This window comes from Parvimonas parva (genome assembly GCF_045866535.1).
GTDB lineage: Bacteria > Bacillota > Clostridia > Tissierellales > Peptoniphilaceae > Parvimonas > Parvimonas parva.
Genome location: NZ_AP038371.1, coordinates 1095757 through 1153427, shown reverse-complemented (window position 1 = coordinate 1153427; position 57671 = coordinate 1095757). Strand labels below are relative to the sequence as shown.

General features: G+C 28.4%; 57 protein-coding genes, 1 tRNA gene, 1 other RNA gene and 2 pseudogenes (2 of these 61 only partly in view). 44 read left to right on the top strand and 17 right to left on the bottom strand.

Annotation, left to right across the window (positions count from 1 at the left end; all coding sequences use genetic code 11):
• On the top strand, nucleotides 1-3720 hold the 3' portion of the coding sequence (locus ACKTSI_RS05720; protein WP_407862684.1) for a Rib/alpha-like domain-containing protein. The gene continues 309 nt to the left of window position 1, outside the view; only the last 3720 of its 4029 coding nucleotides appear in the window; the start codon falls outside the window, past its left edge; its stop codon occupies nucleotides 3718-3720.
• Between the two features lie 185 nt (nucleotides 3721-3905).
• Nucleotides 3906-4179, top strand: a pseudogene (locus ACKTSI_RS05715) (recombinase family protein); the annotation flags it as partial.
• A 44-nt stretch (nucleotides 4180-4223) separates the two neighbouring features.
• On the opposite strand, the gene cls reads toward ACKTSI_RS05715, so the two are convergent.
• The 3 genes from cls to ACKTSI_RS05700 all read right to left on the bottom strand — a co-directional run bounded on the left by cls (nucleotide 4224) and on the right by ACKTSI_RS05700 (nucleotide 6560).
• Nucleotides 4224-5768 carry a cardiolipin synthase gene (gene cls / locus ACKTSI_RS05710; protein ID WP_288868559.1) on the bottom strand — a complete coding sequence of 515 codons (1545 nt, stop codon included), beginning with the start codon at nucleotides 5766-5768 and terminating at the stop codon, nucleotides 4224-4226.
• 61 nt (nucleotides 5769-5829) lie between these two features.
• Nucleotides 5830-5904, bottom strand: a tRNA-Arg gene (locus ACKTSI_RS05705).
• A 14-nt stretch (nucleotides 5905-5918) separates the two neighbouring features.
• Nucleotides 5919-6560, bottom strand: a complete 642-nt coding sequence (locus tag ACKTSI_RS05700; RefSeq protein ID WP_068473177.1) for an epoxyqueuosine reductase QueH — start codon at nucleotides 6558-6560, stop codon at nucleotides 5919-5921.
• Between the two features lie 110 nt (nucleotides 6561-6670).
• Between ACKTSI_RS05700 and ACKTSI_RS05695 the strand changes: the two genes are divergently transcribed.
• The 10 genes from ACKTSI_RS05695 (at nucleotide 6671) to ACKTSI_RS05650 (ending at nucleotide 13040) form a co-directional block, all read left to right on the top strand.
• The gene (locus ACKTSI_RS05695) at nucleotides 6671-6913 is read left to right on the top strand and encodes a type II toxin-antitoxin system Phd/YefM family antitoxin (protein WP_407862683.1); all 243 of its coding nucleotides are present in this window, start codon (nucleotides 6671-6673) and stop codon (nucleotides 6911-6913) included.
• Between the two features lie 2 nt (nucleotides 6914-6915).
• Entirely contained in the window at nucleotides 6916-7185 is a 270-nt protein-coding gene (locus tag ACKTSI_RS05690) for a Txe/YoeB family addiction module toxin (protein ID WP_407862682.1), read from the top strand.
• A gap of 16 nt (nucleotides 7186-7201) precedes the next feature.
• Nucleotides 7202-7945 (top strand): tRNA pseudouridine(38-40) synthase TruA, encoded by a 744-nt coding sequence (gene truA / locus ACKTSI_RS05685; protein ID WP_407862681.1) that lies wholly within the window; start codon nucleotides 7202-7204, stop codon nucleotides 7943-7945.
• Nucleotides 7932-8441, top strand: a complete 510-nt coding sequence (locus ACKTSI_RS05680; RefSeq protein WP_407862680.1) for a nucleoside-triphosphatase — start codon at nucleotides 7932-7934, stop codon at nucleotides 8439-8441. The genes truA and ACKTSI_RS05680 overlap by 14 nt, the downstream gene beginning before the upstream one ends.
• Nucleotides 8434-8901, top strand: a complete 468-nt coding sequence (gene tadA / locus ACKTSI_RS05675) for a tRNA adenosine(34) deaminase TadA (RefSeq protein WP_407862679.1) — start codon at nucleotides 8434-8436, stop codon at nucleotides 8899-8901. The genes ACKTSI_RS05680 and tadA overlap by 8 nt, the downstream gene beginning before the upstream one ends.
• A complete protein-coding gene (locus tag ACKTSI_RS05670) occupies nucleotides 8898-9317 on the top strand; it encodes a hypothetical protein (protein WP_068473161.1) in 420 nt (139 codons plus the stop codon). Before tadA ends, ACKTSI_RS05670 begins: the two co-directional genes overlap by 4 nt.
• Entirely contained in the window at nucleotides 9310-10026 is a 717-nt protein-coding gene (locus ACKTSI_RS05665; RefSeq protein WP_407862678.1) for a DNA/RNA non-specific endonuclease, read from the top strand. Before ACKTSI_RS05670 ends, ACKTSI_RS05665 begins: the two co-directional genes overlap by 8 nt.
• A gap of 16 nt (nucleotides 10027-10042) precedes the next feature.
• Nucleotides 10043-10471 (top strand): DUF5301 domain-containing protein, encoded by a 429-nt coding sequence (locus ACKTSI_RS05660; protein WP_407862677.1) that lies wholly within the window; start codon nucleotides 10043-10045, stop codon nucleotides 10469-10471.
• Nucleotides 10472-10621: 150 nt separating this feature from the next.
• Nucleotides 10622-11347, top strand: a complete 726-nt coding sequence (locus ACKTSI_RS05655) for an ABC transporter ATP-binding protein (protein WP_068473153.1) — start codon at nucleotides 10622-10624, stop codon at nucleotides 11345-11347.
• Nucleotides 11340-13040, top strand: a complete 1701-nt coding sequence (locus ACKTSI_RS05650) for a hypothetical protein (RefSeq protein ID WP_407862676.1) — start codon at nucleotides 11340-11342, stop codon at nucleotides 13038-13040. Before ACKTSI_RS05655 ends, ACKTSI_RS05650 begins: the two co-directional genes overlap by 8 nt.
• A gap of 52 nt (nucleotides 13041-13092) precedes the next feature.
• On the opposite strand, the gene ACKTSI_RS05645 is transcribed toward ACKTSI_RS05650, so the two are convergent.
• Both ACKTSI_RS05645 and ACKTSI_RS05640 read right to left on the bottom strand, forming a co-directional pair.
• Entirely contained in the window at nucleotides 13093-14742 is a 1650-nt protein-coding gene (locus ACKTSI_RS05645; protein WP_288868575.1) for a putative manganese-dependent inorganic diphosphatase, read from the bottom strand.
• A gap of 118 nt (nucleotides 14743-14860) precedes the next feature.
• Nucleotides 14861-16267: a nicotinate phosphoribosyltransferase gene (locus ACKTSI_RS05640; RefSeq protein WP_231698829.1), complete on the bottom strand. Its 1407-nt coding sequence runs from the start codon at nucleotides 16265-16267 to the stop codon at nucleotides 14861-14863.
• Nucleotides 16268-16736: 469 nt separating this feature from the next.
• Here ACKTSI_RS05640 and ACKTSI_RS05635 point away from each other — a divergent pair, with 469 nt between their 5' ends.
• From ACKTSI_RS05635 to ACKTSI_RS05615, 5 genes are all read left to right on the top strand, one after another.
• Nucleotides 16737-17840: a metal ABC transporter substrate-binding protein gene (locus ACKTSI_RS05635; RefSeq protein WP_407862675.1), complete on the top strand. Its 1104-nt coding sequence runs from the start codon at nucleotides 16737-16739 to the stop codon at nucleotides 17838-17840.
• A complete protein-coding gene (locus ACKTSI_RS05630; protein WP_082713893.1) occupies nucleotides 17840-18511 on the top strand; it encodes a metal ABC transporter ATP-binding protein in 672 nt (223 codons plus the stop codon). The genes ACKTSI_RS05635 and ACKTSI_RS05630 overlap by 1 nt, the downstream gene beginning before the upstream one ends.
• Nucleotides 18504-19322 (top strand): metal ABC transporter permease, encoded by an 819-nt coding sequence (locus ACKTSI_RS05625; RefSeq protein WP_068473143.1) that lies wholly within the window; start codon nucleotides 18504-18506, stop codon nucleotides 19320-19322. The genes ACKTSI_RS05630 and ACKTSI_RS05625 overlap by 8 nt, the downstream gene beginning before the upstream one ends.
• Nucleotides 19315-19974, top strand: a complete 660-nt coding sequence (locus tag ACKTSI_RS05620) for a DUF1980 domain-containing protein (RefSeq protein WP_201274947.1) — start codon at nucleotides 19315-19317, stop codon at nucleotides 19972-19974. The genes ACKTSI_RS05625 and ACKTSI_RS05620 overlap by 8 nt, the downstream gene beginning before the upstream one ends.
• Before the next feature lie 118 nt (nucleotides 19975-20092).
• On the top strand, nucleotides 20093-21307 hold the full coding sequence (locus ACKTSI_RS05615) for an IS256 family transposase (protein ID WP_407862556.1): 1215 nt from the start codon (nucleotides 20093-20095) through the stop codon (nucleotides 21305-21307).
• A 611-nt stretch (nucleotides 21308-21918) separates the two neighbouring features.
• On the opposite strand, the gene ACKTSI_RS05610 is transcribed toward ACKTSI_RS05615, so the two are convergent.
• The gene (locus ACKTSI_RS05610) at nucleotides 21919-22434 is read right to left on the bottom strand and encodes a hypothetical protein (RefSeq protein WP_407862674.1); all 516 of its coding nucleotides are present in this window, start codon (nucleotides 22432-22434) and stop codon (nucleotides 21919-21921) included.
• A 152-nt stretch (nucleotides 22435-22586) separates the two neighbouring features.
• The gene (locus ACKTSI_RS05605; protein ID WP_288868869.1) at nucleotides 22587-22769 is read right to left on the bottom strand and encodes a hypothetical protein; all 183 of its coding nucleotides are present in this window, start codon (nucleotides 22767-22769) and stop codon (nucleotides 22587-22589) included.
• A gap of 298 nt (nucleotides 22770-23067) precedes the next feature.
• Here ACKTSI_RS05605 and ACKTSI_RS05600 point away from each other — a divergent pair, with 298 nt between their 5' ends.
• The 3 genes from ACKTSI_RS05600 to ACKTSI_RS05590 all read left to right on the top strand — a co-directional run bounded on the left by ACKTSI_RS05600 (nucleotide 23068) and on the right by ACKTSI_RS05590 (nucleotide 25382).
• Nucleotides 23068-23568 carry a dihydrofolate reductase gene (locus tag ACKTSI_RS05600; RefSeq protein ID WP_407862673.1) on the top strand — a complete coding sequence of 167 codons (501 nt, stop codon included), beginning with the start codon at nucleotides 23068-23070 and terminating at the stop codon, nucleotides 23566-23568.
• Between the two features lie 4 nt (nucleotides 23569-23572).
• Entirely contained in the window at nucleotides 23573-24367 is a 795-nt protein-coding gene (gene srtB, locus ACKTSI_RS05595) for a class B sortase (RefSeq protein WP_407862672.1), read from the top strand.
• A 118-nt stretch (nucleotides 24368-24485) separates the two neighbouring features.
• Complete coding sequence (locus ACKTSI_RS05590) at nucleotides 24486-25382, top strand: glycosyltransferase family 2 protein (RefSeq protein WP_407862671.1); 897 nt, start codon at nucleotides 24486-24488, stop codon at nucleotides 25380-25382.
• A gap of 55 nt (nucleotides 25383-25437) precedes the next feature.
• On the opposite strand, the pseudogene ACKTSI_RS05585 reads toward ACKTSI_RS05590, so the two are convergent.
• Nucleotides 25438-26419: pseudogene (locus ACKTSI_RS05585) on the bottom strand (DDE-type integrase/transposase/recombinase).
• A gap of 221 nt (nucleotides 26420-26640) precedes the next feature.
• On the opposite strand from ACKTSI_RS05585, the gene ACKTSI_RS05580 reads away from it, so the two are divergent.
• From ACKTSI_RS05580 to ACKTSI_RS05565, 4 genes are all read left to right on the top strand, one after another.
• A complete protein-coding gene (locus tag ACKTSI_RS05580; protein WP_407862670.1) occupies nucleotides 26641-27450 on the top strand; it encodes a phosphorylcholine transferase LicD in 810 nt (269 codons plus the stop codon).
• Between the two features lie 9 nt (nucleotides 27451-27459).
• Nucleotides 27460-28272, top strand: coding sequence for a phosphorylcholine transferase LicD (locus ACKTSI_RS05575; protein ID WP_068473127.1), 813 nt, complete (start codon nucleotides 27460-27462; stop codon nucleotides 28270-28272).
• Between the two features lie 19 nt (nucleotides 28273-28291).
• A complete protein-coding gene (locus tag ACKTSI_RS05570) occupies nucleotides 28292-29800 on the top strand; it encodes an oligosaccharide flippase family protein (protein ID WP_068473124.1) in 1509 nt (502 codons plus the stop codon).
• 125 nt (nucleotides 29801-29925) lie between these two features.
• Nucleotides 29926-31704 carry an NTP transferase domain-containing protein gene (locus ACKTSI_RS05565; RefSeq protein ID WP_407862669.1) on the top strand — a complete coding sequence of 593 codons (1779 nt, stop codon included), beginning with the start codon at nucleotides 29926-29928 and terminating at the stop codon, nucleotides 31702-31704.
• Nucleotides 31705-31867: 163 nt separating this feature from the next.
• Here the strand turns inward: ACKTSI_RS05565 and ACKTSI_RS05560 are convergent, their stop codons facing one another.
• Nucleotides 31868-32848 (bottom strand): DDE-type integrase/transposase/recombinase, encoded by a 981-nt coding sequence (locus ACKTSI_RS05560; RefSeq protein WP_407862668.1) that lies wholly within the window; start codon nucleotides 32846-32848, stop codon nucleotides 31868-31870.
• A gap of 182 nt (nucleotides 32849-33030) precedes the next feature.
• Between ACKTSI_RS05560 and ACKTSI_RS05555 the strand changes: the two genes are divergently transcribed.
• The 4 genes from ACKTSI_RS05555 to ACKTSI_RS05540 are packed head-to-tail and all read left to right on the top strand — an operon-like array spanning nucleotide 33031 to nucleotide 37299.
• A complete protein-coding gene (locus ACKTSI_RS05555) occupies nucleotides 33031-33876 on the top strand; it encodes an energy-coupling factor transporter ATPase (protein ID WP_201274956.1) in 846 nt (281 codons plus the stop codon).
• Nucleotides 33876-34730 (top strand): energy-coupling factor transporter ATPase, encoded by an 855-nt coding sequence (locus tag ACKTSI_RS05550; RefSeq protein WP_407862667.1) that lies wholly within the window; start codon nucleotides 33876-33878, stop codon nucleotides 34728-34730. The genes ACKTSI_RS05555 and ACKTSI_RS05550 overlap by 1 nt, the downstream gene beginning before the upstream one ends.
• Nucleotides 34730-35548 carry an energy-coupling factor transporter transmembrane component T family protein gene (locus ACKTSI_RS05545; RefSeq protein ID WP_407862666.1) on the top strand — a complete coding sequence of 273 codons (819 nt, stop codon included), beginning with the start codon at nucleotides 34730-34732 and terminating at the stop codon, nucleotides 35546-35548. The genes ACKTSI_RS05550 and ACKTSI_RS05545 overlap by 1 nt, the downstream gene beginning before the upstream one ends.
• 17 nt (nucleotides 35549-35565) lie before the next feature.
• Nucleotides 35566-37299, top strand: a complete 1734-nt coding sequence (locus tag ACKTSI_RS05540) for an NFACT family protein (RefSeq protein ID WP_407862665.1) — start codon at nucleotides 35566-35568, stop codon at nucleotides 37297-37299.
• Between the two features lie 308 nt (nucleotides 37300-37607).
• On the opposite strand, the gene ACKTSI_RS05535 is transcribed toward ACKTSI_RS05540, so the two are convergent.
• Nucleotides 37608-38822, bottom strand: coding sequence for an IS256 family transposase (locus ACKTSI_RS05535; protein ID WP_407862556.1), 1215 nt, complete (start codon nucleotides 38820-38822; stop codon nucleotides 37608-37610).
• A gap of 84 nt (nucleotides 38823-38906) precedes the next feature.
• Nucleotides 38907-39461 (bottom strand): hypothetical protein, encoded by a 555-nt coding sequence (locus tag ACKTSI_RS05530; RefSeq protein WP_407862664.1) that lies wholly within the window; start codon nucleotides 39459-39461, stop codon nucleotides 38907-38909.
• A 337-nt stretch (nucleotides 39462-39798) separates the two neighbouring features.
• Here ACKTSI_RS05530 and ACKTSI_RS05525 point away from each other — a divergent pair, with 337 nt between their 5' ends.
• The 5 genes from ACKTSI_RS05525 to ACKTSI_RS05505 all read left to right on the top strand — a co-directional run bounded on the left by ACKTSI_RS05525 (nucleotide 39799) and on the right by ACKTSI_RS05505 (nucleotide 41259).
• Entirely contained in the window at nucleotides 39799-40065 is a 267-nt protein-coding gene (locus ACKTSI_RS05525) for a hypothetical protein (protein WP_288980955.1), read from the top strand.
• A 167-nt stretch (nucleotides 40066-40232) separates the two neighbouring features.
• Nucleotides 40233-40370, top strand: a complete 138-nt coding sequence (locus tag ACKTSI_RS05520; RefSeq protein ID WP_288867888.1) for a hypothetical protein — start codon at nucleotides 40233-40235, stop codon at nucleotides 40368-40370.
• Between the two features lie 4 nt (nucleotides 40371-40374).
• Nucleotides 40375-40569, top strand: a complete 195-nt coding sequence (locus ACKTSI_RS05515) for a hypothetical protein (RefSeq protein WP_407862663.1) — start codon at nucleotides 40375-40377, stop codon at nucleotides 40567-40569.
• Nucleotides 40553-40969 carry an HD domain-containing protein gene (locus ACKTSI_RS05510; RefSeq protein ID WP_288867889.1) on the top strand — a complete coding sequence of 139 codons (417 nt, stop codon included), beginning with the start codon at nucleotides 40553-40555 and terminating at the stop codon, nucleotides 40967-40969. Before ACKTSI_RS05515 ends, ACKTSI_RS05510 begins: the two co-directional genes overlap by 17 nt.
• A 2-nt stretch (nucleotides 40970-40971) precedes the next feature.
• Nucleotides 40972-41259, top strand: a complete 288-nt coding sequence (locus tag ACKTSI_RS05505) for a hypothetical protein (RefSeq protein ID WP_407862662.1) — start codon at nucleotides 40972-40974, stop codon at nucleotides 41257-41259.
• Here ACKTSI_RS05505 and ACKTSI_RS05500 read toward each other — a convergent pair.
• The 3 genes from ACKTSI_RS05500 to ACKTSI_RS05490 all read right to left on the bottom strand — a co-directional run bounded on the left by ACKTSI_RS05500 (nucleotide 41256) and on the right by ACKTSI_RS05490 (nucleotide 42410).
• Nucleotides 41256-41516 carry a hypothetical protein gene (locus ACKTSI_RS05500; protein ID WP_407862661.1) on the bottom strand — a complete coding sequence of 87 codons (261 nt, stop codon included), beginning with the start codon at nucleotides 41514-41516 and terminating at the stop codon, nucleotides 41256-41258. The two genes, ACKTSI_RS05505 and ACKTSI_RS05500, sit on opposite strands and share 4 nt — an antisense overlap.
• A gap of 79 nt (nucleotides 41517-41595) precedes the next feature.
• Nucleotides 41596-41944, bottom strand: a transfer-messenger RNA (tmRNA) gene (gene ssrA / locus ACKTSI_RS05495).
• A gap of 76 nt (nucleotides 41945-42020) precedes the next feature.
• Nucleotides 42021-42410, bottom strand: coding sequence for a hypothetical protein (locus ACKTSI_RS05490; protein ID WP_407862660.1), 390 nt, complete (start codon nucleotides 42408-42410; stop codon nucleotides 42021-42023).
• Between the two features lie 200 nt (nucleotides 42411-42610).
• On the opposite strand from ACKTSI_RS05490, the gene ACKTSI_RS05485 reads away from it, so the two are divergent.
• The 9 genes from ACKTSI_RS05485 (at nucleotide 42611) to ACKTSI_RS05445 (ending at nucleotide 51884) form a co-directional block, all read left to right on the top strand.
• The gene (locus ACKTSI_RS05485) at nucleotides 42611-43495 is read left to right on the top strand and encodes a YicC/YloC family endoribonuclease (RefSeq protein WP_407862659.1); all 885 of its coding nucleotides are present in this window, start codon (nucleotides 42611-42613) and stop codon (nucleotides 43493-43495) included.
• A 13-nt stretch (nucleotides 43496-43508) separates the two neighbouring features.
• A complete protein-coding gene (gmk, locus tag ACKTSI_RS05480; protein WP_407862658.1) occupies nucleotides 43509-44081 on the top strand; it encodes a guanylate kinase in 573 nt (190 codons plus the stop codon).
• Nucleotides 44082-44093: 12 nt separating this feature from the next.
• Nucleotides 44094-44291: a DNA-directed RNA polymerase subunit omega gene (gene rpoZ / locus ACKTSI_RS05475; protein ID WP_068473103.1), complete on the top strand. Its 198-nt coding sequence runs from the start codon at nucleotides 44094-44096 to the stop codon at nucleotides 44289-44291.
• Nucleotide 44292: 1 nt separating this feature from the next.
• A complete protein-coding gene (gene coaBC, locus ACKTSI_RS05470; RefSeq protein WP_407862657.1) occupies nucleotides 44293-45474 on the top strand; it encodes a bifunctional phosphopantothenoylcysteine decarboxylase/phosphopantothenate--cysteine ligase CoaBC in 1182 nt (393 codons plus the stop codon).
• Nucleotides 45468-47861 (top strand): primosomal protein N', encoded by a 2394-nt coding sequence (priA, locus tag ACKTSI_RS05465; RefSeq protein WP_407862656.1) that lies wholly within the window; start codon nucleotides 45468-45470, stop codon nucleotides 47859-47861. Before coaBC ends, priA begins: the two co-directional genes overlap by 7 nt.
• Before the next feature lie 9 nt (nucleotides 47862-47870).
• A complete protein-coding gene (gene def, locus ACKTSI_RS05460; RefSeq protein ID WP_068473094.1) occupies nucleotides 47871-48365 on the top strand; it encodes a peptide deformylase in 495 nt (164 codons plus the stop codon).
• Nucleotides 48365-49288, top strand: a complete 924-nt coding sequence (gene fmt, locus ACKTSI_RS05455; protein ID WP_407862655.1) for a methionyl-tRNA formyltransferase — start codon at nucleotides 48365-48367, stop codon at nucleotides 49286-49288. Before def ends, fmt begins: the two co-directional genes overlap by 1 nt.
• Complete coding sequence (gene rsmB / locus ACKTSI_RS05450) at nucleotides 49288-50592, top strand: 16S rRNA (cytosine(967)-C(5))-methyltransferase RsmB (RefSeq protein WP_407862654.1); 1305 nt, start codon at nucleotides 49288-49290, stop codon at nucleotides 50590-50592. Before fmt ends, rsmB begins: the two co-directional genes overlap by 1 nt.
• 155 nt (nucleotides 50593-50747) lie before the next feature.
• Nucleotides 50748-51884, top strand: a complete 1137-nt coding sequence (locus ACKTSI_RS05445; RefSeq protein ID WP_311525991.1) for an MFS transporter — start codon at nucleotides 50748-50750, stop codon at nucleotides 51882-51884.
• Nucleotides 51885-51924: 40 nt separating this feature from the next.
• Here ACKTSI_RS05445 and ACKTSI_RS05440 read toward each other — a convergent pair whose 3' ends face one another.
• The 3 genes from ACKTSI_RS05440 to ACKTSI_RS05430 form a co-directional block, all read right to left on the bottom strand.
• Nucleotides 51925-53013 carry a sulfurtransferase gene (locus ACKTSI_RS05440; RefSeq protein WP_407862653.1) on the bottom strand — a complete coding sequence of 363 codons (1089 nt, stop codon included), beginning with the start codon at nucleotides 53011-53013 and terminating at the stop codon, nucleotides 51925-51927.
• Nucleotides 53014-53293: 280 nt separating this feature from the next.
• Entirely contained in the window at nucleotides 53294-54196 is a 903-nt protein-coding gene (locus ACKTSI_RS05435) for a TIGR01212 family radical SAM protein (protein ID WP_407862652.1), read from the bottom strand.
• Between the two features lies 1 nt (nucleotide 54197).
• Entirely contained in the window at nucleotides 54198-55256 is a 1059-nt protein-coding gene (locus tag ACKTSI_RS05430; protein WP_407862651.1) for a rod shape-determining protein, read from the bottom strand.
• A gap of 194 nt (nucleotides 55257-55450) precedes the next feature.
• Here ACKTSI_RS05430 and ACKTSI_RS05425 point away from each other — a divergent pair, with 194 nt between their 5' ends.
• Together ACKTSI_RS05425 and ACKTSI_RS05420 are read left to right on the top strand one after the other, a co-directional pair.
• Nucleotides 55451-56743, top strand: a complete 1293-nt coding sequence (locus ACKTSI_RS05425; protein ID WP_201274973.1) for an NAD(P)H-dependent oxidoreductase — start codon at nucleotides 55451-55453, stop codon at nucleotides 56741-56743.
• Between the two features lie 8 nt (nucleotides 56744-56751).
• Nucleotides 56752-57671, top strand: partial view of a hypothetical protein gene (locus ACKTSI_RS05420; RefSeq protein ID WP_407862650.1) — the 5' portion only. Its footprint extends 97 nt past the window's final position; only the first 920 of its 1017 coding nucleotides appear in the window; the start codon lies at nucleotides 56752-56754; its stop codon lies off the right edge, out of view.

Here is a 57671-nt window from a genome sequence, read left to right as displayed (position 1 = left end):
ACAGATGACAAGAAGGATCCTGAGTATTTTGCAGGTAGATATGTTCTTGAATTCTCTGATCCTGAGTTTTACAAACAGATTGAATCCATTGAAGTAAAAAATGGTAATTTCAAAGTGAACATGGAAAAATACTACGATGGAGATCCTGAAAAAGGTGGCTCACTTTGGACACACAAAATCCTAGGCGGAGGTATGCAAGAGAACATTGTCGGCGCCAACACCATCTCTACCGTTACCATTAAACTTGCTAATGGTAGAACATTAGAATCTTTGGGGTTAAAAGATAAGAAACTTAAGTTTAATTCTATGTGGCTTACTGGCAAGGGAGGAAAGACAACTCCAAATCTAATCGCAGAAGAATCTATCAGTAGTGGATACATCTACGATAAGACAAAAGAAAAAGATAACCATAAGTCCAATCTTACAAAGGATGGCTTTACTTCTAAGGCCATGTTTGTAGAAGGGGAAAGCAAGAAGTTTGATGAAATCAGAACAGTTCATGAATATAAGCCTATCATCAAGTACGAATCTTCTACTCCAGGAAAAGGGTATGCAGCTGTAATTGAAGAAACTTTCCCAGCTGAACTTGTAGATTTCATTGACTGGGATAATGTGTATATTTATTCTTCAGATATCAATGGCAATCCTACAGAAAATGTAGTGAAAACTAGAATTGATAAACCTAACGGTGGAGTTATTAATACTTTTAATTCTCCTGCGATGAGTCATAAAAATGTAAGTTCTTATGGTGAAGTTACTAAAGTTAGAAGTTACATTCAAACTAATGTGTTAACTGCTGGTGCAGGAGGAGTTGGTTTCTATACAATCTCATATAAGCTAAAGGATTCTTTGAAGAATCCGGAAGCGGCAAAGAAGATTATTGAAGCTGCAAAGCAGACAGATAACAATAGCTTCCTACCGTTTTCTTCTCGCCTTTATGCAGATTGGCCAGATAAGCAGATTCCATTATTCGGTAAAGATAACGGAGATCCTTGGAAGATTCTGGAAAACTCTGAACACAACAGCGTACTGGACGTAAGAGATACAGACGGTGATGGTCTTCTTGATTTTGTTGAATATCAATACGGTGCAAATCCGAACCTAGTAGATACAGATGGAGATGGTGTGCCTGATGGACAGGAAGTACAGGTGGATAATACTAAACCAAACGATGCTTCTGATTATATCGTAAAGGAACCGACTGTTGAAAAGACAACTTACAGCCCTGCTGTAGAAAACAAGATTAAGGGAACACTTCCAAAACCTCTAATCAAGAACCCTGCAAAGCCGGAGGAAGATTTAAAGGTTACAGATGAAAAGGCGGGAGATGCCATTGTAAAGCTTCATCCATATGACGCTAATACAAAGACCTATGATAAGACTAAGGTACTTGCTGAAGTAAAAATTCCATTTGATAAATTGGAAAAAGGCGAATTTGAAATGACATTACCTGCTAATACAGTAGAAGATGGTTCAAAAGGTCAGATTGTAGCCTACGCACCAAATGGGGAACATGCTATTGCTGGACCGGTTCTTAACTTTAACTTGACAGATGCAGAGAAGTTTAAGCCGGAAGCAGAAAAAGAAATAGTTCCTTTTGGCGGAACGTATAACTTGACTGATAATATCAAGAAATTTACAGATGCAAAAGGCAGCACAGTTACTCCCGAGCTTGACGATAAAACTCCATTTGAAGATATTACAGCTGAAGGTGCTATTAATGTCAACCAACCGGGTGAATACACAGGTAAGGTAAGGGTAAAATACAAGGATGGCTCTACAGAAGATGTGGAAGTTCCAGTAACAGTACTTGCAAAAGTCATTGATCAGACAAAAAATCCTGATGCGACAACACCAGACGGCTACCATAGAGTAACCTTCGTAGCAGGAGATGGAGTAAACGAATTAACAAATCCACCGGTATACGATGTAAAAGACGGTGTAGCATTACCAGCTGATAAATATCCACAAGTAACAGCAAAAGACCGATACAAAGATCCAGTATGGTCAACACCAGCAGGAACAGCAATCACAGCAGAAAATGCAACAATTACAGCAACAGCTACAAAAACAGATGCAGCAGAAAAAAGTGCAACGCCGGTAATTGATGATACAAAAGCTGGTGCTACAAAGATTACAGGTACAGGTGGCGTCAAAGGCGCAACATTAACTGTAACAAATGGCGAAGATATCATAGGCGAAGCAACAATAAATGATGACGGAACATGGGAAGTAACAGTACCAGATGATGTTAGAATTGGTGAAGGCGACACAATAAAAGCTATCCAACAAGAAGAAGGAAAACAACCATCAGACGAAGCAACAAAAACGGTAGCAAAAGCACAACAAGAAAGTGCAAAACCAGAAATCACAGCACCAAAAGCAGGAGATACAAGCGTATCAGGTAAAGGTATACCAGGAGCAAAAGTTGTATTAAAAGACAAAGGTGGTAACAAGATTGGTGAAGCAACAGTTGGTCAAGATGGAACTTGGAAAGTTGATAACATTCCAGCAGACAAATTAGTTGAAGGAGAAAAAGTAACAGTTGAACAAACAGAACCAGGAAAGAAACCATCAAGTACAGACGCAACAATAGGTGCAAAAGCACAAGAAGACAAGAAAACATCAGTTGATGAAACAGGTAAGAAACCAGTTAAACCAACAGATGACAAACAATACACTGGCGTAAAGGTAAACAATCCTGATAAAGATACAAAAGTATCAGCCAAAGATGAAGACGGTAAAGATGTACCAGCAGAAATCGACGGAAATGGTAATATCATAGTAACACCAGGTAAGAACGTAGATGGACCAATCACAGTAACAGTAGAAGATCCAGACATACCAGGTGGAAAAGTCAAAGTTGAAGTACCAGTTGAAGGCCACAAGAAAGGCCGAGACGACAATGGTTCTGACACAACACCAGAAGACAAAAAAACATCAGTTGATGAAACAGGTAAGAAACCAGTTAAACCAACAAATGACAAACAAGACACTGGCGTAAAGGTAAACAATCCTGATAAAGATACAAAAGTATCAGCCAAAGACGAAGATGGTAAAGATGTACCAGCAGAAATCGACAAAAATGGCAATATCGTAGTAACACCAGGTAAGAACGTAGATGGACCAATCACAGTAACAGTAGAAGATCCAGAGCTACCAGGTGGAAAAGTTGTAGTTGAAGTTGAAGTTGAAGGTCATAAGAAAGGCCAAGATGACAACAACTCTGAAACAACTCCAGGTGGAACAACAGATCCTACAAATCCAACTAATCCAACAAAACCTGGCGATGACAATAAACCTGGCGATGATAATAAACCATCAGACAAGACTATCGCTGATAAGGTAGATCCAACAGTTCCAGGAAAGACTAAAGTAAAAGATCCTTCTAACTTAACTGATGAAGAAAAATCTAAGGTTAAAGAAGCTATTGAAAAAGCTAATAAGGATAAATTTCCGCAAGGAACAAAGGTTGAAATTGGAAAAGATGGTACAGCTACTATCACTTATCCAGATGGATCAAAAGACACTATAAAAGGTAGTGATTTAGTTGAAAAGATTGCTGATACATCAACTAGACCTTCTAGACAAGACAAACCATCTAAGAACTTACCAAAGACAGGTATTGAATCAGAAGCTATGATAATGGCTGCTACAGCTCTATCTACTTTAGGTGGATTGTATGTTTCAAAGAAGAAAAAGGAAGATGAACAAGAATAAATTACTTTGAAATATTTAAGTAAAAATTTGAGTCAGAATCCGAAAAATAGTAGGTACAAAACCCATTGATAATGGAATTGTAACCAAAATGATAGTGCTGGAGGTGAGTGAAAAACTCACCTCCAAATCTATATAAAGAATTACAAAGAATAGTTATGGTATTTTTTGTAGAGGGATGGAAATATGCAAAAGAAGAAACGATAGAGGTTGAAAAACTTACTGGCGATAATATATAAAGTTTTGATTTATTTTGACAAACTTTATAAAGTTATGAACGATGTTGAACACAGACAGTTAATAGAAGCACTCATTTCAGAAATTCAAATTTATGAAGAAAAGCAGGCAAATGGGCAATGGCTAAAATTCATTACTTTTAAGCTACCTATCATAGATGAGGATCTAAATATAAGTTTGGATAATGATGAACAAGTCGAAAGTATTTGTTTATTTGAAAAATAGTAAATATGTATAACAACAAAGGAACTTGCTTAGGCAAGTTCCTTTTACATTAATGGTGCGAATAGTTTTAATAGTGATTGTAATATTCTTGTGATTAATTTTCTTTTCTTTATCCATTCTGGTGTAATGGCTATGGATTTTTTTAATGTTCTTTCAAAATCTCTTTTTACATCTTTTATTATTGGAGTTCCGAATGTCCAAACGGCACATTCAAAGTGTAGGTATAGACTTCTGTAATCTAAGTTTATGCTACCTATTACTACAAATTCATCATCGCAAACAAAATTTTTTGCGTGAATAAATCCTTTTTCAAATTCATAAATTTTTACTCCGTTGTCGATAAGTCTTTTGTAAAAAGAACGTGTTAGTAAATGGATATATTTTTTGTCTGGAATATGTGGAGTTATTATTCTAACGTCAACTCCGGTTTTTGCTGCGCTTATTAGTGCGTTTTCCATTTCCCAAGTTATGATTAGATAAGGCGTTGTAATGTAAATATATCTGTTTGCACGTCTAATCATATTTAAGTACATATTCTCACTTGTAGATTCTTCAATTGGGGTTTCCGAAAATGGAATTACAACTCCAAGTTCTTCTTTTATATTTGAATTTTTTTCAATATCTTTTTTATCATACAGGCTATTTAAATCTGTATTTTCTCCTGTCGAGTAATCCCAGAGAGATATAAACATATTTATAAAAGAGGCAACGGCATGTCCTTCAAGCTTTAATACAGAATCTTTCCAGTAACCGTATTTTTCGATTACATTTATATATTCATCAGCTATATTTATTCCACCGGTATAAGCTATTTTTCCATCTATTATGGTCATTTTTCTATGTGTTCGGTTATTGTGTTTTGGCAAAATAATTCCATGTATTTGATTAAATTCTACAATTTTTATTCCATAGCTTTTCATTTCTTCTATTTTTTTGTTGGATAGAGTAAAAATACTTCCAACATCATCTAAAATTATTTTTACATCTAATCCTTTTTCAGCTTTTTCTTTTAAAATTTTTAAAACAGAATCTAAGAAAAAACCTTCAGAAATTATAAAGTATTCCATAAAAATAAATTTTTTCGCACTCTTTAAGTCATTCAAATATTCTTCAAAACTTTTTTCCCCCGATGAAAAATATTTTGTCTTAGTATTAAAGAATACCGGACTACCGGTAGCCGTATTTACATATTTTGCTTGTCTATATACATTCATATCAGAGTCATTTAAGTTTTCTATATCGTAATCTTTTGTTAAATCCATTGAGTCTTTGAACTTTATAGAAAAGTTAAAAAGTCTTTTTTTAACTGATTTCAAAAGACGTTTTTCCCCAAAAGTTAGATATATTATACCACCTAAGAAAGGCAGAGCGATAGAAATTAATATCCAAGTTATCTTAAAAGCAGGATTTATATTGTCATTTATGATTATAAATGTAAAAATCATACCAACAATTAAATTTAAACCATACAAATAAATAAAATATTTATTAAAATATAGTAAAAATATAATTAAAAGAGTTAATTGTATTAAAAACATACAAGTTATAAAGAAAATCCTACTAAAAATAAAATTAAAAAATTTTTTCATTTTTTCTCCTAAATTATAATAAAGGTAAACAAAAAGTACATTTTACAATGTACTTGATTTTTGGCGTTCCCGGGGGGAATCGAACCCTCAACGGTCCCTTAGGAGGGGACTGTTATATCCATTTAACTACGAGAACATACTAAAGAAAGCTTATGAGCTTTCTTTTAATTTTTTAAATTCTTCTCTTTCCATTTTTGAAAAGATGCAACCACAATAATCTTGTCGATACATTCCAAACATTAATGAAAGTTCTACACTTCTTTTATATCCATTTCTTTTTTTAAAATCAGATGGAAGGTGCTTTACTCCGATTTCTTCAGCAACTTTTTGTCCGATTTCGTTTAAAATTTGTGAATTTTTATGTGGACTTATAGTAAGTGTTGTCGTGAAGTAGTCAAAATTTTCTGCTTTTGCTAAAATTCCAGCCTCTCTAAGTCTTAATTCATAACAATTATGGCAACGGATTGAGCCTTCTCTCATCTTTTCCATTCCCTTAACTGTTCTGTAAAATCTATCTACATCATATTTTCCAACGACCATATTTATTGGATATTTTCCTTTTATTTTTTCGATAAGTTTTCTTTGCTCTTCAACTCTGAAAAAATATTCTTCCTTTGGATAAATATTCGGATTGTAATAAAAAATTGTAATTCTAAAATAGTTAGACAAATATTCAAGACAATAGCTACTACAAGGGCCACAACAAGAATGTAGTAGAAGTGTTGGAACGTATTCTTTTTTTTCGTTTTCTTTTATTATATTGTCCAACAATAGTTGATAATTTTCTTTCATATCTGCCTCCTTATCAATTTATTTTATCATAACTGTTAAGAAAAATCAAATATTTTTAATGTTGACAATAATATATATGTTCAGTATAATGTACATAAGGAGATGGTTTTATGATTAATACAACTATAACAAATTTTAGAAAAAATTTATTTTCTTATGTTGAAAGTGCTGTTGAGTATAATGATATTTTAAATATAAGTACAAAAAATGGAAATGCGATTTTAATAAATGAAGAAGAGTATATAGGTTTGATTGAAACTTTATATTTAATTTCTAATCCTGAAAGTAAAGAAAAATTAGATTATGCGATAGATTTGAAAGCGGAAGATTGTGAAGAATTTTCTTGGGAATAGTTATGGAATATAGGATACTTATAAGTAAAAAGGTAAAGAAAGATGTTGAGTTAATAAAGTCTTTGCCGAACTTAAAGAAAAATGTGGATAATCTTTTAAAATTGATTTCAAAAAATCCATTTCAAACCCCGCCGACTTATGAAAAACTTGTTGGAAACTACAAAGGAATGTATTCCAGAAGAATAAATAGACAACATAGACTGGTTTACAAAGTTAAAGAAGAATGTAAAGCTGTAATTATTGTAAGTATGTGGAGTTATTACGAATTTTAAATGAATGGAGAGAACTATGAGAAATATTATGCTCACTTTAAGTTATGATGGTAGTTTGTTTTTTGGTTTTCAAAAGCAAGATGATGTTGTAACTGTTCAAGGAGAGATTGAAAAGGCTTTGAAAAAAATTACCGGAGAAGATATAAATATTATTTCTGCCGGAAGAACGGACAGGGGTGTTCATTCTTTAAGGCATATTATAAATTTTCATACCGAAAGTAGTGTTGGAGTTTTAAATTTTAAAACTGCTTTGAATCATTTTTTACCTGTTGGTGTTAGAGTTTTGGATTCTAAAGAGGTTTCAAAAGATTTTCATGCAAGATTTGATGCAAAGATGAAAACTTATAAATACATTTTAAATTTAGACGAAGTTATGGACCCGATTTATTATAATTACAAGGCGAATTTTCCTTATCCATTAGATATTGAAAAAATGCAAAGAGCAAAGGAAAATTTTATCGGAAGAAAGAGTTTTAAATCTTTTATGGGGCCTAGAACGGACAATACCAATCCTGTTAGGGAGATTAAGTCTTTTGAAATCTACAAAGAAAATAATGATATAATTTTTTTGATTAAGGGTCAAAGTTTTATCAGAAATCAAGTTAGAATAATGGTTGGAACTCTTGTAGATATCGGAAGAGGTATGATTTGTGAAAATGAACTTAAAAATATTTTAAAAAGTGAGGACAGAACAAAGGCGGGAGTTACTTTAAGTCCTAATGGTCTTTACTTAATGGAGATTTTGTATGACGAATTTTAAAGATTTAGATTTTTTAGTTGAAAGTTTAAGAAAAGTAGATAATGGAAAAAATCATATTTTTATTACAGGAAATATAAAAGTTGGGAAAACTACACTTTTAAAAGCCTTTATAGAAAAATATTACAAGGATTCAAAAATTGATGGAATTATGACCGAACTTGTTATAACTGATTTATTTAGAATTGAGCTTTTTAGATATGGAACTGATGAAAGATTTGTAATCGGAGAAAGAAAAAACGAAATGGAATTTTTTGATGATGTTTTTTTGAAAAAAAGTTTTGAGTTTATGGAAGATTTTAAAGATAATGATATTTTAATTTTTGATGAAATTGGAAATAAGGAATTACACTTAAGAGAATATTCAAAAAAATTGCTTTCTCTTTTTGAAAAAAATCGTATTTTTGCAGTATTAAAAAAAGCGGGTAATCCAATTTTTGAAAATTTAAAAAAGCTTAATAATTTTGTGATTTTTGATTTGGATAAGTTTTATGAATAGAGATAAATATTTTATGAGCCTTGCTTTAAAAGAGGCAAAGAAGGCTTATGATAAGGGAGAAGTACCGGTCGGTTGTGTCATTGTAAAAGATGATAAAGTAATTGCAAGAGGGCGTAATAGGGTTTTAAGTAAAAAAAGTGGAGTTTATCACGCAGAGATTGTTGCGATTAACAAAGCTGGACAAAAACTTGGAGATTTCAGGCTTGAAGATACGGAACTTTTTGTAACTCTTGAGCCTTGTTGTATGTGTGCCGGTGCGATTGTAAATAGCCGGATAAAGAGAGTTGTCATCGGGGCAATGGATATTAAGCGTGGCTTTTGTGGCTCAATCGAAAATGTTTTGGATAGACAGGAACTTAATCACAGGTCGATAGTTGAAACAGGAGTTTTGGAAAAGGAATGTTTGGATATTTTACAAGATTTTTTCAAAAATTTGAGGAGTGAAAAGAAAAGTAAATGAAATTAGTTGTTTGTTTGGATAAGAATAATGGAATTAGTTTTTTTGGTAAAAGACAAAGTCAAGATGAATTGCAAAGAAAAAATCTTTTTGAATTGATTGGAAATTCAAAATTTTTCTTAACAGAAAATAGTTTTGACTTATATCAAGACTTTGAATTTAACTTTGAAATTATTTCTGAAAAAACTGAAATTTTAGAAGATTCTGTTTTTTTGTATGAAGGAGAAGAATTAGAAAGATTTTTACCTTTTGTTGATGAGATAATTTGTTATTTTTGGAATAGAGATTATCCTTTTGATGAAACTTTTGAAGAATTTTTAAAGCCAAATTGGAAAGAAAAGGAAAGTTTTGAGTTTGAAGGGAAAAGCCACGAAAAGATAACTAGAAAGATATTTAAAAGGGAGAACAATAATGAGTAGAAAAGACAAAAATTTATTATTTAGAATGGCCATTTTTGTTGTTATAATATTAGGAACATTTGTCTATCGTAATTACATAAAAAAAGAAATTAAGGAAAGCAAAGTAACTAATATAGTTGGGCTTGATATAAATAATTTACCTGAATATAAAGGAAAGCCGTATGTAGTTATAAATAACAACGAGCCGAATTTTGAAAAAAGTGAACTTGTTACAAAGTCTTTTGAAAAATATTCAGAGCTTGACAGCTTAAAAAGATGTGGAGTTGCTGATTCTATCATTGGCAAAGATTTGATGCCAACTTCAAAGAGAGAAAATATTTCTTCGGTTAAACCTAGTGGTTGGAAATCTATAAAATACAACGGAATTGACGGGAAAAGTTTGTATAACCGTTGCCATTTGATTGGTTTTCAACTTGCAGGAGAAAATGCAAACAAAAGAAATCTTATAACCGGAACAAGATACTTGAATACGAAAGGAATGTTGCCTTTTGAAAATATGGTTGCAGACTATGTGAAAGAAAAAAATCATCATGTAAGATACAGAGTAACTCCAATTTTCGTGGGAAATGAACTCGTTGCAAGAGGTGTACAAATGGAGGCAATTTCTATTGAAGATAATGGAAAAGCAGTTAAATTTAATGTATATTGTTTTAATGTTCAACCAAATATAGAAATAGATTACAAAACAGGAAATTCAAGAAAGAAATAAGTTTTAGGAGATTTTTATGAAAAATTTTAAAAAATATTTAGTTATTCTGTTTTGTTTGACTTTACTTTCAGCTTGTGGAAGAGATAAGATTGTACTTCCAAAACCGCCTGATTTAGATTATATTAAAGTTGTAAGAGTTACGAACAAAATAGATGAAAAAGAAATTTTGAAAATCGAAAATCAAGAAGAAATAAAAAATTTTGTAGATGAAATTTCAGGAGCAACAAAAACTAAAGAACAATCCATTCAAGATGAGCCTGTAAATGTGGATATGTATTTTAAAGTTGAATTTTATCACAAAGTTTCTAAAGATAATCCGTCAAAATTATATATTTATAAAACTAAAAAATATACAGAAAAAGAATATATTTACTTCGAACAACCTTACAGAGGAATATTTAAAAAGAATTCAAACGACTTAAAATTTATTAAAGGATTACAGTAAAACGAAAAAAATTTAAACAACTATTTGATTAATAGTTGCTTTTTTATTTGTAATTATGTAAAATATATTTGAACGATTTTTTTCTTGCTTTAGTTTTAAACAATTAACGCAAATAAAAAATTGTTCATGTTGAAAAAGGAGGGATTTTAAATGATTGAATTCAAAAATGTATCAAAAGTTTTTTCTAAAGGTGTTAAGGCTGTTGATAATGTTAGTTTCAAGATTGACGAGGGAGAAATTTTTGGATTTCTAGGTCCAAATGGGGCAGGAAAGAGTACAAGTTTAAAAATGTTAGTTGGAATTTTAGAACAAACTGAAGGTAAAATTACAGTTAACGGAGTTGATACTCTTGAAAATTCTATAAAAGTTAAGGAAATGATTAGTTATGTTCCTGACAATCCTGATATTTATACAAAAATGACAGGGATAAAATATTTGAATTTTATTGCTGATATTTATGGTATAGATGAAAAGGTTAGAAAAGAAAAAATTGAAGAGTACAATAAAAAGCTAGAACTTGGAGATGCTATTTACAGTACGATAGAAAGTTATTCACATGGTATGCGTCAAAAATTGGTTTTAATTGGCGCGTTAATCACTTCTCCTAAGGTTTTAATTCTTGACGAGCCTATGGTTGGTCTTGATGTAAAAACTTCTTTCAACTTAAAAACTATTTTGAGAGAATTTGCTGATAGTGGAAATACTGTAATTTTTTCAACTCATGTTATGGAAGTTGCAGAAAAGATTTGTGATAAATTAGTCATAATAAATAAAGGAAAAATTGCATTTTGTGGTAAATTATCTGAACTTAAGACTGAAGAAAATTCAAATGAAGATTTAGAAAAAATCTTCTTGGAGTTGACAGATAATGAATAAATCTAAATTATGGACTTTAATTAAATATTTTGTTTCCATAGATTTTTTTGCAATTTTATCTATAAAGCAAAATTTGAAACTTAAAGGTAAAAAGTCAGCTGGTTTTCAAGGAATAATGTCTGTATTGTTTATATTGGGCTTATTTGTTTGGGGAGCTCCTCAACTTGGTAAATTTTTTGCCGGATATTTAAAGACAGATGTAGGTAGTGCATACTTAACAACTTTTTCTGTTGGAATGTTTGTTGTAACTGTATTTTTGTCTTTGGCAACGGCATTTGTTTTTATTGAAAAGAATAATGAAACGGAAATATTATTGTCTTTACCGGTTTCAGGTAGCGATATATTTTTATCAAGAATATACTCTTTAGCAATTACATTTTTTATATCATTCTTTTTGATTTTTATAATTGCATTTGGTATAACAGGTTATACACTTGGCAAGAGTATTGAGTTTTATATCTTTACATTCTTAGGATTGTTTTTACTTAATTTACAAGCGATTCTTTTTACAGGTGTTATAATAATTATTTTTGGTAAATTGGTAAGAACAAGTAAAATATTCAATAGATTTTTGAAATTAATCTATGGAGTATTTGCACTTGGCTTATTTGGGGCTTATATGGTATTTACACAAACTGTATCAAATCCATCTTTGGGACTTACAGTTACAGAAGTGCTTAAAGATTTTGAAGGTAAATTATCTAAAGTGTTCTTCTTTGTAATGTGGATAAAAAAAATAATTCTTTCAAATGATATAGTTACGTCAATTACAAACTTAGGAATTGGTTTAGTTATCTGTTTGGCACTTTCGTTTGTTTTGAAATTTTTTGCACAAAGAAACTATCTTGAAATTTTAAGAAGTGTAAATGTGGTTTCAAAAGAAAGTAAAGCAGTTATCGAAAAGAGAAAGAAACAAGGAGTTTCACAAGGAAGACAATATAAATTTATGGTATTATTCAAAAAAGAATTTTACGAAATAATAACAACACCAACATATTTTATGCAAATAGTTATAATAGATATAATGTTAGTTGTTGGAGCTTGTATTGGAGTATTTTATGGAATTTCAGAGAAAGACCAAATAAATATGGCTTTGAATCTATTTTTAGCTAATGTATCTATTGGATATATGGTTTCTGCTGCATTTGGAGTTGGTGCTATATTTGGACTTTTCTGTGGACTTTCTTCACTTACGACAAGCTCTGTTTCAAGAGAGGGAAAATCTTTTTGGATATTGGCAAGTGCACCAATAAATGTTAATACACATATACTTCCAAGAATATTTGCTTGTCAAGCATTACATTTTATAACAGTTTTTGTTATTGTGGTGCTTTCTATGTTGATTTATGTTTTTAATCCTCTTTGCTATATAGCAGTTTTACTTGGAATGGCTTTAACATTATTCACAAGTGGAAGTTTGAATATGATTTTAGGATTGATAAATCCATATTTTGATTGGAAAACACCAAAAGAGGCGTTAAATGGTGGCGCTGGTGGAATAAATGTATTTGTTTCAATCTTAATAAATTATGGACTATATGCCTTAATAATATTTTTAACAGTTAAACTTTCACAATGGAATTACGAATTACCTTATATAGTTCTAGCAAATGTTGTTATAATTTCAATAGCAACAGTAATTTCTTATCTAATAGATGTGAAATTATTTAAAAGATTATTAAAAAGATTATAAAAAAATGTAAAAAAATAGCGACTTTCACAGTCGCTGTTTTTATGTCGTAATATTATTCTCCTTGTAATGTTATTGCAAATTGAGGAATTAATTGTTTTTTTCTTGAAACTACATTTTTTAATATGCAAGAGCTTTCTCCTGCCTCTACATTAAATGATTTTTCAACTAATTCCTTGCTATCTTTTCCGAAGTAGATTAATCTTGTATTTCTATCTAAAATATTTGTAATCATAAAGAATATCATATCTAAATTTTGTTCTTTTCTAAATTTTTGAAGATATTCACTTAATTTTTCAGAAATAACTTTTTCTTCATCATAGTCCATTGAATTTATTTGTCCAACTCCAAATGACACATCTTGAATCGTAAATTTCTTAAAGTCTTGTTTTGAAATTTCTTCAGCACTTTTTTGAGCGAGGTCGCTACCGGCTCTAAACATATTAAAAGCATATTCTTCAAGATTTATTTTAGAAATTTCTGCAAGTTTTTTAGCCGTTTGCTCATCAAGTGCTGTACAAGTTGGAGAACGGAAAAGAAGTGTATCGGAAATTATTGCCGAACACATTAAACCTGCTATTTCTCTTGGAATTTCTACATTGTTTTCTACAAACATTTGGTAGATTATAGTTGAAGTACAACCAACGGGTTGGTTTCTGAAATAAGCTGGCGCCACTGTTTCTAAGGTTCCAATTCTATGGTGGTCTATAATTTCTAAAATTTCAGCCTCTTCGATATTTTTAACCGCTTGAGAAACCTCGTTATGATCTACAATTATAACCTTTTTTCTTTTTGGGGAGATTAAATTTCTTCTTGAAATCATACCGATATATGTTCCGTCATCTTTTAAAATAGGGAAATCCCGGCGTCTGTTTTTAGTAATTATGTCTTTTATGTTGTTTGTAAAGTCGTCTAGTTTAAAAGTTATTAAATTCTTTTTTTGCTTGAAAAAACTAACAGGAATACTTTGATGGATCAAACGTGCAACAGTAAAAGTGTCAAAATTTGTTGTTATAATCAAACAATTTCTATCTTTTGCAAGATTTGTGATAGTTTTTGAAACTTTTGCACCCTCGCAGATGATTATACAAGACGCACCCATTTCAATGGCACAAAGTTGTGATTCATATCTATTTCCTGTTATTACAACATCATATTTTTCTATATATTCTTCCATAAGGTCAGGGTTTGCAGTTGCAATAAAAACTTTTCCTTTTTCTATAATTTGATTTACATCGCCGGTTATCAAAGTTCCGTTGATTGTTTCGATTACATTTTCATAAGGTGTTCTTGCAGTAGCAAGTGTATTTGATTCGTAAATATTCATATATGAAGTTGCAATGTCCTCAAGTGTAATTATTCCGTCCAATTTGTTATCTTTATCTGTAACAACAAGAGTTGCTTTGAACTTATCTTCCATAATATTCCATGCTTTTTTTAATGAAATATTTTCTGATATTCCATCTACAGAAGAAATCTCCAAGTCCTTGACTTGCGTTCCAACATCAGTGATTAGGTCCGGAACTTTACAATTAAAATGTTTTAATACAAAACTTGTTTCTTCATTGATTTCTCCGGCTCTCATTGGTATGTAGTTTGAATTTTCTATTTTATTTTTTAAATATGCATAAGAAATTGCAGAACAGATTGAGTCGGTATCCGGATTTCTATGACCGATTATAAAGACATTTTCTTTTTTATCCAAAGTAGCTCCTCCTAAATTTATACTAATTAGTGTTTAGTATTATAATATACAGTATGGTAACAAAATTTGATAAAATTGTCAATAATTTTTTATGCTAAAAAAATAGAACCAAAAGGTTCTAATTTTTCTTTGACATTTCAATTGTTTGTTTTAATAAATCATTTTTTAATTCCCACAAATCTTTAGAAAGGTCAACTTTGTAGATATGTGGATTGTCAAATCTTTTAAATTCTTCCCAAAGGCTTTCAACTTCACTTTCACAATATTTTTTAACTTCTTCAATATCGGGTAAATCGTAAATTAATTTTCCTTTATTAAAAATTTGTTTTAACATAGGTCTTAAAATATAATCTTCGTAAGTTGTAGTTTTCCAAGTATAGATTGGGTGGAAAATTGAAATAGGTTTTGTTTCATCAATTTTTTCGTCAAACAATGTAATTAAATCAGCCTCAGCTTTATTTGTTTTTCTATCGTAAATTCTGTATAGATTTTTAAAGCCCGGTGTTGTAATCTTATCAACATTTTCTGAAACTTTTATCTTAGGAATAATTTTTCCGTCTTCTTCAACTGCAACTAATTTATAAACGCCACCAAAAACCGGGTGAGTCTTTGAAGTTATAAGTCTTTCTCCGATACCGAATGAATCAATCTTTGCGTCTTGATGTAACAAATCTCTAATTGTATATTCATCAAGAGAATTTGAAACGACTATTTGTGCATCTTCATAGCCTGCATCATCTAACATTTTTCTTGCTTGTTTTGAAAGATAAGCCAAGTCGCCACTATCAAGTCTAATTCCTTTCGGTCTGATTCCCATTGGTTTTAAAACTTCATCAAAAGTTTTTATTGCATTTGGAATACCTGATTTTAAAGTGTTATATGTATCAACAAGTATAACACAGTTGTTAGGAAAAGACTTTGCAAATGCTTTAAAAGCATCAAGTTCGGTATCAAACATTTGTACCCAAGCGTGGGCCATAGTACCAAGAACAGGAATGTCAAATAATTTTCCCGTTAAAACATTTGAAGTTCCACAAAGACCTGCAATGTATGAAGCTTTTGCTCCATAAACTGCAGCGTCAATTCCATGAGCACGTCTTGCTCCGAATTCCATAACAGCTCGTCCTTTTGCGGCTCTCTTTATTCTATTTGATTTTGTTGCGATTAGACTTTCGTGATTGATGATTAATAAAGCAATAGTTTCGATTAATTGAGCTTGAACGGCAGGGCCTCTAACAGTCATTATCGGTTCTTTAGGGAAGATTACGCTACCTTCAGGAACAGACCAAATATCACATTCAAACTTAAAATTCTTCAAAAAATTCAAAAACTTATCATCAAAAGTATTTAAAGATTTAAAATATTCAATATCTTCATCATTAAATTTCATTGAATTAAGAATTTCAACCAAATGCTCTAAGCCTGAAAAAATTGCATAACTTGCATTATCAGGATTACTTCTGTAAAAAATATCAAAATATGTAATTTTGTTGTCCAATTTTTCGTTGAAATACCCTTGAGCCATAGTATATTCATAAAAATCTGATAAAATAGAAATATTATACTCATTAAAATTTCTCTTCACAATACACCTCCATAAATGTATTAAATACTTATTAATAAGTATATCACAAAAATTTTATATTTTAAAGGTTAAAAATACATCTTTTATTTTATTTAAAACTACCATAATTAAATTGTAACAATATAAATTGAATTATAAATTTATATAAGATAAGGTTATTATTTGTAAAAAACTTTTAAAATTTAAAAATTGTATTAATATTGTTACCATATTAGCTATTGTTTGTGCAATAAGATAATATTTTAATAGAAAAGGTCGATTTTTAGTCGATCTTTTTATTTATAAATTTGTAAATAAAAATTATTCTTATTTGTATAGATTATTTTTTGTTTTTGTGTTACAATATAGAGGCGTTAGAAACATTTTAAATTTTCTAACTTCAAAATTTTTTCAAATAGGGGGTAATAATATGAAAAATATTTTAAAAAAAATTTTTGGTTTATCTTTAGCAGGGGTAGTATTTTTAACCGGTTGTAGTGCAAAAACTGAAAATAAAAAAGGAGAAGATAATTCTAAAAATAAATTAAAAGTTGTAACGACAATTTTTCCAGAATATGATATAGCAAGAGCTATCGCAGGGGATAAAATTGATTTACAATTAATGATAAAGCCGGGAGTTGATGTTCATTCATTCAGTCCAACTCCACAAGATATAAAAACTGTTGAAAATGCAGATGTTTTTATCTATGGTGGTACTTCTCATGATAAATGGGTTGAAACTTTGACAAAGAGTGTTGATATGAAAGACAAAAAAGTTGTAAAACTTACAGATGGTATTCAACAACTTGAAGAAGAAACTGTCGAAGGAATGAAACATGACCATGATCACGAACATGACCATGACCATGATCACGAACATGACCATGATCACGAACATGACCATGATCACGAACATGACCATGATCACGAACATGAACATGAACATGAACATGAACATAAAGACGGTGAACATCATCACCATCATCATGGTAATGGAGAAGAAGTTGAGTTGGACCCACATTTTTGGACTTCTCCAACAAATGCCATTGCAATGGTAAAATCTATTACAAACAGTCTTATAGAAAAAGATTCTGCAAATGCAAGTTTTTACAAAGAAAATGCAGAAAAATATATTAAACAATTAGAAGAAGTTAATAAGGAATTGAAAGATGTTGTTACTAATGCAAAAATCAAAAAAGTTGTTATTGCCGACAGATTTCCATTCAGATATTTGTTCAACGATTTAGGTTTAGAATATCGTGCATTATTTTCAGGTTGTAGTGTTGAATCAACTGCAAGTGCCGGACAAATAAAGAAAATGGTTGATTATGTAAAGGAAAATAAAATTCCGGTTGTTTACCATATAGAAATGGGTAAGGGAGAAATGGCTCAAACTGTTGCAAAGGACTCAGGTGCTAAAGTTAAACTTTTACACTCAATTCATACTGTAACAAAAGATGAATTTGATAAGGGTGTAACTTATATTGACCTTATGAAACAAAATGTTGAGGCACTAAAAGAAGGACTTAATTAATGAAAGAAAAAATTTTAACTTGTGAGAATTTAGAAATTTCTTACAAGAATAATAAGATAATTGAAAATCTTAGTTTTTCCGTTGATGAGGGAGATTTCTTCCTCATCTTAGGAAAAAATGGAGTTGGGAAATCTACTTTGTTGAAAGGAATTTTAGGTTTAAAAAATATTTCTTCAGGAAATATCGTGAAAAATTTTAAAGTTTGTGGATATATGTCCCAAGAAGTTTTATTAAAAAAAGAATTCCCATCAACAATATGGGAATTTGTTTTATCTTCAAGAGCTGTCTATTCAAAATTTTTTTACAGTTCAAAAGATAAGGATATAGTTAAGGAAAACTTAAAAAAATTAAATCTTTGGGAAATTAAAGATAAGAGCATAAGTGCATTGTCTATTGGACAAAGACAAAGAGTTTTGCTTTGCAGATGCCTTTGTGTTTCTGAAAAAATTATTTTTTTAGATGAGCCTACAAATTCTTTAGATATAAATGTTAGAAAAATGTTATATGAAGTTTTAGAAAAATTGAATAAAGAGGGACTTACTGTCGTTATGATAAGTCATGACGAAGAGGCTTTTAAATATTCTAACAAGGCTTTGATTTTAGGAAAAGAAAATAAAGTCATAGACAATGTTTTGGAAAGTTTTGAAAAGGGGGAAATAAAATTTGATTAGTTTAATTTCAGAAATGTTAAGTTATCCCTTTATGGTAAAAGCTATTTTCGTTGGACTTTTGATTTCCATAAGTTCTGCATTACTTGGAATAACTTTAGTTTTAAAAAGATATTCAATGATAGGTGTTGGACTTTCAAATGTTTCATTTGCAGCACTTTCAATAGCACTTTCATTTGATATTTCTCCAATGGAATTTTCTATGCCGATAGTAATTATTGCAGGAATTATCCTTTTAAAATACGGAGAAAAATATAATATAAGTAGTGATACTGCAATTGCTCTTTTAAGCTGTGTTTCCGTTTCAATCGGGGTAACTTTTACTGCAATAACTAAGGGACTTAATGTTGACGTTTGTAATTACTTATTCGGTAGTATACTTATTATGAAAAGAAGTGATATGTATATCAGCTTTGTATTGGGAATAGTAGTTTTAATTTCTTATATATTGTTGTATAATAAAATCTATACGATTACTATTGATGAGGACTTTGCAAAGGCAAGTGGTGTAAATGTAAATTTATATAATACTTTAGTTACAATTTTGATTTCTGTAACCATAGTTATAGGAATGAAATTTATGGGAAGTATGTTAATCTCTTGCTTGATTATATTCCCTGCGATGACATCAATGAGGCTTTTCAAAAGCTATAAAGTCGTTGTCATCTCTTCGGTTATAATTTCAGCAATAGCACTATTCATAGGAATAACTTTATCGTATATATACTCAACGCCAACAGGTGCAAGTGTAGTGCTGGTTAATTTAGTTTTATTTATCTTAGCCAGTATAGTAGGGAGGTTTATTCATGAATAAAAAAATATTTAGCTTAGCTTTATCTTGCTTATTACTTTGTTCTTGTTCAAAAGAGAATAGTAACAATAATTCTAAATTTGTGAAAAACAAAGAAAATAAAAATGATATACAAAGTGCTGTAAAAAAAGACCCTGAAAATGCAGGAACAGATAAAAATCAAAATCCTGATGATTATAAAATTGAAAGACATCAAAATAAAGACAATTCAAAAGATGAATATGTAAAACCGGAAAAAAAAGATGAACTTACAAAAGAACAACTGAATGAAAAAAGAGATGCTGAATCTAAAGACGGAATAATAAATATTTCTGACGGAATTTTTTTAGCTCTTGTAAATGATATTTATATAAATAAAGATGAATATGTTGGTAAAAAAGTTAGAATTTCAGGTCAAAATAGTAGATTTGAAGATAAAGATACAGGAGAAGTGATTTATGCAATTTTGCGTGAAGGACCCGGTTGTTGTTACAATGACAGCGTAATTGGTTTTGAGTATATTACAGATGGAAAATATCCTGAGCCACAAAAATGGTATGAAATGGTTGGAGAGGTAATAATCGATAATTATAAAAGTGGAAAAGTTGTAAAACTTAAACTAATAGACATAAAAGAAATAGAACCAAAGGGAAAAATAATTCATTTTCAAAATTAATTATATTTTATATTAAATTGAAAGGTAGTACATAGACCTAAAATGAGAGACTGTGTAAAATTTTGTGTATAGAAACCTCCTGATTAGGGTAAAGAAAAACTAATCAGGAGGAATTTTTATGCCAAGAAAGAGATCAGAAACAAAATTAAACAAAATTTCTAAGATGTTAATCGAAGAATATCAACCGGAAACAGTTCAAGATCTACAAGATGCTTTAAAAGACCTTTTAGGTGATACAATGGAGCAATTATTAAAAGCAGAATTAGATGAGCATTTAGATTATGAATATGGAGAAAAACCACTATCATTAAATACTAGAAATGGTTCAAGTAAAAAAACAGTTAAATCATCATATGGAAATATAGATTTAAATATTCCTAGAGATAGAGAAGGATCCTTTGAGCCTCAGGCATTAAAAAAATACGAAAAAGACATATCAAACATAGAAAATCAAATAATATCAATGTATGGAAAAGGTATGACAACAAGAGATATATCAAGTCACATAAAAGATATTTATGGTTTTGGGATATCAGAAACAATGGTGTCAAAAATAACAAATAAAATTCTACCAACAATAGAAGAGTGGCAAAATAGACCATTAGAAAAAGTCTATCCTATGGTGTTCTTAGACGCTATACACTATCATGTAAGAGAAAACAACATAGTAGTCAAAAAGGCAGTATACATTGCCCTAGGCTACAATCTAGAAGGCTTTAAAGAAATACTAGGAATGTGGGTAGGAGAAAATGAATCAAGCAAATACTGGCTCTTAGTATTAAATCAACTAAAAGAAAGAGGTCTTGAAGATATCCTAATAGTTTCAACAGATAACCTACCAGGATTTAGCCAGGCTATAGAAGCAGTATACCCAAAAGCAGAAATTCAAAAATGTATAATCCACCAAATAAGAAACTCAACTAAATATGTGTCATACAAAGACATCAAAGAGCTGATGAAAGACCTAAAAGCAGTATACAAAGCACCAACCGAAGACTTAGCATTAACAAATCTAGGAATCTTTGAAGAAAAATGGGGTAAAAAATACCCAATGTGTGTAAGTTCTTGGAAAAACAACTGGACAGAATTATCAACATATTTCAAGTATCCAGAAGGAATAAGAAAGCTAATATACACAACAAACGCCATGGAAAACTTCAATAGGCAACTAAGAAAAGTAACGAAAAATAAAACCATATTTCCAAATGACTATGCCCTACAAAAAAGTCTGTATTTGGCAATGGTAGATGCCTCAAGCAAGTGGACAAGTAGAATTCGTGGTTGGGATCAAATCTTATCGCAATTATCAATATTTTTTGAGGGGAGGTTTTAGATAAGTTAAAAATAGAGTATAAAATTAGCTGCAAATTTTTAAAAAATTTGACAGTTTATTAAAGTTGTGTTAAATTAAGACAAGCTCCATTCCTATAGGAATGGACAAACATTGATACATATAAAAATGTATCAACCCTTACCCTTGTGTCAGGATTTAGGTTGATACACAAAATTATTTACAGACCCTAAAATGAGGTCGTTACTACCTTTTTTCATTCTCAATATCTTCTTTGTTTTAGAGATGCTTAATTTCTTCATCTGCCATTAAATTTTTTTCTTCTATGTTTTTCATTTTCTCGTTTTCTTTCTTTTTATTTTTGAGTAAAGAAAAAACAGCAAACTGAATTTGATTTACTGTTTCATATATCTATTTTTTATTTGAAGCTATTTTCTATTAAAAATTGCACTTGTCCTAATGGAATATTAAATAGGATACCGTAAATAGACATTCCAAGTAGCAATACTGCAACAACTATGCCTATTTTATAAAGACATCCGTTACTAACTTTAGATTTTTTTACTTTTATATTGATATAGCTATATATGAGAAACACTGAAAATATAAAAGTCAAAATATAATTTGGTAACATACTCATTATACTTTACCTTTTAGTTGCAAAATTTACTCCAAAACTCAACCCAGTCACTGTGTTCTTCTCTTTGGTCAATGTAAGTGAATGTTTCTTCGTCATACCAATCGTGATTTACTATATCGTCAATAGTCTTAGGAACAAAAAAGTTGAAAAATTCTTTCTTGAATGAGTTTCCGTATTGTAGATAATAGGAACCTACCATCTTGGTGAAATTAGTTTTCTTTACATCTTGTGGTCTATAAAGAAGTTCTTCACCAACCTGAGTTAAATCAGGGCTTACCTCAAGAAAAACTAAACTTAAATCGCTTTTTTTATAGCCAAGTATAAAACTTCTGTACTTATAGGAAACAGTACGAAGTACCGCGAAATTAGCTCCACCTATATCTTCTGAATAAGCATAGATTATTTTATATTCTGAGCCATTATCTACTTTCCTATCAAAGATTTCTCTCATCAACGACTTGTTTCCATCACTTTTTGCTTTATCTAGTTCAACTTCTTTTTTTCCTCCAAACAGTCCGAATAAACCCATTTTTCTATTCCTCCAATTACTTTGTTTTTAAGTATAACTATACTTTACTTTATTATACCACTTTTTAGTTATTTTTTCTATCACTTTTTATCGGGCATCAATTATTTTTTCGTTTTTCATATTGTAGGAGTGGTCAACCTATTTATTGTTTATTAATTCTTTTTAGAATGTATTACCTTAAACAGCTTATCTTGAAATGTTTCTTTACTTTTTTTATCAAAATATATCTCTGTTACAAAGGTCTTTCCGTTTATCTTCTTTGTTAAAATATCATCAGGCCTTTTATGTTCTTCTGTCTGTATTTCTTTAATATCTGTTTTCTCATTTTCTGCCATTTAGTTCCTCCTTTCGACTTGTACAAAAAAGATTTCCTGTAATTAGGAAACCTCCTTCGCTTGGGTGATATTTAGTTTTAGGTTGTTATTGTAGTTTCTTCTTTGCTCTAAATTCATCTAAAATTTATTTAGATAAGTTTTTTTAAGGTAATTTAAGGCGAAATATGATATAATAAGAATTACAATAGATTAATCTAAAATAAAAATTTTATTTCACCATAATTTACTTTAATTTTGTTATCATAATGGAATTATGGTATACTATTGTAAAAAGAAAAAAATAAAAAAGGAAGAATATATGGTATTAGAAAATTTATATTTAATAGTTGCAATAACTGAAAAGAGTAACGCAATAGGGAAAGACAATAATTTATTATATTTTCTAAAAGAAGATATGAATTTCTTTAAGGAAAAAACTTGTGGAAATTCAATAATTTGTGGGAGAAAAACTTTTGAAAGTTTTAAAATAAAGCCTCTTCCCAAAAGAAAAAATATTGTGTTGACAAAGAGTGATTTTTCTTTTGAAGGGGTATCAGTATTTAAAAATATAGAAGATTTGATTGTTTTTGTAAAAGAAAACCCAAGCGAAAAGTTTTTTGTTTGTGGAGGTATGAGTATTTATAAGCAATTAATTGATTTTTGTTCAAAGATGTATATTACAAAATATGAAGAAAAAGAAATAGTAGATGCAGACAGTCATTTTCCTAAAATTGATGAAGAGATTTGGAAAGTTACCGAAAAAATTAATGGAGAAAGTGAAAATCCAAAATTAGCTTTCTATACTTATGAAAGGATATAAGATTATGAAAGATAAAGGTGTAATTGTAAAGAAAAAGAAAAAACAAAGTAAAGGAAAAAAATGGTTTTGGAACATATTATTTGTAATATGTTTGGGACTTTTTATTTATTCAGCAGGAAATGTAATTAAAGACTATTATGGATCATATAAAGCAGGACAAAACTTATCCAGTTTAAAAAAATCTGTTTTTAAAGATGATTCAGCTAATGCTAATGAAAAAAATACAACTGTTAAAAAAGTTGTAAATTTAGAAGAACTTAAAAAGTTAAACTCTGATTCAATCGGTTGGTTGGAAGTTCCAGATACTAATATTGATGAGCCTTTGGTTCAAGGTAAGGACAATGATTACTATCTTTGGAGAGATTTTGATAAAAAAACTTATCCTGTAACAGGAACATTGTTCTTGGATATGTATAATAAACCTGATTTTTCAGATAGAATTAGTTATATTTTTGGACATAATGTTTGGGATAAAACTAAATTTTATGCATTGCAAAAATTTGAAGACAAATCATTTTTAGAAAGTCATAAAACATTTTATCTTTATACGGAAAAAGGAAAAATGGAATATGAAGTCTTAGGAGTTGATTTAGTCGATCCAAATACGCCTTTGTATGAGCTAACATCAAAGAGAAATGAAGATGTAAATGCAATGAAAAAAGAATTAACTAAACATATTCCAAAAGAAGAAGTTGATAAAATTGATGAAAATACAAAACTTTTAATGCTTGTAACTTGTAAGACACCAAATGATAATTCAGCAAGAAGAATTTTATTTGCAAAGTTAAAAGAGAAGTAAATTTTTAAGGAGATTTTACATCTCCTTTATTTTTTTTGTGAAAAATTGTAAATTTTAAGGATTTATAGTATAATTTGTATTGACATTATAATTTTTGGTTTTAATATAGAGGAGAATTATGGACAAGATAAGTGTTATTGTACCTGTATATAATGTAGAAAAATATGTGAAAAAATGTTTGGAGTCAATTTCAAATCAAACATATAAAAATATAGAGATTATTATAGTTAATGATGGAGCTACAGATAATAGCGAAAATATTTGTAAAGAATTTGTAGAAAATGAAAATAGAGCAAAACTTTACACTAAAGAAAATGGCGGATTATCCAGTGCAAGAAATCATGGAATACAATTTGCTACAGGAAAATATGTATTATTTATAGATTCCGACGATTATATTGCAGAGGGAATGGTTGAAGAACTTTATAAAAATATAAAAGCTGAAGATGCAGATGTATCTGTTTGTGGGGTTTATAATGTTTATTCCGACAATCAATCTCCACAGTGTAAGGAAGAAATCTATTTTTGTTGTGAAAAGGACAGATTCTTAAAGGAATATTTTATCGGAGAAAAAATTCCTGGCACCATCTGTAATAAACTTATAACTTATGAAATTGCTAGTAAAATTTCTTTTCCTGTAGGTAAAATATATGAAGATGCTTTTTATCAATTTGAGCTTGTAAAATATGCTAAAAAATATGTTGTAACTACAAAGCCTTATTATTATTATTTTCACAGAGAAAATAGTATTACGACAAAGCCATATACTATAAAAAATATGAATTGCATAGAAATTTATTCGAATTTTTATGACTATATAAATAAAGAAATTCCTTCTCTTTTGGAATATGCTTTTTTTAGACTTTCCTATGCCCATTTTATGGTTTTTGATAAAATGTTAATGATTAAGGATTATAAAGAAATTAAAGAATATAGAGAAGTTTTAGGATTTTTCAAGAAAAACTTTTGGAGAATTTTTAAAAATAAAAATTTCAGAATGTACATTTGTAAATGATGTGAGACCAAAAATTATAAAAAAACATAACCTGTATGTTAGAATTAAAGGAGAATTAATTCTCCTTTAATTCTAATAATTCTTTACGTTTTTCAATAGGTGAAAGCCAATTTAAAGTTTGCATAGGTAATCTATTAGATTTATAGAGATATTTTTTCATTTGTACAACCAAATCTTCATAAGAATAAAAAGATAAATTACTGTAAAATCTTTCATTGTCATTTCTATGACTTCTTTCAACCTTGCCATTGTGTCTAGGTGTTCTAGGTCTGATTAATTGATGTTTAATACCCAATTCATTACATAGTTTGTCAAAAGGATGAACTCTTTTAGTATCTTTAAAATGTGTAAATTCAAAGCCATTATCTGTTTGAATAATTTCAGGAGTATAACCAAAGTGTTTAATAGCCATTTTAACAAAAGTAACAGTACTATAAGAAGATTGTTCCTTAAAAGGATAAATAAACCTTTCACGAGTTGCCTCATCAATAATTGTATATTGGTAGAATTTGTCAGGATATTTACCAACATAACAAGAATTAGGAACATATTTAACATCAAGTTGCATTTTAACACCAATTTTAGTAGGAGTATGATAAGGTTTAGGAACATAGGGTTTGGAAGGTTGTTTAATATCTTTAAAAAAAGCCAAGTTTTCTAAGGAATCTAAAAAGGGAGCAAGGGTGTCTAGTATAACCTTTATTTAGTTTAAGTTTAGCATAAAGTTCAATCAAAGAAATATTAGGATTTCTTCTAATGAGATTTTTAATCCAATAAATTTCAGTATCAGTATGAGAATTAGGGTGTTTAGATAAAGGTCTATGAGATTTATCCCTAAGGGAGTCAATAGAGCCATCAAATCTTTTATTCCAACGCATAAGGGAGGCTTTAGATATTTTATATCTTCTACAAACAAAGCTAACAGAATTACCATTTCTGTAAGTTTTAACAGCATGGTATCTTGTTTGAAGTAAATGAGGGATATAACGTTGGTTGTGTTTTATATTTTCTTGATTTTGTGATATAATATTATTCATAAAAGAGAGTTCCTTTCTAGTTATTTTTTTTGTTATTTTAATTATACAGGATATTCTCTTTTTTTGTACCCTTGGTCTCACATCAATTGTATCATAACAATTTTTAAAAATAAAAATTTCAGAAAAGGTAGAAGAATAGCTGTATTAATGTTAAAATTAAATGTTAAATTATATAGATTTTTACTTTTACAAGATTTAAAGAAAAAAGGAGTAAATACTTAATGGAAAAAAAATATCTTTCTATGGACAAAATAAAATCCATAGAGCTTGAAATTTTGAAATATGTTCATGATTTTTGTGTTAAAAATGATATAAAATATTTTATAAATTACGGAACGTTGATTGGAGCAGTAAGACATAAAGGATTTATTCCTTGGGATGACGATATAGATATTTGTATGTTTAGAAAAGACTATGAAAAGTTTATAGATTTATTTTCAAAAGATGATGGAATTTATAAAATTTTATCTTTGGAACTAAATGACAAATATTATAATAACTTTATTAAAGTTGTAAATTCAAAGACTAGAATTGAAGATGGAAGAAATTATAAGACTTATGATTCAGGAATTTTTATTGATATTTTTCCTATGGATTTCTTCGATGATTTAAGTATAATTGAAAAGATATATAAGTTAGAAAGTTTTAAACTTCTATCTTTTTCGAAAAAAGAAAATATTCAATATGGTGATAGTAAATTAAAGGATTTTATTAGGAGATTTTTCTGGACAGTTTTAAAACCAGCTTCACCTAGATATTTTGCTAAGAAAATCAAGAAAATTGTTGAAGCAAATGCTAAAGATAGAGGGAAATATTTAGGGCTTATAGGTTGTTCAAAGTGGAAATATGTTGATATGTTTGACTATAATCCTTTTGAAGAATTAATAGAGCTTGATTTTGAAGATTGTCATTTTTTTGCACCGAAGAAATATGATGAAATTTTGAGAAAATATTATGGAGATTATATGGAATTTCCACCTGTTGAAAAGAGAGTATATCCTCATGAAATTAAAGCTTATTATATAGATTAGGAGATTAAGATGAAAGAGAGACTTACAGTTGATGAGCTAAAAAATTATGAATTAAATATTTTAAAGTTCATCGACTATGTTTGTAAAAAGTATAATATAAAATATTTTGTAAGTTATGGAACATTACTTGGAGCGGTAAGACATAAGGGCTTTATTCCTTGGGATGATGACATAGATGTTGCAATGTATAGAGAAGATTATGAAAAATTTCAAAGAGCTGTAATTGAAGAAAATAATGAAAGATATACAATTTTATCCAAGGACAACAGTGATTGGTATTTTCAAAACTTTTTTGTTGTTATAGATAAGCACACTCTGTTGGAAGATAATGTAAAGAGAAATAGAAAAGACAGCAATGTTTTTGTTGATGTATTTCCGATTGATAAATTTAATGACTTAAATTTTGTTAAAAAAGCACATTTGATGGTAACTTTGAAACATATTTGCTTCATAAAGAAAAAATATATAATTCATAAAGATAGCAGAATAAAAGATTTTTGCAGAGTTGTCTTCTGGTATTTGTTGGCATTTGTAAATCCGAGATATTTTACAAAGAAAATTGAAAAATTAGTTGAAAAATATGTTGATAAAAATGGAATTTATGAGGGTGCTATTGGGCTTGATAAAACCGGAATGAAGGAGGTTTTTGAAACAGGAACTTATGAAGAATTAATAGAATTGCCTTTTGAAGATATGATGGTACCTGCTCCTAAAAATTATGATAAGATTTTAACTCAATTTTATGGAGATTATATGCAAAAACCTTCAGATGCGGAAATTGAATATAAATCACATCTATTAGATGCTTTTAGAATAAAATAAGGGAGAAATAATTTTAGATATGGCAAAAAATATAAAAGTTAATGCTTTAGCTAGTATTTTGGTTAGAGTTTTTAATATTCTGTTTCCTCTGATTACGGGGCCATACCTTGCCAGAATTTTGAGTAAGGAAGCCTATGGGGAATTTAATGTTGCGAATTCTATATTGAATTTGTTTATTCCATTTGCTGCATTTGGAATATACAGTTATGGAATACGTTCAATAAGCAGGGTTAAAAATAATATTAAAGAAATAAGCAAAAATTTTACCGTTCTTTTTTCTATAAATGTAATAAGTTCTTTAAGTATTGGAATTTTGTATATTGGATATATGTTTTTAAATGTAGATTCCAATATGTACATGTTGTATATTGCACTTAGTATTCAAATTTTTACTCAATTTGTATCGATAGAGTGGATGAATGAGGCATTTGAAAACTATGGATTTATTCTCTTTAAGACATTATTTATCCGTGTGCTTATGCTTGTTTCGATTTTTGCATTTGTAAAAAAAGCAGATGATATAGTAAACTATGCTTTCATTTTATCAATTACAAATCTTATAAACTATTTAATTAGTTTTTATTATATAAAAAGAAAAGTAAAATTTGTAAAAATTGAATTAAAAGATATTCTTATCCATATAAAGCCTTTAATCGGAATGTTACTTTTAGCCAACTCATATATGTTATATACTGCGTTGGATAGAGCTGTGCTTTCATTATTGGATGCAAAGATTTCAGTTTCCTACTATACCTTTGCATTATCGATAGCTCAACTAATAACGAGTGTAGTTTATTCTATAATAGTGGTAAGTATTCCAAGACTTTCATACTATTATGGGAATGGCGACGAAAAAAATTATACGGAATTGTTAAATCAAGTTGCCAAGACATTTTTATTCTTGGTAATTCCTATGGGGATAGGATTAAGTTGCGTTTCTGACGAAGTAATGCTGATATATGCAGGAGAAAAATATTTGGAAGCAGGTTTTATTTTAAAACTGTTTTCACTCAGAATTGTTATGTGGGCATTGGATCAACTTCTTGCAAATCAAGTTTTATTTGTAAGAGGATATGAAAAAAACATAACGGCATTTTACTTTATAGGGGGATTTCTAAACTTAATTTTAAATATAGTTTTATTGAAATTAAAAGTTGTCCAAGCTGAATATTTTGTTTATACAACTTTATTTTCAGAAATTGTAGTATTGATTATTCAAGTTTACTTTATAACTAAGAGAAATATTATTTCTATAAACGGGATATTAAAATCTTATGTGAAATATGTACTGTGTTCCATTCCTTTTTTTGCAATAACTTATGGAATAAATCATACTCTAAAATATTCATTGGCATTGAATTTACAATTATTTACCAGATTACTTGCAATAATTGTATCCTGTGTATTATATTATTTTATAATTATGTTAATTACAAAGGACAAAATTTTATTTGTTACAATTGATGGAATAAAAAGTAAGTTTAGAGTTATAAAATATAAATTAAAAGCAAAAAAATATAAAGGATAATAAATTAAAAAATAATATTATTTTATAATAAGAAAGTTCTAAAATTTTTAAATCTTTAGGACTTTTTTATTGTTCATTTGTTTATAATATGTTATAATTTATGAACAAACTGTTAGGAGGTATTTATGTTAACATTACAACAATTTGATATTTTAAATTTATTTTTTAAAAATCAAGATAAAAAATATACTCAAAGAGAAATTTCAGATATTACAGAAATTTCTTTAGGAAAAGTTAACGAAACTTTAAAAGAATTAAAAGATAATAAATTTTTAGATGAAGATTTAAAAATAACAGATGCAGGATTTGAGGCATTAGAGCCATATAAGGTTGATAATGCAATTATTATGGCTGCCGGAATGAGTTCAAGATTTGCACCTCTTTGCTATGAGAGTCCAAAGGGTCTTTTGAATGTAAAGGGAGAAAAATTAATTGAAAGAGAAATTTTACAGTTAAGGGAAGCCGAAATTGAAGATATTACTTTAGTTGTAGGATATATGAAAGAAAAGATGTTTTATTTGGCGGAAAAATTTGGTATAGATATTGTTGTAAATGCAGATTATTACAGATTTAATAATACTTCATCATTAATTTTAGTTACTGAAAAGTTAAAAAATACTTATATTTGTTCTTCAGATAATTATTTTCCAAAAAATCCTTTTGAAAAATATGTTTATAGGGCGTATTATTCTGCAGTTTATCAAGAAGGAGAAAGCGACGAATACTTTGCAGAATGTGATAAAAAGGGGAGAATTAAAGGAATAACAATTGGTGGTAAAGATGATTGGATAATGTTGGGACATGTGTTTTTTGATAGAGAATTCAGTAATAAATTTGTAAAACTTTTAAAGGCAGAATATCATGAACAGACAGTTAGAGAAAATTTGTGGGAAACTTTTTATATGCGTCATTTAAAAGAATTGGATAATATGTATATTAAAAAATATGATGCAGAGGATATAAAAGAGTTTGATTCATTAGAAGAATTAAGAATTTTTGATGAAAAATATGTAACTAATTCCGACTCTAAAATTTTCCAAAATATTTGTGGAGTTTTAAAATGTAATGAAGAAGAAATAAAGGATATTAAACCTATTAAAACGGGAATGACAAAAACTTCTTTTAAATTTAGTCACAATGGTAAGTCTTATGTATATAGACATCGCAGTCCTGAAACTGAGCTTATTATAAATAGAAAAAGTGAATTTGATTCAATGAAAATTGCTAAAGAACTTGGATTAGACGATACTTATATTTATATGGATAGTGAAAAAGGCTGGAAAATTTCAAGTTATATTGAAGATGTAAGAATCCTTGACTATGAAGATAAAGAAAATGTAAGAAGAGCAATTTCAATGTTAAAAAAATTACACACAAGTGGTCGCAAAACAGATTTTGAATTCAATATTTTCGATGAAATCGAAAACTTTAAGTTAAAAATAAAAAATTCACATCGTGATGATTTTGAAGATATGAATTTAATGAATGATAAAATTTATAAGTTGAAAGAATTTTTGGATAAAGATAATGTTAAGAATTGTCTTTGCCATTGCTATAGTTATAACTTGAATTTTTTAATGGATAAAAATGATGGAATGTATTTAATTGACTGGGAATATTCTGCAATGTCTGACCCTGCCGGAGATATTGGTTGTTTCATAACTTGTTCAAAATATTCTTTTGACGAATCAATAGAGATAATAAAGGAATATTTTGACGGAAATCCTACTGATGAAGAGTTAAGACATTATGTTGCTTATGTTGCAGTTAGTTCGTTCTATTGGTTCTTATGGGCAATTAATCAGGAAATTCAAGGAAAGAGTATTGGGGAATATTTGTATATTTGGTATAACCATACAAAAGAATATGCAGATTATGCCTTTAAATTATATGAACAAAGATAGAAATGATTTAGAAATAATTTAAAAATATTAAAGGCAATCTTTTTAAAAGGTTGTCTTTTTTGTTGGTATTTTTTGGTATTGATTATGTATTTGTACATTTGTAAATGATGTGAGACCAAAAATTATAAAAAAATATAACCTGTATGTTAGAATTAAAGGAGAATTAATTCTCCTTTAATTCTAATAATTCTTTACGTTTTTCAATAGGTGAGAGCCAATTTAAAGTTTGCATAGGTAATCTATTAGATTTATAGAGATATTTTTTCATTTGTACAATCAAATCTTCATAAGAATAAAAAGATAGATTACTATAAAATCTTTCATTGTCATTTCTATGACTTCTTTCAACCTTTCCATTGTGTCTAGGCGTTCTAGGTCTGATTAATTGATGTTTAATACCCAATTCGTTACATAGTTTGTCAAAAGGATGAACTCTTTTAGTATCTTTAAAATGTGTAAATTCAAAGCCATTATCGGTTTGAATAATTTCAGGAATATAACCAAAGTATTTAATAGCCATTTTAACAAAAGTAACAGTACTATAAGAAGATTGTTCCTTAAAAGGATAAATAAACCTTTCGCGAGTAGCTTCGTCAATAATCGTATATTGGTAGAATTTATCGGGATATTTACCAACATAACAAGAATTAGGAACATATTTAACATCAAGTTGCATTTTAACACCAATTTTAGTAGGAGTATGATAAGGTTTAGGAACATAGGGTTTGGAAGGCTGTTTAACGTCTTTAAAAAATCCAAGTTTTCTAAGAAACCTAAAAAGAGAGCAAGGGTGTCTAGTATAACCTTTATTTAGTTTAAGTTTAGCGTAAAGTTCAATCAAAGAAATATTAGGATTTCTTCTAATGAGATTTTTAATCCAATAAATTTCAGTATCGGTATGAGAATTAGGGTGTTTAGATAAAGGTCTATGAGATTTATCCTTAAGGGATTCAATAGAGCCATCAAATCTTTTATTCCAACGCATAAGAGAGGCTTTGGATATTTTATATCTTCTACAAACAAAGCTAACAGAATTGCCGTTTCTGTAAGTTTTAACAGCGTGGTATCTTGTTTGAAGTAAATGAGGGATATAACGTTGGTTGTGTTTTATATTTTCTTGATTTTGTGATATAATATTATTCATAAAAGAGAGTTCCTTTCTAGTTAATTTTTTTGTTTTAATAATTATACAGGATATTCTCTTTTTTTTGTACCCTTGGTCTCACATCAATTGTATCATAACAGTATTTTTTGGTATTGATTATGTATTGTTGTTGAAAAAAAGTATTGTTTATGGTATCATAAGTTGTTAGTGGGTGATAAATTTTGAATGAAAAAATAATTGATATAAAAAATTTAAGATATGAATATTTAAGTGATGATAATAAAAAAAGTATTGGTTTGGACGGAATTAGTTTTTCTGTAAACAAAGGGGAATTAATTTCTATTTTAGGTCATAACGGAAGTGGCAAGTCAACTTTGGCAAAACTTTTGAATGCACAATTTGTTCCGACAGATGGAGAGATTGAAATTTTTGGAATTAATACTAAAGATGAAGAAAAAATTTGGGATATTAGACAAAAATGTGCTATGGTTTTTCAAAATCCTGATAATCAGCTCGTAGCAACCGTTGTTGAAGAAGATGTTGCTTTCGGCCCCGAGAACTTGGGTATTGACCCTGTTGAAATAAGACAGAGGGTTGATGAGGCTTTAAAAATTGTTGAGATGGGGGATTATAAAAAACACTCACCACATATGCTTTCAGGGGGACAAAAGCAAAGGATAGCGATAGCAGGAGTTCTTTCTATGAAACCTGAAGTTATAATTTTTGACGAATCAACGGCGATGCTTGACCCGATTGGAAGAAAAGATATTATAGATACTATTTTGAAATTGAATAAGGAAGAAAATAAAACTATTTTATATATAACTCATTATATGGAGGAGGCTGTTTTGGCTGATAGAGTTATTGTACTTAACGAGGGAAAGATTGAATTTGATGATAGTCCTAAAAAAGTTTTTTCAAATGTTGAGCGTTTAAGAGAGCTTGGACTTTCCGTTCCACAAGTTACAGAACTTTCTTATCTTTTGAAAAATGAAGGAATAGAAATTCCAACCGACATTTTGACTAATGATGAAATGATAGAATTTTTGGAGAAAAAATTAAAATAATGGATATAAATTTTAAAAATGTAAGTTTTATCTATGGAGAAAAAACTCCTTTTGAAAAACTTGCTTTAGATAATATAGATTTGACAATAAAATCAGGAGAATTTGTTGGAATTATAGGACATACAGGAAGTGGTAAGTCAACTTTGATTCAACATTTTAATGGAATATTAAAGCCGACAACCGGAGATGTTTTTATTGGCGATATGAATACGAAAGATAAAGAACTTGCAAAGAGTGGTTTGAGATATAAGATAGGGCTTGTTTTTCAATATCCTGAATATCAACTTTTTGAAGAAACTATAGAAAAAGATATTGCTTTTGGCCCCAAAAATATGGGACTTAGTGAAGAAGAGATTACAGCAAGAGTTAAAGAGGCGATGGAGATTGTTGGACTCGACTATGAAACTAAAAAGGATAAATCTCCTTTTGAAATTTCCGGAGGACAAAAGAGAAGAGTTGCAATAGCAGGAATATTGGCGATGAAACCGGATATTTTAATTTTAGATGAGCCGACTGCCGGTCTTGACCCAAAAGGTCGTGATGAGTTATTTTTCCAAATTAAAAATCTTTATGAAAAAAATAATATTACGATAGTTTTGATTTCTCATAGTATGGAAGATGTTGCAAAACTTGTAAATAGAATAATCATAATGAAAAACGGAAAAATTCATTTAGATAAGAATACAAAAGAGGCTTTTAGTGATGTTGATGATTTAAAAGAAGTAGGACTTAATGTTCCACAGATTACAGAACTTATGGATACTTTAAGAAAAAAAGGTCATCATTTTAGCAAAAATATTTTGACGGTCGATGAGGCTTTTGAAGAAATAAAAAGAGAATTGAGGAAAAATTAATGGTAAAAAATATATCAATAGGTCGTTTTTTTCCGGGAGATAGTATTATTCATAGACTTGACCCCAGACTTAAATTATATTTTATTTTTATGTTTATAGTTTCTATATTTTTTATAAAAAGTTTTTTAGTTTTTATACCACTTGCGATTTTTTTGTTTTCAATTATAAAAATTGCAAAACTGCCTGTATTGATGGTCTTAAAGGGATTAAGAGGAATTTTTTACATTGTTTTGTTTACTGTAATTTTGAATGTAATTTTAACACCTGGAGAAATTTTATTTAGAATATGGATTATAAATATAACCAAAGAGGGAATTAAATTAAGTGCTTTTATGAGTGTTAGAATAATACTTTTGGTTATTGGAACAAGCCTTTTGACCCTTACGACAAGTCCTATTGTACTTACAGATGCTTTGGAATATGTTATGAAACCTTTTGAAAAAATTAAGTTTCCTGCTCATTCTGTTGCGATGATGATGACAATAGCATTAAGATTTATACCGACAATTTTAGACGAAATGGATAAGATAACAAAGGCACAAACAGCAAGAGGAGCAGACTTTGAAACAGGAAGTATAATTACCAGAGCGAAAAGTTTGATTCCATTACTTGTACCACTTTTTGTAAACGCATTAAAACGTGCCGATGAGCTTGCAGTAGCTATGGAGGCAAGGTGTTATAGAGGTGGGGAAGGAAGAACTAGAATGAATGTTTTAAGATATACAAGGATGGATTATTTAGTTATGGCATTTATAACCATAATTTTTGGACTTGTTATAGCATCAAGGTTTTTCTTAAATGTTTGGATTTTTAATTAATAGAAAAGGAAAATAAAATGAGTTTTGATGGAATTTTTACAAAAGCAGTTGTTGATGAAATAACACCGCTTTTGTTAAATGGAAAAATAAATAAAATCAATCAACCGGATAAAAATGAGATAAATATACAAATTTATAACAAAGAAAATTATAAATTATTGCTTTCTTGCGCAAATAATCTTTCAAGGATTCATTTGAGTGAAAAAAACAAAAAAAATCCTATAACGGCATATAATTTCTGTATGTTACTTAGAAAACATTTAGTTGGTGGAACGATAAAAAATATTTACCAACATAAAATGGATAGGGTTGTTTGCTTTGAAATCGAAAATTTGAATGAGTTAAAGGAGCTTAATAAAAAACTTTTAATCATTGAAATAATGGGAAAACACTCAAATATAATTTTGGTGGATAAAGAAAGTAATAAGATTATAGATTCTATAAAACATATAGATTCAAGACAAAGTAGTATCAGAGAGGTTTTTCCGAATAAGGACTATTTCTTTGTTAAGGACGAAAAAGAAAATATTTTAGAAGAAAATTACAGATTGCCATCAGAAATTTTAAAAAATTCTGAGCCGATTTCTATGAAGAAATTTTTTTACACTAATTATTTAGGTTTTTCTCCGACTATTTCTTATGAATTACTAAATAATTCTAATATTGATATGGATATAAATTCTGTAAATCTTAGCGAAGATGATATTCAAAAACTTGATGAAAATTTTAAAATTTTAGTTGAAAATATAAAAAATAAAAAATATTTTCCAATTTTAATTCAAGATGAAGTTAAGAATAATAAAGATTTCTACTGCTTTGATTTAAATTTATATGAAAATAAAGAAAGTGTTTCAAATATCTCTAATCTTGTAGAAAATTTTTATCACAACAATTCTTTAAGAGATAGGATAAATCAAAAGGCATCAGGATTTAAAAAGGTTTTAACTACAAAATTAAACAGACTTTCAAACAAATATTCAGCAATGAATGATGAACTTTTGAATAATAAGAGTAAAGAGGACTTGAAAATTTTCGCTGATTTACTTTCCATAAATATTTATAAAATGGAAAAAGGTATGAAAAAAATCGTGCTTGAAAATATTTATGATAATATGAATGAAGTTGAAATCTCTCTTGATGAAAAAAAATCTCCAAGAGAAAATATTGAATCATATTATAAAAAATATAAAAAATTAAAAACAGCTGATGAAATTATAAAACAAGAATTACCGAAAATAGAAACAGAAATTGCATACATAAAGCAAATTTTAGAAACTATTGAGATAATCACAGAATTAAATGAGCTTTCTGAAATAGAAGAAGAATTGATTTCTTTAGGTTATGTTAAGAAGAGCAAAAAGAATAAACAAAAACTTGAAAAGTCAAAACCTTATGTGTTTGAAACAAAATCCGGAGCACTAATTTATGTCGGAAAAAACAATTTGCAAAATGAAAATTTAACATTAAAGTTTGCAAATAAAAATGATATATTTTTCCACGCACAAGACGTTCCAGGTAGCCATGTAATCTTAAGAGGAGCAAACTTGACAGAAGACGACTATAAAATTGCAGGATTTTTAGCCGGATATTACAGCTACTTCAAAAACGAAGGCTATGCAAATGTAGATTACACAGAAAAAAAACATATCCGAAAAGCAAAAGGAACAGGTCTTGGAATGGTTTATTACGATAATTATAAAACACTGTTTATTGACTTCAAAGACAAATTATTTGACGAATACAAAAAATAACACGATAGAATTTCTATCGTGTTCAGAGTGCAGACAAAACTAATGCTTTGTCTGCGCTCTGAAAATGAGCATAAAGCTCATTTTTATTATAAAAAAATAAATTATAAAAAAATAAATTATGGGTCTGTAAATAATTTTGTGTATCAACCTAAATCCTGACACAAGGGTAAGGGTTGATACATTTTTATATGTATCAATGTTTGTCCATTCCTATAGGAATGGAGCTTGTCTTAATTTAACACAACTTTAATAAACTGTCAAATTTTTTAAAAATTTGCAGCTAATTTTATACTCTATTTTTAACTTATCTAAAACCTCCCCTCAAAAAATATTGATAATTGCGATAAGATTTGATCCCAACCACGAATTCTACTTGTCCACTTGCTTGAGGCATCTACCATTGCCAAATACAGACTTTTTTGTAGGGCATAGTCATTTGGAAATATGGTTTTATTTTTCGTTACTTTTCTTAGTTGCCTATTGAAGTTTTCCATGGCGTTTGTTGTGTATATTAGCTTTCTTATTCCTTCTGGATACTTGAAATATGTTGATAATTCTGTCCAGTTGTTTTTCCAAGAACTTACACACATTGGGTATTTTTTACCCCATTTTTCTTCAAAGATTCCTAGATTTGTTAATGCTAAGTCTTCGGTTGGTGCTTTGTATACTGCTTTTAGGTCTTTCATCAGCTCTTTGATGTCTTTGTATGACACATATTTAGTTGAGTTTCTTATTTGGTGGATTATACATTTTTGAATTTCTGCTTTTGGGTATACTGCTTCTATAGCCTGGCTAAATCCTGGTAGGTTATCTGTTGAAACTATTAGGATATCTTCAAGACCTCTTTCTTTTAGTTGATTTAATACTAAGAGCCAGTATTTGCTTGATTCATTTTCTCCTACCCACATTCCTAGTATTTCTTTAAAGCCTTCTAGATTGTAGCCTAGGGCAATGTATACTGCCTTTTTGACTACTATGTTGTTTTCTCTTACATGATAGTGTATAGCGTCTAAGAACACCATAGGATAGACTTTTTCTAATGGTCTATTTTGCCACTCTTCTATTGTTGGTAGAATTTTATTTGTTATTTTTGACACCATTGTTTCTGATATCCCAAAACCATAAATATCTTTTATGTGACTTGATATATCTCTTGTTGTCATACCTTTTCCATACATTGATATTATTTGATTTTCTATGTTTGATATGTCTTTTTCGTATTTTTTTAATGCCTGAGGCTCAAAGGATCCTTCTCTATCTCTAGGAATATTTAAATCTATATTTCCATATGATGATTTAACTGTTTTTTTACTTGAACCATTTCTAGTATTTAATGATAGTGGTTTTTCTCCATATTCATAATCTAAATGCTCATCTAATTCTGCTTTTAATAATTGCTCCATTGTATCACCTAAAAGGTCTTTTAAAGCATCTTGTAGATCTTGAACTGTTTCCGGTTGATATTCTTCGATTAACATCTTAGAAATTTTGTTTAATTTTGTTTCTGATCTCTTTCTTGGCATAAAAATTCCTCCTGATTAGTTTTTCTTTACCCTAATCAGGAGGTTTCTATACACAAAATTTTACACAGTCTCTAAATTATAATATTATTTCATTATATCCTTAATTACTTTTCCGTCTTTTACTTCAACTATGGTTTTACTTTTATCTGTTGGTTGTAAAATTTTTACTGTTATATTATCATTAATATTTTTGGAAATTGTTAATGCAGTTCCTGTAACTTCTTTTTCCCATAAATCACGAATATTCTCGTTAGCTCTACCTTCATTTTTAGCATCAATCATTCCTGACACATCAGAGGCTGTTTGTTCAACTAATTCAATATTAACATTATTATTTTTTTCATCAAATGTAGCCTTGGCAAAATGTTTATTAGAATTATTAAATTCTTGTAAATATTTATTAATTTTTTCAACAGATTCACTTGAAAGAGTTTTATTTTCTGAATTTTCTTGTTTTTCTTTTAATTCTTTATTTTCTTTTTCGAGAGAATTAATTTTTTCTTGTAACTCACTATTTTTCTTTTCCAAAGAATCTTTTTGCTTTTGCAACTCTTTAACAACTTTATTTTCTTCATTATTTTTATTAGAACAACTAACTAACATAATGCTAATCAATAACATAATAACAACTTTTTTCATAACAAATTCTCCTTTAATATATAAAAGTTTTCCTTTTTCTATATTATAAACTTAAATGTAAATAAAGACAACTCTTTTAATAAAATTTTATATTTAAGTTTAGGAGATTACATAATTATTTTAAAATGGTATAATATAAATAGTAATATATTAATTTTAGAATTAAAGATAAATAGTATAAATAAAAGGAGAAATTATAAATAATATTCCAGAAGAATATGAAGATAAAATAAAAGAAATTTTAAATAATCTGAATACAAAAATTCTTACAAGCAATGAATTTAGAATTTATAACTTTTCTTAGGTTAAAACAACAAAAAAAGGATTGGGTAAAACTGTGATAGAACAAATATTAAAAGATATAGAGTTAGCTTTACAACACAAGCACAAATATAATTCGAAAGATTTTTCGTTATATTTAGAAGATTATTTATGCGATAATTACGATGAAATGCACGAAGAAAATGCAGAAGTTACAGAACTTATGAATGATGAAATGCCTTTTATTTGTGCAGAAATGGAACCGATGATGAATGATACTGAATTTTTAAGAAAGTTAAAAATTGAATATGATAAAGCTAAGGAGCTATATTATGGACGATAATTTTAAGATTATATATAAAATATTATCTATTTTAAAACACAAAGTAAATATCTTAAAATGTATAATAAAACACAAGATAATTAATTAACTTGGAAAGAATGGTCTAACGAAATTAATGAGTTGTTAGCTAAAAAGTTTAACTGGAAATATAGAAGGGAGTTACCTTAATGAAAGATGATAAGACAATTTTAATACCGGATGAATTTATACCGGATTATACATTAACAGAAGAAGAGCGACACAAAAAATTTGATGATTATTGTAATAATGTAGTTGAAAAATTAGAGGAATTACAAAAAGGATAAAATGATGGCTGATTTTACAAAATATATACAATATTTTTATTGTCCTGATTATAAAAAATATGTAAAATTTGAAAAAGGTTTATTTTACTGTATAGAAAACAATAAAGAAATTCAAAATAGTTTTTATGATAAAATTCTTATAGGTTCTATTTACACAAAAGATATAACAAAGGAGAAATATTATGCTCAAATTAATTAAGGCTTTAGTTATATCGATGAAAGCACATAAAGGTCAAAAGGATAAAGCGGGGAAGAAGTATATTTTTCATCCGATAAAAGTTGCAATGTTAAGTAAGGGATATAAAACTAAAATAGTTGCTTTACTTCACGATGTTATTGAAGATAGCGAAGTTACAATAGAAGACTTATCAAAACACTTTGATGAAGATATTGTTTTAGCTGTTGATTGTATAACAAAGAAAAAAGGTCAAGATTATCAAGAGTATTTGAATATTGTAAAAAATAATGAACTTTCAAGAAAAGTTAAAATTGCAGACTTAACTCATAATAGTAACTTGAATAGATTAGAAAAAATTACAGAAAAAGATAGAATGAGAAAAGAAAAATATTTAAAAGCGATAGAATTTTTGAGGAATTAACTATGATAGAAAAATTATTTAATGAAATAGAATTAGCTTTACAAAATAAAATATCTATGTCTGTTGATGATTTTGCTTTATATGTTCAAGATTATTTATGTGATAATTATGATGAGATGTATAAAGAAAATGCAGAGGTTACAGAATTTTTGAATGAAGATTTACCAGAGATAACGGATATAGCAGAGTATATGAATGATGAATTGAATGAAAAATTTTTGAAAGAATTAAAAATTGAATATGATAAAGCGAAAAAACTTTATTATTCCAATAAAAAACACAATAATTAAATTTTATTGTGTTTTTTTACTTGGTATAAATTATTTATTAAATAATATTGCTTTTTAGAAATATCTCTTAATGTATCTTGTATATTAATTATTAATCCTGAAAATTTTTTTTTTACTATTAAGTCCCAGCAACTTAGAGGATTAGTAGTATCTGTATCAGTTTCTAAATAATCTAATACTAACGTTAAAATTATTGATGAATTTTTGATTCGAGAAGAATTATATTCTAATTCTTCTATAATTTTATTTAATTCCAAATTTTTCTCATTTTTGTATTTTTTTATAAAAAAACCACTATTTTAAACATTGTGTTTTAAAATAGTGGTTTATTTTTATTGGTGGAGATGGTGGGTGTCGAACCCACGTCCGAAAAAGCATTCATATTACTTTCTCCGAATGCAGTCAATTTTAAATTTCCCAATAACCTATAAATTAACAAACTCAGTTAGAGGTATCTTATAAATACAATTACAAACTTAAGAACTTTTGTAAAGGTTGCCCACGAATTTAATGATAGAGTTTAGACTTTTGTGGGGAAAGAATAAACTCCAAATAGCTGACTTACGCAGCTAATGCAAAATTATTATTTTCTGCGTTTATATTTAATTTACCACTTTTTATGTTGGTTGGATACAACAATTCGCTTATAATACTGCAACTTCCCCGTCGAAGCCAGTTCATCCCCATAATTAAAAAAGTAGCTTTATAAAGCTACTTTTATTATACCCATATTTTGTGATTATGTCAAATTTGAAATATATTTATTGATTTAATTTTTTAAACATTTTTGAAATTAATACAAAAATTGTAATGATTGAAATAATCGCAAGGAGAAGTAAAATTATTGTTAGTGTATCTTGATATAATCTTTTATATTTTTTGAAAAATTCAAAAACTCTGAATATAAAAAAGAAAATTATTCCTATATTTATCACTAATAAATATTTTGTCTTTTTTGTTAATAGTATTATTATAAATATAAATATAAAAATTAGAGAAATAACCAACAAAAAGTTTTTAAATATTGTTGGATTTTGCATATATGGTTGATCTTCTGGATAACTACCTGCTGATAATTCTAGAGTTATTAGGTAGAATAAAAATATTAAAAAACTAAATATCATATAAATTTTTTCTTTTATAATTTTCATAAAATTCTCCTTTTTAATTAAATTGTCTTTATTAACAACTTTATTATATTACATTGAAATTTGTTTGTAAAGTTTTGTTTTAAATAAAAAATATTTTACAATTTTTTATTAAATTTTCGTAACAAAGTGTTGTAAAAATTTTTTATATGGTTTACAATATACAGACAAATAAAAAAAGAAAAATTTTTAAGGAGAGAAAGATGTTAAAATCAATGACTGGTTATGGTAGAAGTGAGTTTATTGATGAAAATTATGATTTATCTTTTGAAATGAAGTCTGTTAATCATAAGTTTTTGGATATTCAAGTTAAGCTACCATATTTTTTAAATTTTTGTGAAGAAGATATTAAAAAAGTTGTAAGAGGAAAGTTGTCGAGAGGTCGTGTAGATATTTTTATAAGAGGAAAGCAAAAATTTTCTGAAGGTAATTCCAGTTTGGAGGTTAATTATAATTTAGCGGGTGCTTACTTTGAGGCTTATAAAAATATTTCTGAAAATCTTGGAATTGATGCTCCTGTCGGTATCGGACATATTATTCGTAATGAAAATGTTGTTGAAGTTAAGACTTCTGATATTGATGAGGAATTTTTTAAAAAAAATGTTTTGTCTGCTGTTGAAAAGGCAGTTGATGAGCTTGTTGCTATGAGAACTGTTGAGGGAGAAAACTTAAAGAATGATTTAAGTGAAAATCTTTTGGCTTTTGAAAATAACTTGGAAGGCATTAAAGAAAGAAAAGAAGATGTTTTAAATAATCAAATCGAAAGATTAAAGTCAAAACTTGGCGAGTTTTCAAGCGAATTGTCCGAAAGTGAACTTAACAGATTAAATCTTGAAGTAATTTTTTATACGGATAAGCTTGATATAAGTGAAGAGATTACAAGACTTAATTCACATATTCAAAATTTTAAAAAGTTTTTAGGTCTTGAAACTCAAGTTGGTAAAAAGATTGAATTTTTACTTCAAGAGATGAATAGGGAGATTAATACGATAGCAAGTAAGTCAAATAATTATGCGATTTCAACTTATGTTATTGAAATGAAGGTTATTATAGAGAAACTTAGAGAACAAATTCAAAATGTTGAGTAGTTTTGGAGGTAGTATGAAAAAGGGATTTTTGATGGTTGTTTCAGGTCCGTCAGGAGTTGGTAAAGGTACTATTTGCGATATTTTATTAAGAGATAATAAAGATATTAAGTATTCAATTTCTGCAACCAGTAGAAATAAAAGACCTAATGAAGAACATGGGAAAAACTATTTTTTCATCTCAAATGATGAGTTTGAAAAAATGATTGAGGAAGAAAAACTTTTAGAATATGCAAAAGTTCATGGTAATTATTATGGAACGCCGAAAGATTTTGTTTTAAATTCAATCGATAATGGTGATGTAGTAATTTTGGAAATTGATGTTCAAGGTGCTTTGCAGGTTAAGAAAAATTATCCTGACGCAGTTTTAGTTTTTGTTTTGCCACCTGATTTTGAAGAGTTAAAGAGAAGACTTGTAGAACGTGGAACGGAAGATGAAGAAACTGTAAATTTAAGAATGAATAATGCAAAAAAAGAAGTTGAATTTTTGAATGAATATAATTATTCCATTGTGAATGAATATGTAGATGATAGTGTAGAAAAAATGAAGGCTATTATTCAAGCCGAAAGATTAAAAATAAAAAAATAGGAGGAATGAAAGATGATAAATCCATCATTTAAAGAATTAGAAAAAATTGATAAGAGTAGATATGCTCTAGTTGTAATGACAAGTAAGAGAGCTAGAAGAATTGTAAACGGATCTAAAAATTTAATGGAAACAGATGCGCAAAAACCAATTACTCAAGCACTTCAAGAAATCGTAGCTGAAAAGGTAACTAAAAAAGAAAAGGAAGATTAAGATGAAAAAAAATATTTTAGTTGGAGTAACTTCGGGAATTGCTATTTATAAGTCTTTGGACTTGGTTAGTATGCTGGTTAAGGCAGGTTATGAAGTTAATGTTGTTATGACTGAAAACGCAACTAAACTTATAAATCCTTTGATTTTTGAAACGATTAGTCAAAACAAAGTGTATAGTGATGTTTTTGAAAGAGATATGGATAGTGAAGTTAAACATATTAAACTTGCAAAAGAGGCTGATTGCTTTGTAATTGCACCTCTTACTGCAAATACTATGGCTAAACTTACTTATGGAATTGCTGATAATTTAATTACAAATATTGCTCTTGCTCATACTAAAAAGATGATTTTAGTACCTGCAATGAATGTTAATATGTATGAAAATCCTATTACTCAAAAAAATATTAAGACTTTGAGGGAAAGACATATTGTCTTAAGTCCTGACTATGGTCGTCTTGCTTGTGGCGATTATGGTAAAGGTAAATTTCCTAAAGCTGAAAAGATTTTTGAAGAAATTGAAAGTTATTTTGTGAAAAAAGATTTGCTTGGGAAAAATATTTTAATTGGAAATGGTGCAACTGTTGAAGATATTGACCCTGTTAGATATATTTCAAATTATAGTAGTGGTAAAATGGGAAATGAACTTGCTCTTTGTGCTAAAAGGCGTGGAGCTAATGTTAAGGTAGTTTGTGGAAAAGTTTCAAGCAATTATAAAAATTTTGGATTGGAATATATTGACGTAAAGACAAATGAAGAAATGTTTAATTCTTTGAAAGAAAATTTTGAAGAAACAGACATTTTAATTATGCCTGCTGCACCTGTTGATTTTAAAGTTAAAAACAAAAAAGATTTTAAGATAAAAAAGACTTTAAATTATGAAAATATTGAGCTTGAGGACAATATCGACATTTTAAAAACTATTGCAAAGGATAAAAAATCACAATATGTTGTCGGCTTTGCCGCAGAAACAAATTCAGTAAAAGACTATGCTATATCAAAGCTTGAAAATAAAAATTTGGATATGATAGTTGCAAATGATGTTTCTGTAAAGGATAGAGGCTTTGGTTCAGATTTCAACAAGGTTAGTATAATTACAAAAGATTCTGAAGTTGAAACTGAAGTTTTGACTAAGAGAGAAATTGCAGATAAAATTTTAGATGCTATTTTGGAGAAAATATGTTAGCAGAAGTTGTTGTTAAATCTTTTTTACTTTCAAGAGCTGAAAATATTTTTACTTATAGAGTTCCAAAAGAACTTGAAGGAGAAATAAGTGCAGGTAAAAGAGTAATTGTTCCTTTTGGAAAAGGAAATAAGGGAACGGTCGGTCTTGTTTTGAATATTTTAGAAAAAAAAGATTTTCAAACCGATATAAAAATAAAAGAAATTTACAGAGTTTTAGACGAAAAAGAGATTGTGAGTAAAACTCAGATTGAACTTGCAAAGTTTATGAGTAAAAAGTATATCACTAATCTTTCTTATTGTCTAAATTGTGTTTTACCTCCGGGAGATTGGAGTAAAATCGAGGAATTTTTTGTTTTAAATAAAGAGAAAAATTTTGAACTTTCAAAAGATGAAATGGAATTTTTTTCCAAGAAAAGAAATATTTTAGAAATTCGTGAGTTTTATAATGATGAAAAGATAAATTATTTAATCAAAAATGAAATTTTAGTAAAAAAGTACAAATATAATATTTCGGAAAATAAATTTTTAGAAAAATTTGTAAAGCTAAATGAAGAATTTGATATTTCAAAAATTCGTAAAAACGCAGTAAAACAATTAGAACTTTTAAATTTTTTAAAAGGAAAAGATTTTGTAAGTGTTAAGGAATTAAGGGAAATAAATATTTCAAAACAAGTTATAGACTCAATGCTTTTGATGAACGCTCTTATTTTAACTGAAAATAAAGTTTATAAAAATTCTGTAGAAGAAACAAAAAATTACAAAAAATTAAAATTAAATAAAGAACAACAAAATGTTTTAGATAGTATCTTAGATTCAAAGAACGATAAATTTTTGATACATGGAGTAACCGGAAGTGGAAAGACTGAAATATATCTACAACTTGTTGAAAAAATGTTAGAGCAAGGAAAGAGTAGTATAATTTTAGTTCCTGAAATAAGTCTTACTCCACAAACTATTGAAAGATTTTCCGGACGTTTTGAAAATGGCATTGCAATCATTCACTCAAGACTTACAATGGTTGAAAAACTTAATCAATGGAAACAAATTCAAGATAAGGATATAAAAATTGTTGTTGGGGCAAGGTCTGCGATTTTTTCCCCAATTAAAAATTTAGGGCTTGTAATAATTGATGAGGAACATGAGTCAAGTTATATAAGCGACCAAAATCCTAAATATTATACTCATGAAGTTGCCGAGCATTTGGTAAAATTATCCGGAGCAAAACTTGTTTTAGGTTCTGCAACACCGTCTGTTAATATTTATGAACTTGCGAAAAAAGGAAAATTTAAACTTTTAGAGCTAAAAAATAGAGCAACAAGAAATTCATTGCCTAAAGTTGAAATTGTAGATATGCGTGAAGAACTTTTACTTGGAAATAAAAGTATTTTGAGTAACAGTCTTTACGAAGAAATACAAAAAACTTTGGATAGGAAAGAGCAGGTAATTTTGTTTTTAAATAAACGTGGCAGAAGTTCTTTTGTGTTTTGTAGAAGTTGTGGCTATGTTTTGAAATGTGATTATTGTGATATTTCAATGACTTACCACAAAGACAATCGAAAAGATATTTGCATTTGCCATATGTGTGGAAGAACGAAACAAAAGCCTAAGATTTGTCCAAGCTGTTTTAAACAATCCATAAAAGAATTTGGTTTTGGAACGGAGGCTTTGGAAGAATATATTAAAAATACCTTTAAAGATGCAAAAGTTCATAGGATAGATTCGGACACTTCAAAGGAAAAAGGTGCTTATGAAGAAGTTTACCAAAAAATGAAAAACAAAGAAATTGATATTTTGATTGGTACACAGATGATTTCAAAAGGGCTGGACTTTCCGAATGTAACTTTGGTTGGAGTTGTTCTTGCAGATATTAGTTTGAATATTCCATCTTTCAGGTCAGCAGAAAAAACTTTCCAACTTTTAACTCAGGTTGCAGGACGTTCAGGTCGTGGAGAAAGACAAGGAAAAGTTGTAATTCAAACCTACAAGCCAAGTCATTACTCGGTGGTTAATTCTTCAGAGCATAATTATGAAGAATTTTTCAAAGAAGAAATAAATTTTAGAAGAAGTTTTCTCTATCCACCAAAGGCTAATATAATAAATTTTCAATTTAGAAGCAAAAGTGTCGAAAATTGTATGGAAGAATTAAAAAAAATTAGAGATTTGATTTTTGAAAGATTTAAAAAAGAAATAAATTTAAAAAATATAATTATTCTAGGGCCTAATCCAGATGCGATAAAATGGGTAAATATGGTATATAGATATAATTTGACAATAAAAGTTCTAAAAGACGAAGATGTATTTAGACAATTTTTAATGGAATTAATTTTTAATAAAAAGTATTCATTTAATACTGAAAAAAATGGAAAATTAATTTTGACAATAGATTAAGGAGGAAAAATGGCATTAAGAAATGTTAGAATTGATGGCGATCCTGTTCTTAGAAAAAAGGCAAGGAAAGTCGAAGTTATAGATGATAAAATAAAAAATCTACTAGAAGATATGGTAGAAACTATGTATGATTCAGATGGAGTTGGACTTGCTTGTCCACAAATTGGAATTTTAAAAAGACTTGTAACAATTGATGTTGGAGATGAACATGGACTTTTAAAAATGATAAATCCGGAAATTTTAGAAGTTTCAGGAGAACAAGTTGGACCTGAAGGTTGTCTTTCAATTCCTGATGTGAGGGGTTTTGTAAAAAGACCTGAAAAAGTGAAATTCAAATATACAGATATTGACGGAAATGAACAAATTATAGATGCAACAGACCTTTTGGCTGTTTGTGTTTGTCATGAGATTGACCATTTGAATGGAGTTCTATTTACAGACTTGAGCTTAGAGGGCGAAGAGGCTGAAATGTACGAAAAACTATATTACGGTGAGGAAGAATAATGAAAAAAATAATTTTTATGGGAACTCCTGATTTTGCAGTTCCACCTTTGGAAGTTTTGAATGAAAATTTTGAAATTTCTTTAGTTGTTTCTCAAAAAGATAAACTTAGAAACAGAAAAAAATTATTACCGACACCAGTAAAGCAAAAGGCATTAGAGCTGGGTCTTGAAGTCATAACACCGGATAGTGTAAAAAGTGATGAATTTTTTGAAATTGTAAAAAAAATAAATCCGGATTTCATTGTTGTAGTTGCTTTTGGACAAATAATTGACAAGCGATTAATTGACTTTATGGGAGGGAAGATTTTAAATATTCACGCCTCAATTTTGCCTGAGCTTAGAGGCTCTGCACCGATAAACTGGGCTATTGTGAATGGTTTAGAAAAAACCGGCGTTAGCATTATGTCAATTGATGTTGGACTTGATACAGGAGATGTTTTAGATATTCTCGAAACAGAAATTTCCAATGAAGATAATCTTGAAACACTTTATGAAAGACTTTCAAAAATGGGTTCCACTTTGATTGTTGAAACTATGAATGACTTTGAAAATAAATATAAAAATAGAATTAAGCAGGGAGATAATTTTTCCTATGCTCCGATGATTGTTAAGGAAATGGGAAAATTAAACTTTAATGATACTTCAAGAAATATTTTTAACAAAATAAGAGGTTTTTATAATTGGCCAAGTACATTTTGTGAATATATGGGAGAGAATATAAAAGTTCATAGAGCTGAAATTGGAACAGAAAGTCCGAATGTCAAAGTTGGAACAATTTTTAAAACTTCAAAAGACGCAATCTTTGTTAAAACACTTGACGGTAGCATAAAACTTTTGGAAATTCAATTTGCTGGAAAGAAAAGAGTTTTAGTTAAAGACTATCTTCGTGGCAATTCTATAAAAGTTGGAGAAATTTTAAAATAATGAGAAAACTTGCAGTTGAAATCCTTTGTGAAATCAAAGATGAAAATTCAAACTCTAAAAATTTATTGAATAAAAAGGCGAAAAATATTTCTGAATTGGATAGTAAATTTTTAAGAGAAATAGTTTATGGAACATTGGAAAATCGAATTTATTTAGACTATATAATCAAAAAACTTTGCAAACTTAGAATAAAAAAATTCAATCCATATATTTTAAATATTTTACGAATTTCAATCTATCAAATTTTATTTATGGATAAAATTCCAGAATTTGCAATAATAAATGAGGCGGTTAATCTAACAAAAACTTTTAAATTAAAGAAGTTTTCGTCCTTTGTAAACGGCTCACTTAGAAACTTTTTAAGAAATAAGGAAGATTTTACAAAAATAGAAACAGAAAATTTAGAAGAAAAATTTGCTATAAAATATTCTACGAACATTGATGTTGTAAAAATTTTACTTGAAGATTATGGAAAAGATGAAACTTTGAAAATTCTTGAAAGCTCTATGGATAGACCACATTTTGCGATAAGAATATCATCTTTTGAAAAAAGTGAAGAGGAAGTTATTTCAGATTTAAAAAATTTTGGATATAAACTAAAAAAATCGGATATTTCAAAATTAACATACTTTGTAGAAAATCCAACCAATATATTGGAAACAGAAAGTTTTAGAAATGGAGATTTTACAGTTCAAGACGTTGGAAGTATTTTGACAGGAGAAGTTTTAGCTCCAAAAGAGAATTCAAAAGTTTTGGATATTTGTTCGGCTCCCGGTGGAAAAACTTGTCATCTCGCTTTTCAAATGAAAAATACCGGAGAAATTTTTGCCAACGATATTGTAAAAAGCAAATTAATAAAGATAGAAGAGAATTGTAAAAGACTTAATATAAAAAATGTAAAATTATTAAATTTTGACGCATCAGTTTATAAAGAAGAACTTAAAGAACAATTTGACTATATACTATGCGATGTAATCTGCTCCGGAGTTGGCGTTATGGACAGAAAGCCTGAAATAAAATTATTTAGAAGTAGAGAAACAATTGAAGAAATAATTTCTTTACAAAGAAAAATTTTTGACAATGCAGTCCAATATCTAAAAGTCGGTGGAGAAATAGTTTATAGCACTTGTTCAGTTTTGAAATGTGAAAATGAAGAAAATGTAAAATATTTCTTATACAAACATAAAAATTTGAAGATAAAAGAAGTAAAATTTTTAGAAAAAGAAGAAAAATTTATAAAATTATTACCTGAAAAACAAAAACATAATGGATTTTTTATAGTTAAGTTTTATAAAGAAGGATAAAAGATTGAAGGTTAAAACTTCAGTCTTTTTTGTTGAAATAAAATTTTATATGATGTATAATAAATTTAATTGATTTTGTAAATTGTATAAAGGAGAGATAAAATGTAGAGATTATTAAATTTTGAGTTTAAAATTTAATATATGTGAGGTAGGGAATGAAAAATTTTAAAGATAAGCTGTTTTGTTTGAAAGGTTATTACTTTTTTTCAAGCTTAGTTTTTTATGCCCCTGTGGCTCTTTTGATTAGAACTTCCAGAGGTGTAAGCATTTCAGAATTTTTTATTTTGCAGGCGATTTTGTCTTTTGGTATTTTTATCTTTGAAATTCCTTTTGGAATGATTACGGATAAAATTGGATATAAAAATTCTATAATTATTTCACATTTCTCTATGTTATTAGCTAGAATAATACTTTTGTTTTCTTTTAGCTTTGAGTTTTTTGTACTTGAATCTATACTTGAGGCAGTCGGTTTTGCTTTTGCTTCGGGAACTATAATTGGTTATGAGTATGAAATTATAGGTGAGGAAAATTTTGCAGTGGAATCTTCTATTCTTGGTAATTACTCAACTGTTGGCTTTATAGTTTCAACAATAAGTTTTTACTTTATGAATAAATATTTCGGACAAAATTTTCTGATAATTTTTACAATTATTTCAACTTTTATTTCTTTTTTATTTACTTTATTTTTAGAAAAAGAAAAAGGTTTTGAAAAAGATGATACTAAATTGAATTTCAAAAGTATTTTAAATAAATATTTAATCATTTTTATGGTGTTTAATGGAATGATTAGCATAACATTTATTTTGATAAATTTCTTTTATGTAGTCATTTTACAAAATATAAATTTAAGTGAAAACTATATGACTTTCGTTATTTTGTTATATTCTGTAATCGGACTTTTGAGTCCCAAAATTATAAAAATTTTTGGAGAAGTCAAACTAAAAAGAAATTTGTTTATATTTTTGACTATGAGTTCTGTTTTACTCATGTCGTTAATTTTAATAAAAAATATTTTTGTTATACTGCCAATGATTTTTTTACCAATGTTAATTGGAATTGTTGAAACATATTTTTCAAAGGTTGAAAATAGATATGTAGATAGTTTGAATGACAAAAACAGAGCAACTATTTTATCAACTTTCAGTATGGGAGCGAATGTTGTTGACTTTGGATTTTTATTTTTTTCAGCAAAACTAGCTGAGAATAGTTTAAATTATAGTTTTATTTTTGTTAGTATATTACTTTTGATATTTGGATTATTTTTTGCTGTAACAAAATTCATAGAAGAATAGAGAAATGTTAAAGGAGCTTTGAAAAAAGCTCCTTTTAAAATTATTCTTTACATGCAGGGTCTTTGCTCGCTTTATCTTTTGACAAGTCTCCAACTTTTTTATATTCTACATCTTTTGATTTAGGATCTCCAATTTGAACTGGAAGTTTGTCATCCATTTGCCATTGATTCCAACCGCCATCATATAAACTCGCGTTTAAGCCATTTTCGTGAGCAAGTAAAAATGCAACAGAGCCTCTCCAACCAGTTCCACAATAGAAACTCATTTGTTTATCAGTAGAAATTCCTTGTTCTTCCCACATTTTTTTGATTTCAGAAAAATCTTTATATTTTCCGTCAGAATTAATATAGAAATCCATTGAATCCTTATCATGACCTGCTTTTCCCCATAAAGCACCTTTAGGTTCTCCAGCTCTAGGTATATAAGTATAACCACTTTCTTTTCCTAACCATTCATTTTCACTTCTAATTGAAATTAATTGGAAATTATTGTCTTTTCCAAGTTTTTCTTTAACAGTTTCTATTGAAGTTATATATTCTGGGTGAGCAGGAACCTTTGTTTTGAATTCTTTAACAGGAGTAGGTTTAGTTTCTTCTTTTTCTACCGGGTAGTTTTTATCTGTCCAGCTTTTTAAACCACCATTTAAAATTTTTACATTTTCAACTCCTGCATATAGATATGCTGTGGCAACTCTAGCACATCCTGTATTTTGTCCATAAAGAATAACGGTAGTATCTTTATCTATTCCATAATTTAATAAACTTTTTTCTAATTCTTCAGGGCTTCTTAAATTCCACACAGGTTCTTTTTCAACAGTATCTGTGTTTATATGAATTGCACCTTTTATATGATTTTTTAAATAGTCAGGACTTTTATCAACTTCTCCCCAAGAAACTTCGGCTATTACAAAGTTTTTTACGTCTTTCACTTTTCCATCAAGAACGTCTTTAACATAGTTTGCATCAACAAAGACAGTTTCTTTTGAAACTTTTTTCGCAGTTGATTTTTTTTCTTCTTTCTTTTCAGTTTGCTTTACATCTGTTTTCTTTTCGTCTTCTTTTTTTGAACAAGCACAAAAAACTCCAAGTACCAAACATAAAATTAACAGTTTTTTTAAATGTTTTTTCATTACACACTCTCCTAAATTTATTACAATTAAAAATTACAAATAAGTTATTTTTTTATCATAATAATAAAATTTATAATTATTAATTGCTTTTTTATTATACAATAAAATAAAAACTTTGTAAATAAAGGAGTTTTTAAATTTTCAATTTTAATAAAAGTATTAATATGTCTTTTATTATTAACATAATAATATCACCCTTCGGCTATACTTTGTATCGGATGGAGACATGAGAACCTTGTTGTTTCACAATAAAAATCTCACTATTGTATAAAAAGTGAGATTATGATTTATAATTTATTCCTTGATATGAATTTTTTTGTTTTAATATTTTTCCGACTTCACCAATTGTTTTAATTTTATCTTTTGACCATAAGGGAGCAATTAATTTTGTTTTGTCGCCGTCGCCTGTTAGTCTGTGAATTATGATTTCTTTATCTAAATTTTCTATTGCCATAATTAAAGCATCTACATATTCATTCCAAGTCAAAACTTTGAATTTATTTTGTAAATAATCTTCATACAATTCACAATCATTTTGAATGAAAAGGCTGTGAATTTTAATTCCCCAAGGTTTTTGTGAGTTTACATAGTCGATAGTATTTTTAAAATCCTTTTGGTTTTCGTTTGGCAGACCGAAAATTATATGAAAAATAGTTTTTATATTTAATTCTTTTAATTTTTTTACACAATTTTCAAAAGTTTCAGTACTGTAACCGATATTCATAGCGTTTCTCGTTTTTTCGTTTGAGCTTTGTAGTCCAAGTTCAACCCAAACTTCAATTTTTTTATTTAATTCATCAAGCAAATTATATATTTCTTCATTAAAACAATCAGCCCTTGTTGCTATTGACAATACTTTTACACTCGGAAAATTTATCGCCTCATAATACATTTGTCTAAGCTGTTCTATTGGTAAAAATGTATTTGTATAGCTTTGAAAGTATGCGATATATCCTTTATCGACATTTTTATCTTTTAAAAATTTTATCTGAGCATTTAACTGTTCTGTTATGGATTTTCGTTTTGTTGTAAATTCACCACTTCCGTTTTCAGAGCAAAATTTACAACCACTTTTACCATTTTTTCTATTCGGACAAGAAAACCCTCCGTCAATGGAGAGTTTTAAAAGTTTTGAGCCAAATTTTTCCTTTAGATAAGAACTTAAAGTGTTATATCTTTCCATATTATCTCTTTCTTAATTGTTCCTTTTGTTCTAAGACATGTCTTTTTAACTCATCTAAATATTCTATTTCATCATTTGAAAAATCAACATTTTTCAAGAATCTTCCTGCACCTTTTATTACCATTAATTCAGGATTTTCAGGATTTATTACATTTAATCTTGTTCTGTCGGTTATTAATTCAACAAAGCCGGGAATTAATGATGAGCCACCTGTTAGAATCAATCCCTTTTCAAAAAGGTCGGCAATCAATTCCGGTGGAGTTTTTTCTAAAGTTTCAGTTATTGCATTTAAAATTTTATTTAAAGTCATTCCAATTGCATGTGAAATATCTGAACTATTTACAAAAATATGCATAGGAAGTCCGTTCATTACATTTCTTCCCTTTACTTCATACATTTCTCCGTCGCTAGTTGGATAAGCAGTTGCAATGGAAAGTTTTATAATTTCAGCAGTATTTTCTCCAATCAACATATTATATCTTGTACGAATAAAGTCTGCGATTGCTTCGTCAACTGTGTTTCCGCCAATACTTAAACTTTTTGCAATTATAATTTCTCCATTTGAAATTACAGAAATATCTGTCTTTCCTGCTCCAATATCCACAACCATAGTTCCTGAAGGGTCATTTATATTTACGCCACAACCTATTGCTGCAGCGATTGTTTGTTCCAAGAGTACAACATTGTTTGCTCCGGCGAGTTTAACCGCTTGAGTTATTGCTCTTTTTTGTACTTGAGTTAATTCACTTGCGATACAAACTAAAACATTTGGTCTAAAAAAGTTTTTTCCAATAGATTTTTTAATTGCTCTTTTTATGATTGCTTCTGTTACGTTAAAATCTACAATATTTCCGGCGACTAAAGGCCTTTTTGCAACTACATTACCGGGAACACGTCCTAATAATTTTTTTGCAGTTTCTCCGTAAGAAATTATTTTATTTTTATATGTATCCATAGTAACTATTGATGGCTCGTTTACTATTACACCTTTATTTTCTACGAAAGTCGTTACTTTTGATGTTCCAAAATCAATAGCAAGAGTTTTTCTAAAATATTTCATAATATCTCCTAATATAATTTTTATTTTACTTATGTTAATTATTTAATTTAAAGCACATTTTACATTATGCTATTATAATTTTACACTAAAATTAGTATATAGTAAAGTAGGAGTTTAATTATTAAAAAAATTTGATAAATTTGTTGTAGTGTAGTAAAATAAGAATGATAAAATTAATAATATGGAGGACTTTTATGTTTAGAATGAAAAACAAACTTAATAGTTTATATAATGCAAATAAAGAGGTTAAGTTTGCTCTTATCGGAGCTGGAAAGATGGGTAAAGGACTTGTTAATCAACTTTCAAGAGTTAAAGGTTTAACAAGCGCCGTTGTAATTGATGAAAAGCCTGAAAAAGCTATGGACGCTCTTCTTTCTTCCGGAATTAGAAAGTCGGATATAACTACAAGTGATAATATAAAAATAATAGAAAATTCTATAAAAAATGGAATGTATGTAGTTTCTGATGACTATTCCATTGCTTGTAAATTACAAGATATTAAAGGAGTTGTTGACGCAACGGGTAATCCTCCTTTTGGTGCCGTTCTTGCGATGGAGGCAATCGAAAATAGAAAACATACAATTATGTTAAATGTTGAATGTGATGCTGTTATTGGACCTTATTTATACAATTTAGCCAAAAAGAAAAATGTAATTTATACCGGTTCTGCCGGAGATGAACCGGGTGCAATTATGGAGCTTGCAGACTTTGTTTTAGGTGCAGGTTTTAAACTTCTTGCTGTCGGTAAAGGAAAGAACAATCCACTTAATTATTATATTACTGAAGATGATGTTAGAGAAGAGGCCATTTCAAAAGGTCTTTATCCAAAAATGCTTGCAGGTTTTATTGACGGAACAAATACAATGATTGAATTGACAAGTGCAGCTAATGCTTTGGGTTTTGTTCCTGATGTTATTGGTTGTCATGGGCCAACAACTACACCGAATGAGCTTGGAAAATTATTTTCTTTAAAAGAACAAGGTGGAATTTTAAATAACTATAAAACGGTAGATTTTGCTTTTGGAGTTGCTCCGGGAGTTTATGCAATAGTTACAAGTGATAGTGATGAAGTACATGACCTAATGAAGTATTTAAAAATGGGTGAAGGACCTAACTATGCAATTTACAGACCATATCACTTAACAAGTTTAGAAACACCGATTACAATTTACAATGCAATCGTTGAAAAAGAGTCAACTATTGTTCCTGCTTGTGGACAAGTTTCAGATACTGTTACAGTTGCAAAAAGAGATTTGAAAGCTGGAGAAATTTTAGAGGGAATTGGTGGAAAGTCTGTTTTTGGTACAATAACAAGCCATGCAGACCAAAAAAATAGAAATCTTTTACCGATTGCTATGATTACTAAGAAAACAAAATTAAAAGTTGATGTAAAAAAAGATGAGCTTATAACTCTGGATATGGTTGAGCTTGACGAGGAACATATCATTACAAAACTTAGAAGAAAACAAGATAAATTAGGTCTTTAGGAGAAGGTATGAAAATAATTTCTCGGTATAAAAATAAAATTGCTATCGGCATTTCTGTTGTAGCAGTTATTATTTTAATTATATTTTTGACTGTGAAATTTGGAGGAGGCTCGAATAAAGAAGTAGCCTTTGATTTTTCAAAACCATATACAAAAATTGAATTTATAAAAGATGAAATGTATATTTTTGAAAAAAATAAATTTTCACGTTTTAATAAAAATGGAAAATTAAAAACAGAAAAAGAAATTTCAAATAATGGAAAAATTAGAATTTCTAACGATATTATATATTCTCTTATGCCTAATGAAATAATTATGTATAGTAAAAATTTTGATGAGATAAAAAAAATATCTTTAGAGAAAGAAAGTCAAGATTTTTTTATTGAAAATAATAAATTGATTTTGATAAATAATGCAAGTTTTAAAATTTTTGACGAAACTTTAACTGAAATATATTCAAATGATGATGTTCAAAGTCCGGGGTATGTTAAATTTTCAAAGGACAATAACAACTTTGTATATACAGATTATGTTAAGTCGGAAAATTCAATAAAATCGAGATTTCACATTTTAAAATTGAAAGACAAGTCAACTATTTGTGATTTCACTTTTTTTAATGAATTTATAATTGATTTTGGATTTGTAAATAATTCTGACGATAAGATTTACGTTGTTACGAATGAAAAGTTATATCTTTTTGAAAAAAATATTATAAAAAATCAATATTATATAAAAAATTTAAAGGATATTATCTATGATTCCGGAAAGATTTATTTGATTTCAAACGATATAAAAGTTTTTAATGCAAAAGATTTAAAACTTGAAAAGGAAATTGCTATTGAAGGAGAATATATAAATGCTCATAATTTATCAGAAAATATTTTGTTGGTAAAAAAAAATGGGTATGTATTAGTTGACAAAAATAGTTT

Coding starts and splice junctions, on each gene's coding strand:
- truA (WP_407862681.1), top strand. CDS start 7,202: ATGAGAAATATTATGCTCACTTTAAGTTATGATGGTAGTTTGTTTTTT.
- ACKTSI_RS05570 (WP_068473124.1), top strand. CDS start 28,292: ATGGCAAAAAATATAAAAGTTAATGCTTTAGCTAGTATTTTGGTTAGA.
- ACKTSI_RS05590 (WP_407862671.1), top strand. CDS start 24,486: ATGGACAAGATAAGTGTTATTGTACCTGTATATAATGTAGAAAAATAT.
- ACKTSI_RS05600 (WP_407862673.1), top strand. CDS start 23,068: ATGGTATTAGAAAATTTATATTTAATAGTTGCAATAACTGAAAAGAGT.
- ACKTSI_RS05435 (WP_407862652.1), bottom strand. CDS start 54,196: ATGGAAAGATATAACACTTTAAGTTCTTATCTAAAGGAAAAATTTGGC.
- ACKTSI_RS05640 (WP_231698829.1), bottom strand. CDS start 16,267: ATGGCTCAAGGGTATTTCAACGAAAAATTGGACAACAAAATTACATAT.
- ACKTSI_RS05535 (WP_407862556.1), bottom strand. CDS start 38,822: ATGCCAAGAAAGAGATCAGAAACAAAATTAAACAAAATTTCTAAGATG.
- cls (WP_288868559.1), bottom strand. CDS start 5,768: ATGAAAAAATTTTTTAATTTTATTTTTAGTAGGATTTTCTTTATAACT.
- tadA (WP_407862679.1), top strand. CDS start 8,434: ATGAATAGAGATAAATATTTTATGAGCCTTGCTTTAAAAGAGGCAAAG.
- ACKTSI_RS05635 (WP_407862675.1), top strand. CDS start 16,737: ATGAAAAATATTTTAAAAAAAATTTTTGGTTTATCTTTAGCAGGGGTA.
- ACKTSI_RS05700 (WP_068473177.1), bottom strand. CDS start 6,560: ATGAAAGAAAATTATCAACTATTGTTGGACAATATAATAAAAGAAAAC.
- ACKTSI_RS05520 (WP_288867888.1), top strand. CDS start 40,233: ATGAAAGATGATAAGACAATTTTAATACCGGATGAATTTATACCGGAT.
- ACKTSI_RS05660 (WP_407862677.1), top strand. CDS start 10,043: ATGAAAAATTTTAAAAAATATTTAGTTATTCTGTTTTGTTTGACTTTA.
- ACKTSI_RS05545 (WP_407862666.1), top strand. CDS start 34,730: ATGGTAAAAAATATATCAATAGGTCGTTTTTTTCCGGGAGATAGTATT.
- ACKTSI_RS05575 (WP_068473127.1), top strand. CDS start 27,460: ATGAAAGAGAGACTTACAGTTGATGAGCTAAAAAATTATGAATTAAAT.
- priA (WP_407862656.1), top strand. CDS start 45,468: ATGTTAGCAGAAGTTGTTGTTAAATCTTTTTTACTTTCAAGAGCTGAA.
- ACKTSI_RS05655 (WP_068473153.1), top strand. CDS start 10,622: ATGATTGAATTCAAAAATGTATCAAAAGTTTTTTCTAAAGGTGTTAAG.
- gmk (WP_407862658.1), top strand. CDS start 43,509: ATGAAAAAGGGATTTTTGATGGTTGTTTCAGGTCCGTCAGGAGTTGGT.
- srtB (WP_407862672.1), top strand. CDS start 23,573: ATGAAAGATAAAGGTGTAATTGTAAAGAAAAAGAAAAAACAAAGTAAA.
- ACKTSI_RS05630 (WP_082713893.1), top strand. CDS start 17,840: ATGAAAGAAAAAATTTTAACTTGTGAGAATTTAGAAATTTCTTACAAG.
- ACKTSI_RS05540 (WP_407862665.1), top strand. CDS start 35,566: ATGAGTTTTGATGGAATTTTTACAAAAGCAGTTGTTGATGAAATAACA.
- ACKTSI_RS05550 (WP_407862667.1), top strand. CDS start 33,876: ATGGATATAAATTTTAAAAATGTAAGTTTTATCTATGGAGAAAAAACT.
- ACKTSI_RS05680 (WP_407862680.1), top strand. CDS start 7,932: ATGACGAATTTTAAAGATTTAGATTTTTTAGTTGAAAGTTTAAGAAAA.
- ACKTSI_RS05560 (WP_407862668.1), bottom strand. CDS start 32,848: ATGAATAATATTATATCACAAAATCAAGAAAATATAAAACACAACCAA.
- ACKTSI_RS05530 (WP_407862664.1), bottom strand. CDS start 39,461: ATGAAAAAAGTTGTTATTATGTTATTGATTAGCATTATGTTAGTTAGT.
- coaBC (WP_407862657.1), top strand. CDS start 44,293: ATGAAAAAAAATATTTTAGTTGGAGTAACTTCGGGAATTGCTATTTAT.
- ACKTSI_RS05565 (WP_407862669.1), top strand. CDS start 29,926: ATGTTAACATTACAACAATTTGATATTTTAAATTTATTTTTTAAAAAT.
- ACKTSI_RS05440 (WP_407862653.1), bottom strand. CDS start 53,013: ATGAAAAAACATTTAAAAAAACTGTTAATTTTATGTTTGGTACTTGGA.
- ACKTSI_RS05690 (WP_407862682.1), top strand. CDS start 6,916: ATGGAATATAGGATACTTATAAGTAAAAAGGTAAAGAAAGATGTTGAG.
- ACKTSI_RS05580 (WP_407862670.1), top strand. CDS start 26,641: ATGGAAAAAAAATATCTTTCTATGGACAAAATAAAATCCATAGAGCTT.
- ACKTSI_RS05430 (WP_407862651.1), bottom strand. CDS start 55,256: ATGAAATATTTTAGAAAAACTCTTGCTATTGATTTTGGAACATCAAAA.
- ACKTSI_RS05485 (WP_407862659.1), top strand. CDS start 42,611: ATGTTAAAATCAATGACTGGTTATGGTAGAAGTGAGTTTATTGATGAA.
- rpoZ (WP_068473103.1), top strand. CDS start 44,094: ATGATAAATCCATCATTTAAAGAATTAGAAAAAATTGATAAGAGTAGA.
- ACKTSI_RS05670 (WP_068473161.1), top strand. CDS start 8,898: ATGAAATTAGTTGTTTGTTTGGATAAGAATAATGGAATTAGTTTTTTT.
- ACKTSI_RS05665 (WP_407862678.1), top strand. CDS start 9,310: ATGAGTAGAAAAGACAAAAATTTATTATTTAGAATGGCCATTTTTGTT.
- ACKTSI_RS05605 (WP_288868869.1), bottom strand. CDS start 22,769: ATGGCAGAAAATGAGAAAACAGATATTAAAGAAATACAGACAGAAGAA.
- ACKTSI_RS05615 (WP_407862556.1), top strand. CDS start 20,093: ATGCCAAGAAAGAGATCAGAAACAAAATTAAACAAAATTTCTAAGATG.
- ACKTSI_RS05425 (WP_201274973.1), top strand. CDS start 55,451: ATGTTTAGAATGAAAAACAAACTTAATAGTTTATATAATGCAAATAAA.
- ACKTSI_RS05510 (WP_288867889.1), top strand. CDS start 40,553: ATGCTCAAATTAATTAAGGCTTTAGTTATATCGATGAAAGCACATAAA.
- ACKTSI_RS05695 (WP_407862683.1), top strand. CDS start 6,671: ATGATTAATACAACTATAACAAATTTTAGAAAAAATTTATTTTCTTAT.
- ACKTSI_RS05515 (WP_407862663.1), top strand. CDS start 40,375: ATGGCTGATTTTACAAAATATATACAATATTTTTATTGTCCTGATTAT.
- ACKTSI_RS05610 (WP_407862674.1), bottom strand. CDS start 22,434: ATGGGTTTATTCGGACTGTTTGGAGGAAAAAAAGAAGTTGAACTAGAT.
- ACKTSI_RS05445 (WP_311525991.1), top strand. CDS start 50,748: ATGAAAAATTTTAAAGATAAGCTGTTTTGTTTGAAAGGTTATTACTTT.
- rsmB (WP_407862654.1), top strand. CDS start 49,288: ATGAGAAAACTTGCAGTTGAAATCCTTTGTGAAATCAAAGATGAAAAT.
- ACKTSI_RS05490 (WP_407862660.1), bottom strand. CDS start 42,410: ATGAAAATTATAAAAGAAAAAATTTATATGATATTTAGTTTTTTAATA.
- ACKTSI_RS05650 (WP_407862676.1), top strand. CDS start 11,340: ATGAATAAATCTAAATTATGGACTTTAATTAAATATTTTGTTTCCATA.
- ACKTSI_RS05620 (WP_201274947.1), top strand. CDS start 19,315: ATGAATAAAAAAATATTTAGCTTAGCTTTATCTTGCTTATTACTTTGT.
- fmt (WP_407862655.1), top strand. CDS start 48,365: ATGAAAAAAATAATTTTTATGGGAACTCCTGATTTTGCAGTTCCACCT.
- def (WP_068473094.1), top strand. CDS start 47,871: ATGGCATTAAGAAATGTTAGAATTGATGGCGATCCTGTTCTTAGAAAA.
- ACKTSI_RS05505 (WP_407862662.1), top strand. CDS start 40,972: ATGATAGAAAAATTATTTAATGAAATAGAATTAGCTTTACAAAATAAA.